This is a genomic window from Halorubrum distributum JCM 13561, assembly GCF_000337395.1.
Lineage (GTDB): Archaea > Halobacteriota > Halobacteria > Halobacteriales > Haloferacaceae > Halorubrum > Halorubrum distributum.
Map to the genome: position 1 here is coordinate 1 of NZ_AOJF01000049.1, position 54945 is coordinate 54945.

The 54945-nt window shown below is 69.0% G+C and carries 58 protein-coding genes and 2 tRNA genes (1 of these 60 only partly in view); 31 read left to right on the top strand and 29 right to left on the bottom strand.

The features are described from left to right. Window positions 1–55: 55 nt before the first annotated feature. Together C470_RS11450 and C470_RS11455 are read right to left on the bottom strand one after the other, a co-directional pair. A complete protein-coding gene (locus C470_RS11450; RefSeq protein WP_008367379.1) occupies window positions 56–484 on the bottom strand; it encodes a desampylase in 429 nt (142 codons plus the stop codon). A gap of 124 nt (window positions 485–608) precedes the next feature. Beyond that, a complete protein-coding gene (locus C470_RS11455) occupies window positions 609–839 on the bottom strand; it encodes a hypothetical protein (RefSeq protein ID WP_008367381.1) in 231 nt (76 codons plus the stop codon). Between the two features lie 92 nt (window positions 840–931). Here C470_RS11455 and C470_RS11460 point away from each other — a divergent pair, with 92 nt between their 5' ends. Beyond that, entirely contained in the window at window positions 932–2836 is a 1905-nt protein-coding gene (locus C470_RS11460; RefSeq protein ID WP_007345293.1) for a helicase C-terminal domain-containing protein, read from the top strand. A 277-nt stretch (window positions 2837–3113) separates the two neighbouring features. Continuing rightward, the gene (locus C470_RS11465; protein ID WP_004597081.1) at window positions 3114–3305 is read left to right on the top strand and encodes a UPF0175 family protein; all 192 of its coding nucleotides are present in this window, start codon (window positions 3114–3116) and stop codon (window positions 3303–3305) included. A 101-nt stretch (window positions 3306–3406) separates the two neighbouring features. Here C470_RS11465 and C470_RS11470 read toward each other — a convergent pair whose 3' ends face one another. Beyond that, window positions 3407–4552, bottom strand: a complete 1146-nt coding sequence (locus C470_RS11470) for a 60S ribosomal export protein NMD3 (protein ID WP_004597080.1) — start codon at window positions 4550–4552, stop codon at window positions 3407–3409. Window positions 4553–4693: 141 nt separating this feature from the next. Between C470_RS11470 and C470_RS11475 the strand changes: the two genes are divergently transcribed. The 5 genes from C470_RS11475 to C470_RS11495 all read left to right on the top strand — a co-directional run bounded on the left by C470_RS11475 (window position 4694) and on the right by C470_RS11495 (window position 8840). After that, complete coding sequence (locus C470_RS11475; RefSeq protein WP_007345291.1) at window positions 4694–5047, top strand: DNA-binding protein; 354 nt, start codon at window positions 4694–4696, stop codon at window positions 5045–5047. Further along, the gene (locus C470_RS11480) at window positions 5048–5641 is read left to right on the top strand and encodes a DUF7411 family protein (RefSeq protein ID WP_004597078.1); all 594 of its coding nucleotides are present in this window, start codon (window positions 5048–5050) and stop codon (window positions 5639–5641) included. A 127-nt stretch (window positions 5642–5768) separates the two neighbouring features. Continuing rightward, complete coding sequence (locus C470_RS11485) at window positions 5769–6224, top strand: DUF892 family protein (RefSeq protein WP_004597077.1); 456 nt, start codon at window positions 5769–5771, stop codon at window positions 6222–6224. A 113-nt stretch (window positions 6225–6337) separates the two neighbouring features. Continuing rightward, a complete protein-coding gene (gene hisS / locus C470_RS11490; protein WP_007345290.1) occupies window positions 6338–7660 on the top strand; it encodes a histidine--tRNA ligase in 1323 nt (440 codons plus the stop codon). Between the two features lie 103 nt (window positions 7661–7763). Continuing rightward, the gene (locus C470_RS11495; RefSeq protein WP_008367385.1) at window positions 7764–8840 is read left to right on the top strand and encodes a CNNM domain-containing protein; all 1077 of its coding nucleotides are present in this window, start codon (window positions 7764–7766) and stop codon (window positions 8838–8840) included. 85 nt (window positions 8841–8925) lie between these two features. On the opposite strand, the gene C470_RS11500 is transcribed toward C470_RS11495, so the two are convergent. The 6 genes from C470_RS11500 to C470_RS11525 form a co-directional block, all read right to left on the bottom strand. Continuing rightward, window positions 8926–9669 (bottom strand): ABC transporter ATP-binding protein, encoded by a 744-nt coding sequence (locus C470_RS11500; RefSeq protein WP_008367386.1) that lies wholly within the window; start codon window positions 9667–9669, stop codon window positions 8926–8928. After that, on the bottom strand, window positions 9666–10664 hold the full coding sequence (locus C470_RS11505; protein ID WP_008367388.1) for an ABC transporter ATP-binding protein: 999 nt from the start codon (window positions 10662–10664) through the stop codon (window positions 9666–9668). The genes C470_RS11500 and C470_RS11505 overlap by 4 nt, the downstream gene beginning before the upstream one ends. Then, the gene (locus C470_RS11510) at window positions 10657–12006 is read right to left on the bottom strand and encodes a branched-chain amino acid ABC transporter permease (RefSeq protein ID WP_008367392.1); all 1350 of its coding nucleotides are present in this window, start codon (window positions 12004–12006) and stop codon (window positions 10657–10659) included. The genes C470_RS11505 and C470_RS11510 overlap by 8 nt, the downstream gene beginning before the upstream one ends. After that, entirely contained in the window at window positions 12003–13124 is a 1122-nt protein-coding gene (locus C470_RS11515; RefSeq protein WP_008367394.1) for a branched-chain amino acid ABC transporter permease, read from the bottom strand. Before C470_RS11515 ends, C470_RS11510 begins: the two co-directional genes overlap by 4 nt. A gap of 144 nt (window positions 13125–13268) precedes the next feature. Continuing rightward, the gene (gene lipA, locus C470_RS11520; RefSeq protein ID WP_008367396.1) at window positions 13269–14207 is read right to left on the bottom strand and encodes a lipoyl synthase; all 939 of its coding nucleotides are present in this window, start codon (window positions 14205–14207) and stop codon (window positions 13269–13271) included. 79 nt (window positions 14208–14286) lie between these two features. Continuing rightward, window positions 14287–15291 (bottom strand): hypothetical protein, encoded by a 1005-nt coding sequence (locus tag C470_RS11525; RefSeq protein WP_007345286.1) that lies wholly within the window; start codon window positions 15289–15291, stop codon window positions 14287–14289. 120 nt (window positions 15292–15411) lie between these two features. Here C470_RS11525 and C470_RS11530 point away from each other — a divergent pair, with 120 nt between their 5' ends. Next, window positions 15412–15636, top strand: a complete 225-nt coding sequence (locus C470_RS11530; RefSeq protein WP_007345285.1) for a UPF0175 family protein — start codon at window positions 15412–15414, stop codon at window positions 15634–15636. Window positions 15637–16047: 411 nt separating this feature from the next. Here C470_RS11530 and C470_RS15765 read toward each other — a convergent pair whose 3' ends face one another. The 5 genes from C470_RS15765 to C470_RS11550 form a co-directional block, all read right to left on the bottom strand. After that, window positions 16048–17079 (bottom strand): hypothetical protein, encoded by a 1032-nt coding sequence (locus C470_RS15765; RefSeq protein WP_152418669.1) that lies wholly within the window; start codon window positions 17077–17079, stop codon window positions 16048–16050. 117 nt (window positions 17080–17196) lie between these two features. After that, on the bottom strand, window positions 17197–17478 hold the full coding sequence (locus C470_RS11535) for a ribbon-helix-helix domain-containing protein (RefSeq protein WP_008367399.1): 282 nt from the start codon (window positions 17476–17478) through the stop codon (window positions 17197–17199). 275 nt (window positions 17479–17753) lie between these two features. Then, on the bottom strand, window positions 17754–18971 hold the full coding sequence (locus tag C470_RS11540; RefSeq protein WP_049908710.1) for an RNA-guided endonuclease InsQ/TnpB family protein: 1218 nt from the start codon (window positions 18969–18971) through the stop codon (window positions 17754–17756). A gap of 134 nt (window positions 18972–19105) precedes the next feature. After that, a tRNA-Thr gene (locus tag C470_RS11545) sits at window positions 19106–19177 on the bottom strand. 98 nt (window positions 19178–19275) lie between these two features. Next, window positions 19276–19941, bottom strand: a complete 666-nt coding sequence (locus C470_RS11550; protein ID WP_004597062.1) for a DUF7114 family protein — start codon at window positions 19939–19941, stop codon at window positions 19276–19278. A gap of 59 nt (window positions 19942–20000) precedes the next feature. On the opposite strand from C470_RS11550, the gene C470_RS11555 reads away from it, so the two are divergent. The 3 genes from C470_RS11555 to C470_RS11565 all read left to right on the top strand — a co-directional run bounded on the left by C470_RS11555 (window position 20001) and on the right by C470_RS11565 (window position 22715). After that, window positions 20001–20747: an enoyl-CoA hydratase/isomerase family protein gene (locus C470_RS11555; protein ID WP_008367403.1), complete on the top strand. Its 747-nt coding sequence runs from the start codon at window positions 20001–20003 to the stop codon at window positions 20745–20747. 91 nt (window positions 20748–20838) lie between these two features. Beyond that, window positions 20839–20909 (top strand) — tRNA-Gly (locus C470_RS11560). A 627-nt stretch (window positions 20910–21536) separates the two neighbouring features. After that, window positions 21537–22715 (top strand): inorganic phosphate transporter, encoded by a 1179-nt coding sequence (locus C470_RS11565; protein WP_008367404.1) that lies wholly within the window; start codon window positions 21537–21539, stop codon window positions 22713–22715. A gap of 30 nt (window positions 22716–22745) precedes the next feature. On the opposite strand, the gene C470_RS11570 is transcribed toward C470_RS11565, so the two are convergent. After that, a complete protein-coding gene (locus C470_RS11570; RefSeq protein ID WP_004597059.1) occupies window positions 22746–23390 on the bottom strand; it encodes an undecaprenyl diphosphate synthase family protein in 645 nt (214 codons plus the stop codon). A gap of 79 nt (window positions 23391–23469) precedes the next feature. On the opposite strand from C470_RS11570, the gene C470_RS11575 reads away from it, so the two are divergent. From C470_RS11575 to C470_RS11600, 6 genes are all read left to right on the top strand, one after another. Continuing rightward, window positions 23470–24009 carry a hypothetical protein gene (locus tag C470_RS11575; protein WP_008367407.1) on the top strand — a complete coding sequence of 180 codons (540 nt, stop codon included), beginning with the start codon at window positions 23470–23472 and terminating at the stop codon, window positions 24007–24009. A gap of 61 nt (window positions 24010–24070) precedes the next feature. Beyond that, entirely contained in the window at window positions 24071–24541 is a 471-nt protein-coding gene (locus C470_RS11580) for a DUF5812 family protein (RefSeq protein WP_008367409.1), read from the top strand. 71 nt (window positions 24542–24612) lie between these two features. Further along, the gene (secF, locus tag C470_RS11585; RefSeq protein ID WP_008367412.1) at window positions 24613–25509 is read left to right on the top strand and encodes a protein translocase subunit SecF; all 897 of its coding nucleotides are present in this window, start codon (window positions 24613–24615) and stop codon (window positions 25507–25509) included. Beyond that, the gene (locus tag C470_RS11590; RefSeq protein ID WP_008367414.1) at window positions 25509–27113 is read left to right on the top strand and encodes a preprotein translocase subunit SecD; all 1605 of its coding nucleotides are present in this window, start codon (window positions 25509–25511) and stop codon (window positions 27111–27113) included. Before secF ends, C470_RS11590 begins: the two co-directional genes overlap by 1 nt. 177 nt (window positions 27114–27290) lie before the next feature. Next, window positions 27291–27995, top strand: a complete 705-nt coding sequence (locus tag C470_RS11595) for a metal-dependent transcriptional regulator (protein ID WP_007345278.1) — start codon at window positions 27291–27293, stop codon at window positions 27993–27995. After that, window positions 27992–28693 carry a TMEM165/GDT1 family protein gene (locus C470_RS11600; RefSeq protein ID WP_004597051.1) on the top strand — a complete coding sequence of 234 codons (702 nt, stop codon included), beginning with the start codon at window positions 27992–27994 and terminating at the stop codon, window positions 28691–28693. Before C470_RS11595 ends, C470_RS11600 begins: the two co-directional genes overlap by 4 nt. 31 nt (window positions 28694–28724) lie before the next feature. Here C470_RS11600 and rnhB read toward each other — a convergent pair whose 3' ends face one another. From rnhB to C470_RS11615, 3 genes are all read right to left on the bottom strand, one after another. Next, the gene (rnhB, locus tag C470_RS11605) at window positions 28725–29456 is read right to left on the bottom strand and encodes a ribonuclease HII (protein ID WP_008367417.1); all 732 of its coding nucleotides are present in this window, start codon (window positions 29454–29456) and stop codon (window positions 28725–28727) included. A gap of 48 nt (window positions 29457–29504) precedes the next feature. Beyond that, window positions 29505–29876: a 30S ribosomal protein S8e gene (locus tag C470_RS11610; protein ID WP_007345277.1), complete on the bottom strand. Its 372-nt coding sequence runs from the start codon at window positions 29874–29876 to the stop codon at window positions 29505–29507. Between the two features lie 125 nt (window positions 29877–30001). Beyond that, window positions 30002–31636, bottom strand: coding sequence for a potassium channel family protein (locus tag C470_RS11615; protein WP_007996502.1), 1635 nt, complete (start codon window positions 31634–31636; stop codon window positions 30002–30004). Window positions 31637–31801: 165 nt separating this feature from the next. On the opposite strand from C470_RS11615, the gene C470_RS11620 reads away from it, so the two are divergent. The 4 genes from C470_RS11620 to C470_RS11635 all read left to right on the top strand — a co-directional run bounded on the left by C470_RS11620 (window position 31802) and on the right by C470_RS11635 (window position 33857). Further along, entirely contained in the window at window positions 31802–32200 is a 399-nt protein-coding gene (locus C470_RS11620; RefSeq protein ID WP_008367420.1) for an ArsR/SmtB family transcription factor, read from the top strand. After that, on the top strand, window positions 32197–32475 hold the full coding sequence (locus tag C470_RS11625; protein ID WP_004597041.1) for a DUF7521 family protein: 279 nt from the start codon (window positions 32197–32199) through the stop codon (window positions 32473–32475). Before C470_RS11620 ends, C470_RS11625 begins: the two co-directional genes overlap by 4 nt. 65 nt (window positions 32476–32540) lie before the next feature. Next, window positions 32541–33242: a helix-turn-helix domain-containing protein gene (locus tag C470_RS11630; RefSeq protein ID WP_004597039.1), complete on the top strand. Its 702-nt coding sequence runs from the start codon at window positions 32541–32543 to the stop codon at window positions 33240–33242. A 69-nt stretch (window positions 33243–33311) separates the two neighbouring features. Continuing rightward, on the top strand, window positions 33312–33857 hold the full coding sequence (locus C470_RS11635) for a DUF1684 domain-containing protein (RefSeq protein ID WP_008367423.1): 546 nt from the start codon (window positions 33312–33314) through the stop codon (window positions 33855–33857). Between the two features lie 108 nt (window positions 33858–33965). Here C470_RS11635 and dpsA read toward each other — a convergent pair whose 3' ends face one another. Then, window positions 33966–34514 carry a DNA starvation/stationary phase protection protein DpsA gene (dpsA, locus tag C470_RS11640; RefSeq protein ID WP_004597035.1) on the bottom strand — a complete coding sequence of 183 codons (549 nt, stop codon included), beginning with the start codon at window positions 34512–34514 and terminating at the stop codon, window positions 33966–33968. 79 nt (window positions 34515–34593) lie between these two features. After that, window positions 34594–35403, bottom strand: coding sequence for a carbon-nitrogen hydrolase family protein (locus tag C470_RS11645; RefSeq protein ID WP_007345275.1), 810 nt, complete (start codon window positions 35401–35403; stop codon window positions 34594–34596). 87 nt (window positions 35404–35490) lie between these two features. On the opposite strand from C470_RS11645, the gene C470_RS11650 reads away from it, so the two are divergent. From C470_RS11650 to C470_RS11680, 6 genes are all read left to right on the top strand, one after another. Beyond that, window positions 35491–36162 carry a DUF7384 family protein gene (locus C470_RS11650; RefSeq protein WP_008367425.1) on the top strand — a complete coding sequence of 224 codons (672 nt, stop codon included), beginning with the start codon at window positions 35491–35493 and terminating at the stop codon, window positions 36160–36162. Window positions 36163–36187: 25 nt separating this feature from the next. Next, window positions 36188–37207 carry an A/G-specific adenine glycosylase gene (locus C470_RS11655; RefSeq protein ID WP_008367427.1) on the top strand — a complete coding sequence of 340 codons (1020 nt, stop codon included), beginning with the start codon at window positions 36188–36190 and terminating at the stop codon, window positions 37205–37207. 199 nt (window positions 37208–37406) lie between these two features. Beyond that, window positions 37407–38687, top strand: coding sequence for an RNA-guided endonuclease InsQ/TnpB family protein (locus C470_RS11660; RefSeq protein ID WP_008367429.1), 1281 nt, complete (start codon window positions 37407–37409; stop codon window positions 38685–38687). Window positions 38688–38852: 165 nt separating this feature from the next. Continuing rightward, a complete protein-coding gene (locus C470_RS11665) occupies window positions 38853–40319 on the top strand; it encodes an amidohydrolase family protein (protein WP_004597025.1) in 1467 nt (488 codons plus the stop codon). A gap of 578 nt (window positions 40320–40897) precedes the next feature. Then, window positions 40898–41296, top strand: a complete 399-nt coding sequence (locus tag C470_RS11675) for a DUF5778 family protein (RefSeq protein ID WP_008367434.1) — start codon at window positions 40898–40900, stop codon at window positions 41294–41296. A 51-nt stretch (window positions 41297–41347) separates the two neighbouring features. After that, window positions 41348–41992: an alpha/beta hydrolase gene (locus tag C470_RS11680; RefSeq protein ID WP_008367436.1), complete on the top strand. Its 645-nt coding sequence runs from the start codon at window positions 41348–41350 to the stop codon at window positions 41990–41992. Between the two features lie 46 nt (window positions 41993–42038). On the opposite strand, the gene C470_RS11685 is transcribed toward C470_RS11680, so the two are convergent. The 7 genes from C470_RS11685 to C470_RS11715 all read right to left on the bottom strand — a co-directional run bounded on the left by C470_RS11685 (window position 42039) and on the right by C470_RS11715 (window position 49545). Further along, complete coding sequence (locus C470_RS11685; RefSeq protein ID WP_004597017.1) at window positions 42039–43283, bottom strand: glycosyltransferase; 1245 nt, start codon at window positions 43281–43283, stop codon at window positions 42039–42041. Window positions 43284–43693: 410 nt separating this feature from the next. Beyond that, window positions 43694–44023 (bottom strand): transcription factor S, encoded by a 330-nt coding sequence (locus C470_RS11690; protein WP_004597015.1) that lies wholly within the window; start codon window positions 44021–44023, stop codon window positions 43694–43696. A 584-nt stretch (window positions 44024–44607) separates the two neighbouring features. Further along, window positions 44608–45699: a putative sulfate/molybdate transporter gene (locus C470_RS11695; RefSeq protein ID WP_008367438.1), complete on the bottom strand. Its 1092-nt coding sequence runs from the start codon at window positions 45697–45699 to the stop codon at window positions 44608–44610. Window positions 45700–45787: 88 nt separating this feature from the next. After that, window positions 45788–46480, bottom strand: coding sequence for a hypothetical protein (locus C470_RS11700; protein WP_008367440.1), 693 nt, complete (start codon window positions 46478–46480; stop codon window positions 45788–45790). Beyond that, the gene (locus C470_RS11705; RefSeq protein ID WP_008367441.1) at window positions 46477–47478 is read right to left on the bottom strand and encodes a hypothetical protein; all 1002 of its coding nucleotides are present in this window, start codon (window positions 47476–47478) and stop codon (window positions 46477–46479) included. Before C470_RS11705 ends, C470_RS11700 begins: the two co-directional genes overlap by 4 nt. A gap of 138 nt (window positions 47479–47616) precedes the next feature. Then, entirely contained in the window at window positions 47617–48453 is an 837-nt protein-coding gene (locus tag C470_RS11710; protein WP_004597007.1) for an RAD55 family ATPase, read from the bottom strand. Between the two features lie 3 nt (window positions 48454–48456). Then, a complete protein-coding gene (locus C470_RS11715) occupies window positions 48457–49545 on the bottom strand; it encodes a beta-ribofuranosylaminobenzene 5'-phosphate synthase family protein (RefSeq protein WP_008367444.1) in 1089 nt (362 codons plus the stop codon). 167 nt (window positions 49546–49712) lie between these two features. Here C470_RS11715 and hemC point away from each other — a divergent pair, with 167 nt between their 5' ends. The 4 genes from hemC (at window position 49713) to C470_RS11735 (ending at window position 53161) form a co-directional block, all read left to right on the top strand. Continuing rightward, on the top strand, window positions 49713–50897 hold the full coding sequence (gene hemC / locus C470_RS11720; protein WP_008367446.1) for a hydroxymethylbilane synthase: 1185 nt from the start codon (window positions 49713–49715) through the stop codon (window positions 50895–50897). After that, complete coding sequence (cobA, locus tag C470_RS11725; RefSeq protein ID WP_008367447.1) at window positions 50890–51786, top strand: uroporphyrinogen-III C-methyltransferase; 897 nt, start codon at window positions 50890–50892, stop codon at window positions 51784–51786. Before hemC ends, cobA begins: the two co-directional genes overlap by 8 nt. After that, window positions 51783–52544, top strand: a complete 762-nt coding sequence (locus C470_RS11730) for a uroporphyrinogen-III synthase (protein ID WP_008367449.1) — start codon at window positions 51783–51785, stop codon at window positions 52542–52544. Before cobA ends, C470_RS11730 begins: the two co-directional genes overlap by 4 nt. 215 nt (window positions 52545–52759) lie before the next feature. After that, a complete protein-coding gene (locus C470_RS11735) occupies window positions 52760–53161 on the top strand; it encodes a hypothetical protein (protein WP_004596997.1) in 402 nt (133 codons plus the stop codon). Here C470_RS11735 and C470_RS11740 read toward each other — a convergent pair whose 3' ends face one another. Both C470_RS11740 and C470_RS11745 read right to left on the bottom strand, forming a co-directional pair. After that, entirely contained in the window at window positions 53162–54319 is a 1158-nt protein-coding gene (locus C470_RS11740; protein WP_008367451.1) for a DUF4382 domain-containing protein, read from the bottom strand. Window positions 54320–54451: 132 nt separating this feature from the next. Then, window positions 54452–54945, bottom strand: the 3' portion of a protein-coding gene (locus C470_RS11745; protein ID WP_049908715.1) for a 5'-deoxyadenosine deaminase. It continues 832 nt past the right edge of the window; the window shows 494 of its 1326 coding nt (coding positions 833–1326); the start codon falls outside the window, past its right edge; it ends in the stop codon at window positions 54452–54454.

A 54945-nucleotide genomic window follows, 5' to 3' on the forward strand; every position in this document is an offset into this window, starting at 1 on the left:
AGATGTGTATAAGAGACAGGAGTAGGACGGGCCGGCGCGGCGTCGTTCGGAGGTCCTACCGCTCGCCGCTGACCGACACCGTCTCCCGTTCGAACCCCGCCTCGTCGCCGCGCCAGCGCCACGAGCCGACGAACGGGGAGCCGTCGAGCGCACAGATCACGTACGAGTAGCCGGGCCACGTCGCCCGCGAGGCGTCCGTCTCGCTCGGGCGCGCCGGTCCCGCCGGGTGCGAGTGGTAGAAGCCGACCACCTCGCGGCCGTCGGCCTCGATCGCCTCGAACAGTTCGAGCTGCTCCTCGGGGTCGATCCGGTACCGGACCGCGGGCGCGTCGGCGACGTTCTCCGCCTCGTGGGCGCGCGCGACGACGCTCGGCTCGTCGCCGTCGCCGCGCGTCCCGGCTAGCACGCCACAGACCTCCTCGGCGCCGCCCGCGTCGGCGTGCCGGACCACGTCGTCGTAGGCCTCCCGAGCGAACTCGATCATACGCGGACAACGGAGGGGCGCCGGATAAGTCCGTCTCGACCGGGGGTCGGCGCGCCGCCGAAGGTCGCGAGGCGGAGCGACGTTGAGTCGGAGCGGCGGCGAGGTGTCGATGCGGTGGCCGTCGTCACCCGTTCAACCGCCAGCGGATCGCCGCGGCGGCGACGAGGACCGTCCCGAACGTGACGGCGCCGGAGATCAGCGCGCCGCGGACGCTCGTCGCGCCGGTCGCGAACGCGCTCGCGGAGGCGGCGCCGCCGACCGCCGCCGCCCCGCCGGCCAGCCCGCCGAACCCGATACAGCAGAGGCTCAGCAGGCCCACGGCGGACAGCGACCCGAGGATGCCGTCGTCGCTCATCGTCGCTTCGCCCTTTCGCCCCGGACTACCAATAGGTGTCGCCCCCGCGGCCCAAGCGAGGGTTTAATTCGGCCAGCCCGCGAGGGCGTCGTGTGGACCCGAGCCGGATCCCCGCCGAGTTCCCCGCGCCGAGCTTCCGCGGGGCACAGGAGCAGGCCCTCGCCGACATCCGCGACGCCTTCGCGGCCGGCAACCGGGTCGTGCTGGTGCGCGCGCCGACGGGCAGCGGCAAGTCGCTGCTCGCCCGCGCGATCATGGGCGCGGCCGCGACCGCCGGCGAGGCGGCCCCCAGCGAGGCGACCGGGGCCTACTACACGACACCGCAGGTGTCGCAGATCGACGACGTCGAGGCCGACGACCTCCTCGACGACCTCGCGGTGATCCGCGGGAAGTCGAACTACGACTGCGTGCTCCCGGGCGAGCACGACACGCCCGTGAACCGCGCGCCCTGCGCGCGCCAGCAGGGGTTCGACTGCTCGATCCGGCACCGCTGCCCGTACTTCTCCGACCGCGCCATCGCGTCCGGCAACCGCTTCGCGGCCATGACGCTGGCGTACTTCATGCGAACCGCGGGCTCCGAGGTGTTCCGCAAGCGCGACGCCGTCGTGATCGACGAGGCGCACGGGCTCGCGGAGTGGGCCGAGATGTACGCCACCATCGAGATATCGCCCGATCGCGTCCCGGTGTGGGACGACGTCGGCGTCCCCGACGTCGCGGCCGACGCCGGCCCCGAGGAGGACGCCCTCGACCGGACCGCGCGGTTCGTCGAGGCGCTCCGCGACGTGGCGATCCGGGCGAAAGACGAGCTGGTCGGCCGCCCGGAGCTCGACCGCGAGGAGGTCGCCCGGCGCGACAGGCTTCAGGAGCTGATAAGCGAGCTCGGCTGGTTCCTCGAGGACTACCGCGAGCCGGAGTCCCCGACCACGTGGGTCGTCGACCAGTCGGGGGGCGAGGGGTCCCCCATCGACATCAAGCCGCTCGACCCCGCGCGCTACCTCAGACACACGGTGTGGGACCGCGGGAACCGGTTCGCGCTGCTGTCCGCGACCATCCTCTCGAAGGAGGCGTTCTGCCGCGGCGTCGGCCTCGACCCGGCCGACGTCGCCCTCGTCGACGTCGAGCACACGTTCCCGCTCGCGAACCGACCGCTGTACGACGTGACGCAGGGGTCGATGACGTACGAGCACCGCGACGAGACGGTGCCGAAGATCGCCCGCCTGATCGTCCGGCTGATGGCGGAACACCCCGACGAGAAGGGACTGATCCACGCGCACTCGTACGACATCGCGGAGCGGCTCACCGAACGCCTCGGCGAGTTCGGCGTCGCCGCGCGCGTCAGGCGGCACGACCGACAGAACCGCGACGCCGAGCTGGAGGCGTGGAAGGCGAGCGCCGACCCGGAGGTGTTCGTCTCCGTGAAGATGGAGGAGGCGCTTGACCTGAAGGGCGACCGCTGTCGCTGGCAGGTCGTGTGTAAGGCGCCGTACCGGAACACGAACGACTCGCGGGTCGCTCGCCGGCTGGAGGACGGCCAGTGGGCGTGGTACCACCGCACGGCGCTGCGTACCGTCATCCAGGCGTGCGGCCGGGTCGTCCGGGCGCCCGACGACCACGGCGCGACGTACCTCGCCGACGACTCACTGCTCGACCTCTTCGAGCGCGCCGAGGCCGACACGCCCGACTGGTTCCGCGATCAGGTCGACGCGATGACGACCCCGTCGCTGCCGGCGTTCGACCCGGAGGCGGCGCTGGCCGGCATCGACGCGTCGCCGTCCGGCGGTGCGGGGGCGGGACGGCGACGGGGTCGCCGCTCGGGCGGGTCGGAGAGCGGGAACGCGGGTCACTCGTCTCGCGGCGCGGGCGGCTCGAAAGCTGGCGACGGCGACGCGACCGGCGACAGCGGAACGACGGACGACGCGTCGGTCCGGACCCGCTCCGAGCGGGACGCGGAGCGCCGGCGGGACCACCCGCTGTCGGACGTGTGGGGCGACGGCTGACCGGAGTTACCGCGAGGCGGCCGTCACAGCAGCGAGACGCCGTACGCGACCATGGAGCTCACCATGAGAAACGCGAAGAACAGCGCCATGACCTGTTGTCTGTCCATGTCGCCGTGTCGACCGCAGAACCGTATAACTCCTGCGGGCGAGGGGTGGCGGCGCGCGAGTCATATTATCACTCCCGCGCCGATCATCCGTCAATATATATCGTATAAGGTGTATCAGGGCCCTCCATGAAGTAGTAACCTTCATAATCCCTCACGCGACTACTGGATGTATGGCCACGAACGGGCTGTCGAGTGCGCTGACGCTGTACGGTGCGCGAACCCTGACGCTGTCGCAGGCGGCCGCACAGGCAGGGCTCAGCGAGGCCGAATTCATCGAGCAGCTCGAACGCCGCGGCATCGAGGTAACCGAGTCCGAGCGGGCCGCAGCGCTCGGCCACGAACAGCCCGCCCGCGCCGACTGAGCGTCCCCCGTCCCCGCCGACCACGTCGACGCGTCGACCGGAACCTTCGGCTCACTCCCACGAACGATCAGTTCTTCTGCCGAAACGACCCGCGAGGAGCGTCAGTCTCGACTCGGAGCCGACTCCGCGGCCGGTTCGGTCCCCTCCTCCGGCACGAGGTGAACGTCGCCGCCGTGTTCGAACGCGAGGACCGCGTCGGCGTCGTCGTCGACGAACGCCGGGTTCGGCACGGTCTTCGCCTCGTAGGTGACGGGGTCGAGCACCTGGATCGCGTTCTCGTCCTCGACGGTCACGACCGTCGTCTCCGCCGCGTCGTCGCGGGTGCCGAGCCGGGTCGCCTCCGGGGCCTCCCCGTCCGCGAACGCGGAGGCGTACGCCGCGCCGCTCGCGAGGCGCACGCCCCGGAGGCGGTCGGAGACACCGGTGACGAGGACCGGGCCGTCGCCGTCCTCGGGGTCGACGATCTCGCCTTCCGCGTACTTCGGCAGCCGGACCGCGAAGGTGACGCGGTACACCTCGTTGCCGTCGCCGTCCTCGGTGACGAGCGTCGGGTACGACTCGAAGCTCCCGCCGAGGGACTCGGTGATCCGCGTCGCGACGTTCTGCGCGAGGCGGTTCGAGGAGAGCTTGATGTTCGGCCCGTCGTCGGTCTCTTTCACCTCCGTGATGAACGCCTCGCGGTCGCCGTCGGCCTCCTGGTCGGCGACGTACGTCTCGGCGATGTCGAGCGCTTCGGCACGCTCCGCGGGCGTGAGGTCGCGCTCGTCGGCGCGGACCTGGACGATCCCGGCGTAGTAGCCGCCGGCGATGCGCCCGCAGCGGTCGCAGGTCCCCCGCGAGATCTTGACCGGGACCGTCACCTCGGCGGACCGGAGGGTGCCGCGCACCACGCCCGAGAAGCGGCAGTGCATCCGCACGTTGTTCTCGTCGACCTGCTCTGGCTCGACGCCCCACTCGACGTCCGCGGCGTCGACGTGGACCCCGAGCGCCTCGGCGACCTCGTCGACGGCGACGTCGGTGTAGTCGCGCGCGCCCACGTCGCGCCACGACTCGCCGCGCCTGACGGCGCCGCAGCCGGAACAGACCAGCACCTCGATCCGGTCGGGCGCGTCGACGAGGTCGAAGTCCTCGAAGTAGCAGTCGTCGCAGAGCAGCGCGTCTCGCCCGCGCGGCTCGCCCGGAAGGGGGTCGCGCCGCTCGGGGACCGGGTCGCCGCAGCGCGGACAGAACTCCCGCGACTCGCTCATTGCCCGCGGCTACGCCGAGGATCCGTTTAAACCGCGCGGACCGCACCCGTCGGCGTCGACGGGCTCGCCCGCGGTTCCGGCCGGGCCCCGCGTGTCGCGACCTCCGAAATGGTTTTTCGCACGGACCGAGAACAGACGCCCATGAGCGGCAACCCCGACGACGAACGGCTCGAGGAACTGCGCGAACAGAAGATGGAGGAGCTCCGCGAGCGACAGGGAGGCGAGGGCGACGCCGCCGAGGCCCAGCAGGAGGCCCAGGAGCGCGCCGAGGCCCAGCAGGAGGCGGTGTTGAAACAGCACCTGACCGACGGTGCGCGCCAGCGGCTCAACGCGGTCGAGATGTCGAAGCCCCAGTTCGGCGAGAAGGTGAAAAAGCAGGTCGCCGCGCTGGCGCAGAGCGGGCGGATCCAGGGACAGATCGACGAGGACCAGATGCGAGACCTGCTCAAAGAGCTCCAGCCCGAACAGAAGAGCTTCGACATCCGACACCGGTAGATGGAGCTCGCGCTGCTGTACAGCGGGGGGAAAGACTCCTCGCTCGCCGCGCACCTGCTCGACCGGTTCTACGACGTCCGCTGCGTCACCGGGAGCTTCGGGCTCACCGACGACTGGGAGCACGCCGAGCGGGCGGCCGCCGAGCTCGGGTTTCCGTTCGAGCGCGTCGACCTCGACCGCGACGTGGCCGAGCGCGCCGCCGAGACGATGGTCGCGGACGGCTACCCCCGCAACGGGATCCAGCGCGTCCACGAGCACGCCTTGGAGACCATCGCCGCCCTCGACGTCGACGCCATCGCGGACGGCACCCGTCGCGACGACCGCGTCCCCACGGTGTCGCGGGCGCAGGCGCAGAGCCTCGAAGACCGCAACGGGATCGACTACATCTCCCCGCTCTCCGGGTTCGGCCGCCACGCCGTCGACCAGCTCGTCGACGCCACCTTCGACGTCCAGCAGGGCCCCAGCGAGGAGGTCCCGAAGGCGGACTACGAGGACGAGCTCCGGACGCTCATCGCCGACGAGTACGGCGAAGAGACCGTCGGCGACGTGTTCCCCGACCACGACCAGACGTACGTTCACGGCCGGAACGACTGATCGGCCGGAACGACAGATCGGCCGGAACGACAGCTCGACCGGTGCGTCGCTCCGTCTCCGGTCGGCGATCTCCCGTCGACCCGGAACCGCCGGAACTCCTTTCGACCCCGCGGGCGTAGCGTCGGGTATGTCATCCGAACGAGTCGTCGACCTGCTCCGGACGGCGTACGCCGACGAGATCGAGACCGTGATGAACTACCAGACGAACGCGATCGTCCTCGACGGCGTCCGTGCCGAGGAGATCAAAGAGAGCCTCAAACAGGACGTCCAAGAGGAGCTCGGCCACGCCGAACAGCTCGGACAGCGGCTCAAACAGCTCGACGCGCGCCCGCCCGGGTCCGCCGAGTTCACGGCCGGCCAGGAGTCGCTCCAGCCGCCAGAGGACTCGACGGACGTGTTGGCCGTCATCAACGGCGTGCTCGACGCCGAGGAGGACGCGATCGCGACGTATCGTGACCTGATCGACGCCGCCGAGGAAGCCGACGACCCGGTCACCGAGGACCTCGCCGTGACGCTCCTCTCGGACGAGGAGGCCCACCGGACCGAGTTCCGGGGGTTCCAGAAGGAGTACCAGCGCGAGTAGACCGGGCGCGGGGCCGCGCTCCCCGACCGCGAGTCGCGCGACCCACGCACCGACGCCGGCGAGCCCGCCCCCGAAAGGATGCTTTCAAGCGGGCGCTCGCCGAAGCGACGCCCATGTACGACGGCCTCAAGGGATTCCGAGATTTCTACCCCGGCGAGCAGTCCGCTCGCCGCGAGGTGACCGACGCGATCGAGGGCGCGGCGAGCCGGCACGGCTTCCGCGAGATCGCCACCCCCGCCCTGGAGCGGACGGAGATGTACGTCGACAAGTCCGGCGAGGAGATCGTCGAGGAGCTGTACGCCTTCGACGACAAGGGGGGCCGCGGGGTCTCGATGACGCCGGAGCTCACGCCCACCGTCGCCCGGATGGTCGTCGCGAAGGGCCAGGAGCTGTCGAAGCCGATCAAGTGGATGTCCACCCGGCCGTTCTGGCGCTACGAGCAGGTCCAGCAGGGCCGCTTCCGCGAGTTCTACCAGACGAACATCGACGTGTTCGGCTCCTCGGCGCCCGAGGCCGACGCCGAGGTGCTGGCGGTCGCCGCCGACGCCCTCACGGACCTCGGGCTCACCGGCGACGACTTCGAGTTCCGCGTCTCGCACCGCGACATCCTCGGGGGCCTCGTCCGGTCGCTCGCAGCCGATCCCGACGCGGTCGACACCGCGGCCGCCATCCGCGCGGTCGACAAGCGCGCGAAGGTCGACGACGCCGAGTACGTCGGCCTCCTCTCCGACGCCGGGCTCGCCCGCGACACCGCGCGCGACTTCGACGACCTCATCTCGGACGTCGAGACCGTCGCCGACCTCGACGCGGTCGCCGAGGCCGGCGACGAGTCGGTCGAGGCCGCCGTCGAGAACCTCCGGAACGTGCTCGCCGCCGCCGACGACTTCGGCGCGGGCGAGTTCTGCGAGGTGTCGCTGACCACCGCCCGCGGGCTCGACTACTACACGGGCGTCGTCTTCGAGTGCTTCGACTCCACCGGCGAGGTCTCCCGTTCCGTCTTCGGCGGCGGGCGCTACGACGACCTCATCGAGTCCTTCGGCGGCCAGCCCACCCCCGCGGTCGGGGTCGCGCCCGGCCACGCCACCCTCAAGCTCCTCTGTCAGCGCGCCGGCGTCTGGCCCGACGAGGAACTCTCGACCGACTACTACGTCCTCTCGGTGGGCGACACGCGGAGCGAGGCGGCCGCGCTCGCGAGCGACCTCCGCGCGCTCGGCGACGACGTGGTCGTCGAGCAGGACGTCTCCGGCCGCTCGTTCGGCGCGCAGCTCGGGTACGCCGACTCGATCAACGCCGAGACGGTCGTGGTCGTCGGCGAGCGCGACCTGGAGAACGGCGAGTACACGGTGAAGGACATGGAAAGCGGCGACGAGACGACCGTCCCGGTCGAGGAGTTCCCGCCCGAGGACGGGCTGCCGACGTACGAGGACTACGCGTAGGCTCGACGTACGAGGACTACGTGTAGGCTCCGAGTTCCCGTCCGCTCTCGCATCGTTTCCCGTTCTCGACCATTTTTAAGTTCGAACCGAGATCGGTGAGACGATGATCCCGCTCGCGACGACGATGCCCCCGACCGAGGTCGCCCTCCGCGTGGCCGCGGGCGTCCTCCTCATCCTGATCAACGCCTACTTCGTGGCCGTCGAGTTCGGCCTGACGCGCCTCCGGCAGTACCCCGAGTCGGAGATGGACACCCCCGGACTCCGGCGCGCCTGGGAGATGACCGACGACCTGGAGTTCTACCTCACCACCTGTCAGGTGTGGATCTCCGGCACGAGCATCGCGCTCGGCATCGTCGCTGAGCCGGGGCTCGCGGCGCTTTTCGCCCCGCTGTTCGAGAACACGACCCTCGCGTCGGCCGGCGCGGGCTCGCTCCTGGGATTCTTCCTCATCAACATGGTCCACCTGACGCACGGCGAGCAGACGCCGACGTACCTCGGCGTCGAGCGCTCGAAGCAGGTCGCCAACTACGGCGCCCGACCGCTGTACTGGTTCGCGTGGGCCATCTCCCCGCTGATCAAGTTCGGCGACTGGGTCGCGAAGGCGACGCTCCGCCTGTTCGGCGTCGAGATGACCGGGTCGTGGACCGAGGCCGAAGAGGAGGTGTTGGAGACGCGCGCGGAGCTCCGCAACCGCCTCGGCTCGATGATGGAGGAGGTCGAGCTTCCCGAGGAGCGCCGCGACGAGGTGCTCAGCGCGCTCGACGTAGACCGGATCACCGTCGGGGACGTGATGACCCCGCCCGACGAGATCGTCTCGCTGACGACGACCGTCTCCGTCGCGGAGAACCTCGACCGGATCCGCGACACCCCGCACAGCCGCTTCCCGCTCGTCGGCGACGACCTGACCGAGTTCGAGGGAATCGTGTACGCCCCCTCCATCGTGAGCCGCTTCGACGAGCTCCGGGACGGCGACCTGACGTTCGCTGACGTCGCGGCCCCGCCGATGACGGTGCCGGCGGACGCGAGCGTCAGCGACGCTTACGACCGGTATCAGGCGGAGTCGCAGGAGCTCGCCTTGGTGACCGAGGACGGCGAGGTCGTCGGGCTGCTCACCGCCACCGACGCGATGGAGGCGGTGATGGGACAGCTGGAGGACCCGCTGGACGCCGGCAATTTATAATAGAACGGCGCGGTGGCGCCGCCGGCGCGTCGCGCCGGCCGTAAGAGGCGTCGCGCCTCCCCGTCGCCGCCGGCGCTGCCGCCGCCTATCCGCCGAGGAAGTCGCGGCGCACGTCCTCGTCGGCGAGCAGCACGTCGCCGCGGTCGGTGTAGCGGTTCTCGCCGTTCACCAGCACGTAGCCGCGGTCGCATCGGCGGAGCGCCTCCTTCGCGTTCTGCTCGACCATCAGCACCGCCGTCCCCGAGTCGTTGATCCGGTCGATCCGGTCGAACATGTCGGAGACGAGGTCCGGGGCGAGCCCGGCCGAGGGCTCGTCGAGCAGCAGGAGGTCGGGGTCGAGCATGAGCGCCCGCCCCATCGCGACCATCTGCCGCTGGCCGCCCGAGAGCGTCCCGGCCTTCTGGTCGCTGCGCTCGCGGAGGATGGGGAACCGGTCGTAGATCGTCTCGATCTGGTCTTCCGGCACCTCGTCGAGGATGTACGCGCCCATTTCGAGGTTCTCGCGGACGCTGAGCCCGGGGAACACGTTGTCGTTCTGCGGGACGAACCCGACCCCCTCGCGGATGATCCGCTCGGGCGCGAGCCCCTGGATCGACTTCCCCTCGAACTCGACGGTGCCGCCCATGTGGGTCGTGAGCCCGAAGACGGTCTTCATCACCGTCGACTTGCCGGCACCGTTGGGACCGACGATGGTGACGTACTCCTCGTCGGCGACGTCCAGCACCACGTCGGAGAGGATCTGGAGGTCGCCGTAGCCGGCGTCGAGGTCCCGAATTCTGAGGATCGCATCGCCGTCGATCGCGTGTCCGGTGCCGGCGTCGGCGGTCATAGGTCCTCCCCCAGGTACGCCTCGATGACCCGCTCGTCGTTCCGTATCTCGTCGCCGGTCCCCTCGGCGAGCACGCTGCCCTGATGCATGACGATGACGCGTTCGCAGTTGTTCATGATGACGTCCATGTCGTGTTCGACGAGCAGGAAGGTGTAGCCGTCAGCGCGCAGGTCGTGGATCCGATCCAAGAGCTTCTCCTCGAGGGTCGGGTTGACCCCGGCGAGCGGCTCGTCGAGCAGCACCATCTCGGGGTCGGTCATCAGCGCGCGGGCCATCTCCAGCAGCTTCCGCTGGCCGCCGGAGAGGTTCCCCGCGTGCTCGTGCGCGAGGTGGTCGATCTCGAAGAACTCCAGCGTCTCCCACGCCCGCTCGCGGAGCGCGGTCTCCTCCTCGACCACCCCGCCGCGAAGCCCGGGCGTCACCGCGCGGATCGCGGACTCGCCGAGCTGGCCCTGCGGCGCGAGCATGAGGTTCTCCAGCACGGTCATCTCGGAGAGCTCCCGGGCGATCTGGAACGTTCGGACGAGCCCTTTCCGGGCGATCTGATACGGCTTGAGCCCGGTGATGTCCTCGCCCTCGAAGTACACCTTGCCGGCGGTCGGCTCGTGGACGCCGGTGATACAGTTGAACGTCGTCGACTTCCCGGCGCCGTTCGGCCCGATCAGGCCGGTCAGCGACCCGGACTCCACCTCGAAGGAGGCCCCGTCGACGGCGGTGACGCCGCCGAACCGCTTCACGAGCCCCTCGACGCGGAGCGGCGGTGTCCCCGAGGGGGGCCCCGACGGAATGTGCTTCGCCGCCTCTTCGACCGCGCTGTCGTTCGACTCCGGTTCGTCGCCGGGCCCGTCCGTCGCCGCGACGGTCTCGGCAGCGCCGAGCTCTCCCGGGCCGGCGGCGTCGTTCGCGTCGGCGACATCGACCGCCTCCGACGCGTCGTCTACGTCAGTGGCGTCGTTCGCGTCTCCGCTGTCGCTCCGGTCGGGCGCGTCACTCATCGGACTCACCTCCGGTCGGCCGCTCCGAGAGGTCGACGGCCGCGGCCGTCTCGATCCGGTCGCCGAGGATCCCCTCGGGCCGACGGTGGATGATGAACACCAAGACGAGGCCGAGGAAGACGAACTGGAGCGGCGCGATGTTGTCGGTCGCGTACGCGAGGAACGTCACCGGGTCGAGCGAGACGAGGGCGTCGCCGAACGACGGCGGCGTCTCCGCGCCGATGAGGCCCCGCACCGTCCCGCCGACGCGCCGCGGGCCCTCGAACAGGACCGCGGCGAAGACGATGCCGCCGAGGACGGAGCCGGTGTTCGACCCGGACCCGCCGATGATCACCGCGATGAACACGTAGAACGTCAACAGCGGCCGGAACTGCGGGGTCGGCGAGACGTTGCCCTGGCTGCCGAACCAGAGGATGCCGGCGAGTCCCATCAGCGCGCAGCCGATGACGAACACCTTGATCTTCACGAGGTTCACGTCCTTGCCGAGCGAGTTAGCGACGAGCTCGTCCTCGCGGATCGCCTTCATCGTTCGGCCGAACGGCGAGCGGCCGAGGCGTTCGAGTATGAGGTAGAACGCGACCAGGAACGCCGCGAGGACGGCGATGTACCCCCAGCCGATGAGGATCGGGTGCGAAATGCCGAGCCCGCCGTTCCCGAAGACGCCGAAGACGAGGTCGCCGAGCGCGGTCGGCGTCCCCGCCTGTCCGTCGACGAGGAACAGTTCGCGGACGGGGTTGTCCGGCATCCCCATCCCGCGGCCGCCGCCGGTGCCGGCGCCGATCGTGTCGCGGAGGAAGTTGTCGAAGGCGCTCGACTGGAGCGACAGGCGGACGATCTCGGAGAGCCCGAGCGTCACGATGGCGAGGTAGTCGGCCTTGAGCCGGAGCGCCGGAAGGGCGGCGACCGCGCCGAGCAGCGCCGCCATCCCCATGCCGGCGACGATCCCGACGGGGAGCGGCAGCCCGAGTCCGGGCGGGCCGAACGCGGGGTCGGGCGACCGGACGACCATCCCCATCGTGTACACGCCGACGGCCATGAAGCCGGCGACGCCGATGTTGAAGAGGCCGGTGTACCCCCACTGGAGGTTGAGGGCGAGCGCGGTGAGCGCGTAGACGAGCCCGAGGAACGTCAGCGTCTCCATGAGCCCGACGACGCTGTTGAGCCCGTCGGTGAACGTCAGCAGCGTCGCGGCCGCGTAGATGGCGAGCAGCGTCCCGACGACGAGGCCGAGGTCGCTCTCTCGGGCGGCCTCGACCACCGCCGCCGTCGCGCTCTCGGGCGGGTCGGACGTGCCGTCGGACGGTCCGGACGCGGAGCCGTCGGGGGCGTTCGCGTCGCTCATGTGGTCGTCACCCCGCCGAAGAGCCCCTCGGGGCGCAACAGCAGCATGAGGATCATCACGCCGAACGCCGCGGCCTGGTTGAAGTCGGACGGGATCCAGATCGTCGAGGTGGTGAACACGACGCCGATGACGAGGCCGCCGACGATCGCGCCGTAGACGGAGCCGATCCCGCCCAAGATCACGGCCGCGAAGATGAGCAGCAGGAGGAGCCACCCGAAGTCGAACTGTATCGTCCCGCGGAGCAGGACGTAGAGGTAGCCCGACGCGCCCGCGAGCCCGCCGCCGATGATCCACGTCGCGGTGACGACGCGCTCGGCCGGAATCCCCGTGATGAGCGCGAGGTCCTTGTTGTCGGCCATCGCCCGCATCGCGGTGCCGAGCTTCGTGTGCTGGAGCATCCCGTGCATCGCGAGCATCAGCCCGACCGCCGCCACGAGGATGGTGAGCTCGTGGGCGTTCACCGAGAGCCCGAGCGGGTCGAACGCGAGGTTCGACGCGTCGACGCTGGCGGTGATCCCACGGCGATCGGAGCCGTAAACGAACTGGAGCAGGTAGCGCACGATGAGCGCCGCGCCGATGGAGGCGATGAGCAGCGAGATCCCGTCACGGTCGCGCATCGGCTTGTAGAACGCGCGGTCGAGCGCCACCGCGAGCAGCGCGGTGACGACGAACGCCGCGAGCAGTCCGACGAGGATCGCGCCCGGCGTCGTGAGGATGTGCGCGCCGATGTCGCCCGGCGAGGCGTTGCCGGCGTCGCGGACGGTCAGGAGCGCCCGGACCGACACGTCGCCGAAGCCGGCGATCAGGAACGCCACGCCCCAGCCGGAGAACGCGCCGACGCTGACGAGGTCGCCGTGCGCGAAGTTCGCGAACGAGAGGATGCTGTACGTCATCGAGAGCCCGATGCCCGCGAGCCCGATCACGAGCCCGATCACGACGCCGTTCCAGAGGTTCGAGCCGAGCCGGTCGACCGAGATCGACCCGCCGATCGGGCCGAGGCCGACCCCCGCGAGCTTCGCCGCGAGGTCGACGAGAAGCAGGCCGCCGAGGAGGGCGACGAAGAGAAGCCCCGGCCGGGCCCGCGCCGAGTCGACGATCGACGAGTCAGTTGTTCCCATGTGTACGTCTCACTGACGCAGGGTGAGTCACCGAGAGGTAAATAACTCGCTGTTCGGACAAAAGTCGAGACCTCGAAACCCCCTGACAGCTGTGACGGTCCCGGCGGAGTCCGCGGTCGAACTCGGTGGGGTTTCTAATTCGCGTCAGTCCCCGCCCGCGGCCCGCGCGTGGCGCCGCGCGTCCTCGGGCGACCGGCCCTCGCGCACCAGCGCCTCGACGAACAGTTCTCCCGCTTTGTACGACGACCGGACCATGGCGCCCGACGCGCAGTAGAGGAAGTCGAACTCCTCCTCGGCGACTCGCCGCCACGTCTCGAAGACGTCCGGGTGGACGTACTCGAACACGTCGAGGTGCGACCGCGACGGCTGGAGGTACTGGCCGAATGTGACCACGTCGACGCCGACCTCGCGGAGGTCGCCGAGCGTCCGGTACACCTCGTGGTCGTACTCGCCCACGCCGAGCATGAGGCTCGTCTTGGTGTGGATGTCGGACTCGCGGTCGACCCGGTCGAGGACCGCGAGCGACTGCTCGTAGTTCGCGCGGCGGTCGCGGACCGGCCACTGGAGCCGCTCGACCGTCTCGACGTTGTGCGCGATCACGTCCGGCTCCGCGTCGACGATGCGGTCGATCGCCTCGGGGTCACCCTGGAAGTCGGGGATGAGCGTCTCGACGAGGATATCCGGGTCCCGACGCTTGATCGCACGGATCGTCTCCGCGAAGTGCGCCGACCCGCCGTCCGCGAGGTCGTCGCGGTCGACGGACGTGAGGACGACGTAGTCGAGTCCGATCTCCGCGACCGCGTCCGCGACGTTCGCCGGCTCCTCGGGGTCGAGCGCCTCCATCCCGCCCGTCTCGACGTCACAGAAGTTACAGCCGCGCGAGCAGCGGTCGCCCATCAGCATGAACGTCGCCGTGCCGGGGCCGTCCTCTCCCGACCAACACTCGCCCATGTTCGGGCAGTTCGCCTCCTCGCAGACCGTGTGGAGGTCGCGGTCGCGGAGGGTGGACTTGATCTCGGTGAACCGACTCCCGGACGGCGGGCGCGACTTCAGCCAGTCCGGCTTTCGGCGGCCGCGTTGCATGATCGATCCTTGGCGCCCGAGCGCAAAAGCGTGCGGGTCGGGTGGACGGACGCCGCGGGGTCGACCCGTCCCGACGATCCTACGCCTCCGGGACGAACACGTTCATCGACGGCGTCTGGATCCCCTGGAACTTGTTCTTCCAGTTGTACGCGATGTTCAACACGCGGCGCCGGTTCCCGGGCGGCCCCGTCACCACGCTCACGGAGGTGCCGTCCTCCGGGATCTCGACGCGCGTGTCCGCCCACTCGAAGCCCGCGAGCAGCTCCGAGGGGTTCTCGACCGACACCGTCCCGCTGTTCTTGTCCACCTCGTACAGCCGGTAAGAGTCGTTTTCGAGCAGCCGCTTGATCTCGTCGAGGTCCGTATCGAAGTGCTCCCGCAGCGCGTCGGCGGTGTGGTAGCCGCAGACGATCAGGTGCGCGAACGTCTCGACGTTGCGCGGGTTCTGCTCGGCCTCGCGCAGGTGGTCGAAGTACGCCAGCTTCTCCTCGCGGTCGAGTTCGAGGATCGCGTTCACGATCCGCGCCGCCTCCCGCTCCGTCTCCGTCGCGTCCGGGTCGGCGAGGACCTCGTCCGCCCGGGAGCCGGTGTTCTGGCCCCGCGACACGTCGAGGACGTTCTTGAGGTGTTTCGCGCGGTCGTACACCGCCGACTTGTACGACCAGTCGCGGACGTCATCGGGGTAGTCGTCGAACTGGCGGAGCAGTGCCTCCCGGTCCTCCGGAAAGCCGATCTCCTCGCGGAAGTCGCTCCACGCGGTGGCGTCCTCGAAGAGCTCGAACTGCGTCAGGGTGTCCTGTCCGAGGTTCGCCCGCGTCCCGCCGCTGGCGACGAACTTCGCTTCGAGGAACGTCTCGCTCCCGTCGGCGGCCTCGACGATGAGGTCGCCGAGCGAGTCGTAGGAGTTGCCGGCGTGACGCACACCCGTCCGGTCCGGGAAGTCGGCCCGGATCCGGTCGGCGAGGGCCTCGGCGAGATCGGGTCGGCCCTGTTCTTCGAGGTCGGGGTCCGGCTCCGCTCCGTTCGCGAGCCGCGCCGTCAGCTTCTCCGTGGCCTCGACCCAGCCGCGCTCGTGTTTACCCATGTGTCGTGTGGGTCGAGAGGTGATGATAAAAGAAACGTGTACCCGCGGCGGGTTCGAAAGCGAGCCGGGAGTGATGTCGAGCATACATTCTTAGGCGTACGGGCTCGATGTCCAGGTACGATGGCGTCGTCCACCAGCCCCGAAGGGAACGACGAGTTAGCGACCGCCGTCGGTCAGTACGTCCTCGGCGAGCGGTCGCTCGCGAAGGCGGCCGAATCGGTCGGGCTGTCTCGATGGGTGTTCGAAGAACTCCTCGAAGAGACGGGATTCACCGCGTTCTACGGCCCTCGAACGGACGACGATCTGCGGTCGGAAATCGAGGTTGCGCGCGACCTCGACGAGTAAATGTCGGCCGGGTATCCGCGGCCGGTCGTTCTCGACACCACCGTCGTGAGTACCTTCGCAAGTACGGATAGCGTCTCGGTGTTGACGGCCGTTTTATCGTCGCCGCTCGTGGTTCCTACCGTTCGGGATGAACCGGAACGCGGACTGGAGTAGGGCCACGAGTACCTCGATACCGCGGTCGACGCTCTCGGGGACAATCTGTCCGTTCGATCTCCCTCGTCCGACACAGATACCGCCGAGGTTCGGGATCGATTGGATCCGGGCGAAGCGGAATCGCTGCTCGCCACGATCGGAGCCAGCGGGACCCTCGCGACCGACGACCTCGCTGCGCGTGAGTTGGCTAAACAATGAACCGCCCCAGTCACAGTCGTGTGTCCGTAACGGGGGGAGAAAACTCCGTGAGTCACAAGGTTAGCGGTTAGTAGGCGGATACTTTGGATATTCAGATATTTGCTCAATTACCTCCTGACGACTTCCAGAGGTCGGCCCGGACATATCCAAGAACTCGCTTAGTGAATCATACTCCACTAAGTCAAAAGCACGTCCCGTAATTTGCTTCACACGGATATCTTCAGTTGTTGGATCAGTCTTTTCATTACAATAAATCAGGTCAAAGGTGATGTGAACTGATTCAATTCCTACCTCTCGCAAATCAGCCATTAGTTGGTTGATTCGGATTCCCGTTGCACCCATTCCCGGAGGATATCGGTACACCTTGGGCGTCCCGATGAAGGCCTGTACCTCTTCTGAACCTATTGAACCACCTGCAACTCGGTTTGTAAGAGTATCAATCGAGTTCTGGCGTTGAAGTGACCCAATCCCGTTTACGTATTCTGTACCGTCATCATCTCTGTAAAAGAGAGCATCTTCTGAATGATGCCACGCATTCTCAGGAATTGTTGATGGGTCGTGTCCCCGATTTTCGGGCGCAAGCGAGCCAATATGAACATCCGTGTGAACATAGAGGTGTTTAGCAATACCTCGACCAATATTCGAAATATCAACACGTATCTGTGAGTTCGTAAACGAGCAATCCTCTATTACAATCTCCGGCTCGTATTCAAGTTCCATTAGTGCCGTTTGATTATCCAATATCTCGGTCTGGCGCTCTTGGATACCCTCCTGTGAAGACATAATCTCCGTTTGAGAATCCTGTGTCTTCTTCTGCCCTACCAAAACCTCTGCCTGCTTATTTTGAACTTGATGTTGTTCCTGCATGATTTCCGTCTGGTCTTCCACCAGTTCAGACTGGTCAGATTGTAGGTTCGTCTGAATAGAGTAGATTACAATCAGCGCCGCAGTCAGCGCAGTACTTACGATGATATCTATGAGTGAGACTGAAATTCTCCCCAAATAGAGGAGGGTAGAAAGCCCAGCAACGATTAACAAAAAGACGCTGCCGAGAAGAAGATTTCTTAGGTCAAATTCGTCCGGACGAATCATAGAGAGCTTTTCTCCTACGCCCCTGTAAACGTTCCATCAATCGATGTTTCTGTGTTTGAGCGTTACCAGTCGAGGTCGTCCTCGGCGGTCGAGGAGAGTTCCCACGTCCACTCGTCGTCACTCATCGCTCGTGCCGAACCGCTCGCGGGCTTCCTCGGCACTCGTCGTTCGGCCTTCACGGATGTCCTCCTCGGCTTCGAGCAGGGCGACGAGTTCGTCGCGGTCGAACGTCGGGAACTCGACGGCGTCCCGAAGCGTGTACCGAATGAACTCGCTCCGACTGTTGAACCCGCGTCCCTGCCACGTATCGTCTATCTGTTCGAGGAACGACTCGGTGAGTTTGAAGTTCACCGTGGCGATGTCGTCGCCGCCGTCTTCGTTCGTAGTCGCTTCAGACATATAGACGTAATACGCTGGTCTTACCGATAGTCGTTTCGGCGGGACCACATTCACCACCTAACCGCCTTGGAGAGTCACGTCGCGCTGTGTGTCACGAGAGACTGTATCTCGGTACGAGCTACGCTGCGTAGCGAGAGGGCCGACTCGAAGACAGATCTTGTCGAGACAGGTAGACGCGGACAGAAAGCAAACGCAGAGAAAGCCTAGGCCGAGATGTCAACCGTCCCGCGAATGATGACGCGAAACTTGTCAGTGAACTCTGCCTCCATCGACGGTCAGTCGCTCGGGACGAATCCCCGATTCGGCGTCACGGTTCCTGACTTCAGGGCGAGTTGACTGTCGCCCGTCCGCCGAGACGACTGTAGGCCCCGACGGACGTACCTCCATCCGACGTTCTTCGCGCCGACGTAGTCCGCGTTCCCCGTCTCACCACACGATTGGCACTCGAACTCCGAGCGCACGATTCGGTTCCCTTCACTCGTGTGACCGCATTCCGGGCACCGCCGACTCGTGTTCTCCGGTGACACGTACACGACACGGAGCCCCTCCGCGTCCGCTTTGGACTCTACCATGTCCACGAGCTGTCGATGCGCCCACTGGTGGAACTCCTTCACCCGAGGCGCACAGTCTCGGATGTGCCGGAGGTTCTCGAAGGCGATGTACTCGCAGTCGTGTTCAAGGGCCTCGTCGATGATGTCGTTGGCGACCTCGTGAAGCGTGTTCCGGACGTGTCGCGATTCCCGCCCACTCATCTGTTGAATCGTTCGGTGCGCGGACTGTGTACCCGTCCGTTGGAGCCGACCGCGGATTCGCTCAAACTCTCGGTGTCGGTGCCGGAGTTCGTCACCGGATGCGAAGTACGCTGTCGAGGTGGTCGCGATGTTTGCGATACCGAGATCGACGCCGAGAACTGTCCTGTCCTCGGTGTCATCCCGTATCTCGGCTCGTTTCTTGGGCTTGGGTTTCCGGAACCCCAAGTGAATGTAGTACCCACCATCGCGCCGTGAGAGTGTGGATTCAGTGATCTCCCACGCCTCGCTGTCGAGGTACTGGTATTGGTATCCGTTCTCGTCGTCCGGCAGCACGAGTTCACATCGGATACGGTCTCCGACTGTAGAAAGAGAGACGGTTCCGTCGTCGAACAACGTCATCGTGCGCGTGTCGTACTTCACCGTGTCTGCCGTGAACTCCGGCCGAGAGGTGGCGTAATCCTCTTCAAGAGCTTCGATATCATCGATGCCGCTGAGTGCCGCTGCGGCTTGATGAGTGGCGAGTATCGTGTGTTGGCTCCCGAGACGTGTCTCTTCTCGCACCTCGTCGTAGGCGAGCTTTTGAAGACGTGTTTTCCGCGCTTCATTTGCTCTCCATCCGATACGACTGCTGATGTTACAGGCGCGTTTCCACTCAGAGATGGTGGTGTCGAGCAGCGTTCTCTGCTCGCTGGTGAGAGTTAGGCGAGTAATTGCGGTACGTCTCAGGTACTCGTCCGCCACGTCTCTCGATACCGCAGTATGGTACTTAGTGATTATCTCGTGTCACAGGAACTTCACTGCCCTCACCGAGTTCGCTGATCAGAACTCTTCGCGAAACGTACTCTCGAGGACGTGAAAGTGCGGAGAATAAGAAAAGCCTGAGGGGGGATTTGAACCCCCGGTCTCGTCCTTACCAAGGACGCGCTTTACCGCTAAGCTACCCAGGCACGCAAACTGTCGTTGACCGGATTCGACTTTATGGGTTTCGATTCCCCGGCGCGGCGTCGGGGAATCCGAGGGGTGTCGTCCGTCGTCACCGCACCGGTCACCGATCGGTCGCGCTGACGGCCCGCTCGGAGATGTCGGCGATGCGGTCGGCGGTCGCGTCCGGCAGCGCCCGACCCGCGGGCGGGAACTCCCCGTCGCAGTCGGCCGCGAGGTCGCGGGCGTATTCGAGCAGCTCCTCGGGCGGGTCGCCGCCGACCGCGGTGGTGCCGGCGACGACCGCGAGTTCGAGGGCGTCCACCTCCAGGTTGCGGTCGAGTCCCGCTGCCGTTTCGGCGTCCGTCCCCTCGCGGTCGCGGAGCGTCTGGTCGCGGCCGAACGCGCGCACCACGTCGACCGCGGGCCGGGCGGCGTCGGTACAGGCCAGAAGCGAGAAGCCGCGCGAGACGAGCACGTCGGCGGCGAGGATCTCCATGTCGGCGTCGATGTCGGCCGCGGCGGTCGGCGCGGTCACCCACGGCTCCTCGCGGGCCACCGTGCGGGTGAGCCGCAGGCCCTCGTAGATGAGCTGCACGCCCGCGGCGCGGTCGGCCACGTCCGCGAGGTCGACCTCCGGCTCCAGCGCGCGAGCCGTGACCAACGCCAGCACCCCGGGGGTGACCGCGGCGTCGACGAGTCGGGCGTCGAGGGCCTCGCGGAGCTGTTCGGGTTCCACGTCCGCGAGCGCCTCGCGCGCGGCGTCACGCGCTCGCGCGGCATCGTCCATTGCTGTTCGATAGACGAGCGAAGGGCAAAGACCTTTGGAAACGAACGGAATCCCGTACCGTGATCCGGACCCGAACCGACGGCGACGTGCGCGTCGTCACGCTCGACCGCCCCGAGGCCCGCAACGCGCTCCGCCCCGCGGACCTGACCGCCCTGCGCGAGGCCCTCGCGGAGACCGAAGGCGGGGGCGACGCGGGCGACCGCGACGCGGGTGACCGCGACGCCGCGCACCCGCCGGTGACGCTCCTCCGCGGCGCGGGCGACGCCTTCTGCGCCGGCGCCGACCTCGACGCGGTCGCCGGGCTCGACGACCCGCAGGCGTTCGCGCGGCGGGGCCAGCGCGTCGCGGCCGCCATCGAGGAGTCGCCGTCGGTCGTCGTCTGCGGGATCGACGGCCCGGCCCGCGGGGGCGGCGTCGAACTGGCGCTGGCGGCGGACGTCCGGGTCGCGACCCCGCGGGCGACGCTGGCCGAGCCCGGCGTCTCCTTGGGATTGTTCGGCGCCTGGGGCGGGACCGTCAGGCTCCCTCGCGTCATGGGCGAGGGCGACGCGCTCGACTTCGCGCTCTCGGGGCGGGTCCTCGACGCGGACGCCGCGCTGCGGACCGGGCTCGTCTCGCGCGTCGTCGACGATCCGCGCTCGGTGGCCGACGAGATCGCTGCCGGCGAGGCCGACGCGCTCGCGGCGATCAAGCGGCGGATCCGTGACCGGCGTGAGAGCGGGACGCAGGAAGATGCGGAGGCCGCCGCGTTCGCCGATCTTCACGACGCGCACGCGGACGAGATCGCGCGACTGCGGGGAGAGTGAGCGACGAAGCGGCGACGAGGGCAACGACGCACCGCAGTCCCGATGTGACAGGTTTAAGTGAGTCTCCGACCAACTGCGAGATGCGAAGCACGCACCGGTAGTGTAGTGGTATCACGCAACCTTGCCATGGTTGCAACCCGAGTTCAAATCTCGGCCGGTGCACTCCTTTCAGTCGTGCCCCGGCCTGACTCCCGTTCGCTCCTCTCGCGGGAGTCTCGGCCGGTGCATTTTCCGAGCGAAGCGAGGAAAATCGCCGAGAGAGATTTGAACGCTATCAGTTATTTATAAATCGGCGGCAGATCGGCGGAGCACACCTCCAAAGCCCCAGCCGCGAGGCGGACGCACACTCGCTGCGCTCCTCACTCGGTCGCTACCGCTCCCTCGTTGCGGTGCTTGCGTCGTCTGCGCCCGCCTTGCGGCAGCGTGGCGCTACGCGCCACGGGCAGCCGGCGGCGAAGCCGCCGGCGACTGCCCCTTTGAGTCCCGCCCCGTACCGCTCCGCACAGCGCCTCACGCCTCCCCAGCCTCGTCGCTGGCGGCCTTCGCTGCGCTCCGGCCGCCAGCAACTCCCTCGCGCGTGCTCCTCGCGGCCGCCGGGGGCGGCCGCTCGTCGGCACGCGCCACCGCCTCGTTCATTTATAAGTAAGTCGCACCGGATCGCACCGTCATTTAAATACCGTCCGCGTTCGCGCCCGTCTCGCTCGTGACCACCCGCGGGCGCAATGCGTGCGCGGCCGACGGAGACAGACCCCGTCCGTTTAACAGCGCGTGTGTCCTCTGTTCGCGTATATGATTGAGCTTCTTCTTCTCGTCGGCGTCGCGGTGGCGGCGTTCGTCGGATACAACATCGGCGGGGCGACGACGGGACCGGCGTTCGGGCCGGCGGTCGGCGCGGACGTGATATCGAAAGCGGGCGCGGCGGCGCTGATGTCGGTGTTCTTCTTCATCGGCGCGGGGACGCTGGGCCAGCGCGTGGTGACGACGCTGGGCGAGGACCTCGTCACCGGCGCGAACGTGTTCACGCTGGAGACGAGCATCATCGTGCTCTTCTTCATCGGCGGCGCGCTGTTCGTCGGCAACTTCGCCGGCGTGCCGGCGTCGACGTCGATGACGGCGGTCGGCTCCATCGCCGGGCTGGGGATCGCGACGAACACCCTCGACTGGGCGGTGATGGGCGAGATCGCGATCTGGTGGCTCGTCGCGCCGATCATCGGGTTCTGGGTGTCGGGCGTCGTCGGGCGCTACTTCTACTCCGCGATCGACCGCTGGGTGGCGATAGAGAGCACCGAGGGCGCGCTGTTCGAGTTCGACCGCTCGGGGCTGATCCCGCGGCCGGTCCTCGGTCCGAACACGACGCGGCGCGAGCTGACGGGCGGGATCGTCGTCATCTCCATCGGCTGTCTGATGGCGTTCTCCTCGGGCACCTCGAACATCGCGAACGCCATCGCGCCGCTCGTCGCGCTCGACGGCGTGGAGATGACGCCGATGATCCTCCTCGGGAGCGCCGCGGTCGCGGTCGGCGCGTTCACCATCGCCCGACGGACGCTCGACACGCTCGGCAACGACATCACCGACCTCCCGCTGACGGCCGCCATCGTCGTCGCCGTCGTCTCCTCCGGGATCGTCATCAGCCTCTCTGCGGTCGGCATCCCCGCCTCGTTCGTGATCATCGCGACGATGTCGATCGTCGGACTGGGCTGGGGGCGCGCGACGCGCACGGTGACGGTGCGACAGGGGATCAAAGGCGAGAAGGAGCCGAAGGTCTCCGTCGGCGCGCTGACGGCCGACGAGATGCCGGAGATCGGCGAGGGGGACGCGAGCGACATCCCCTCGGCCTCGGACCTGTTCAACCCGGGCACGAGCGCGCGCGTCGTGTTGATGCAGAACATCGTGCCGATCCTCTCGACGGTGGGCGCGCTGGTGACGTTCACCCTGCTTTTCACCTTCGTCTGGCAGGGTCAGTTCTGAGAGGGCAGTCACCGACCGAACCGACGCAACCTACCGGCCGAACCGGCGCTGCCGGTTCTGGTAGTCCAACACCGCCCGGAGGTACTCGCGCCTGCGGAAGTCCCGCCAGTTCACGTCGGTGAAGTACAGCTCCGCGTACACCGACTGCCAGATGGCGAAGTCGGAGAGCCGCTCGGCGCCGGTCTTGATGACCAGGTCGGGCTCCTCTGGGAACAGCAGCCGCTCCGCGACGTCGGTCTCGTCGATGGCCTCGGGTGTTATCTCGCCGGCCGCGACGTCGCTCGCGAGTTCGCGGACCGCGCCGGCGAACTCCGCTTTGCCGCCGAGCCCGACCAGGATTCGGACCGGGGCGTCGTCGGACTCCGTCGCCGCGTCCGGGCCCCCCTGCTCCGGCGACCCGTCGACTTCCGGACCGCGGACCACGGTCTCTGCCGGTATGTCGAGCCGCCGTAACTCACGGACGAGCGTCGGGGCGACCGCGCGGTCGAGGACGGAGACGGAGACGGTGACGCGCTCCGCGCCGTACTCGAACGCCCAGCCGATCGCCGACGAGAGCGTGTCGAACGCGCCGTCGGCGAGGAGGTCGCGCTCGGTGAGCACCAAGGCGACGTGTGCCGGGGGCTCGGCGTCGTGGAGGCGGTGGCGCGTCGCGAGGTAGGCGTCGTAGAGACCCACGTGGGGAGGATCCGGTCGCGCCTATAAATGGCTTCCCGCCGACGAGGGGTTTAATTCGCCGACGCGCCTACCGCGTGTGATGGCAGAGAGCTACCGCGGGGTGTTCGGCGCGATCCCCTACGCGTTCCGCGCGACCGAGTCGTGGACCATGCGCGCGTACGCCGCGCTCGGCGCGCTGGCGGCCGCGTTCGCGGCGCTGTTGTTCACCTCCGCCTTGGTCGTCTGGATGGCCGAAACGGTCTCGGCGCAGGGTGGGACCTTTCTCTTCTCTCGATCGCTGTTCGTAGTTGCCGGGCTGGCCACCGTCGGCCCGCTGCTCGCGCCGATCCTGTTCGTCGCTCGTCGCCACCGCCGCGGCGACCGCGTCGCGCCGACGTACGACCGGTGGATGGGGATCGCCGGCTTCCTGTTCCTCGTCTCGCTGTTCGTCGCACTAGTTATCTCTACGCCGCAAGACCTCCAGCAGACCGATTCCGCCGTTGTCGGCGCGCTGTACGCGCTCCCGCAGTTAGCCGGGTTCGTCCCGCCCGTGGCGGCGGCGCTCGCGATCTTCGCAACCCATTTCAGACTTCGGGGCGGGTCGGACGCCGACGCGGCGGTCGACGAGGCGTCCGCGTGAGCGACGAGTCGCCGGCCGCGGCTCGAAAGCCGGAAGTCGTCGGGGCGACTACCGCGGCGCAATGACCGACGAGAAGGAGAGCACGTTCCTCGTCACGCACGTCGAGAGCGACTCGGCCGTGCTGAAGGACGTCCACGACGGACAGGTACACACGCTGAGCTCGAACCCCGGCCTCGACGTCGACGACGCCGTGGAGGCGACCGTCGCCCCCGACCCCCCGATGGAGGTCACCTACCAGGTGATCGAGGTCGCGGAGCGCCGGCCGCTGTCGATCGAGGAGAGCCCGGAGCCGCCGACCGTCCACGAGCGCGAGCTCGCCGCGGAGACCGAGACCGGGGAACTCGCCCGGGAGGAGCGCGCGGGCGTCGGCCAGGTGCACGTGCTGACGCCGCCGGAGTCGGAGACGGAGGCGGCGGTCGCCGACGTGATAGACGACCGCGAGGGGACGCTCTCGCGCGCGGCTCGGCTCGGCGTGAACCGCGTCGAGATACGCGCGGAGCCGGGCGTCGTGGCGGTCCGATACCTCCCGTAGCGAGGGCGACCGAGCCGCCGCGGCCTCGCAGATAAGAAGGCTTATTCGCGCCCGCGGAGGAAGCGGTGGTTATGGTAGCGATCGAGGTGCCGGAGGTCAACTACACCGACTACTCGAACCGGCAGCTCGCGGCGGTGCCGCTCGCGTTTCTGGTCCTCGCGCTGGCGATCATCGGCGGCTGGGTCGTCGCCACCGGTGCGCCGGCGAACATGGGGCTGGAGTTCACCGGCGGCGTCGAACTGCGAGTCGCAGCCGACGGAGGCGATGTCGAACAGCAGGTTCAGACGGCGTTTGACCGCGAGCCCGACTCGGTCCGGACGATTCTGAGCGACGACGTCGACGAGGGGAGGGTCGTCGTCGTTACGTTCCAGGCGACGGAAAACGATCCGGAGGGGTTCGCGAGTAACCTCCAAGACCAAGCCGACGCGGCCGGGTTTACCACGTTAGCGGTCGATCAGGTGTCGGCGAGCTTCGCGAGCGACACCGCGCGGACTGCGCTCTTCGGCGTGGCGCTCGCGTTCCTCGGGATGAGCGTGCTCGTGTTCGCGCTGTTCCGGACGTTCGTCCCCTCGCTCGCGGTCGTCGCGTCCGCGTTCTCCGACCTCGTCATCCCGATCGCGGCGATGAACCTCCTCGGCATCGAGATGACGCTCGGGACGATCGCGGCGCTTTTGATGATCATCGGGTACAGCGTCGACTCGGACATCCTGTTGAACGACTCCGTGCTGCGGCGGACCGGCGAGTTCTACGAGTCGGTCAGCCGCGCGATGCGGACGGGGGTGACGATGACGCTCACCTCCATCGCCGCGATGGTCGTGATGGCTATCGTCGCCTCGGTGTTCGGCGTCGGACTCCTCCGTGACATCGGGATCATCCTCTCGATCGGGCTCTGCGCCGACCTGATGAACACGTACCTGCTCAACGTCTCGCTGCTTCGCTGGTACAAGTTCGAGGGGGTGGCCCGGTAATGCTCGAACCGATCAAGGAGAACTGGCGGATCCTGCTGCTGGTCGTCGTCGTGCTCGGGTCGACGGTGGCGCTGTTCGGCCCCGGGTTCGGTCCGGAGCCGGCGCCCGGCGAGAACGCGAGCGAGGCCCGACAGGGGATCACGAACCTCCAGTACGGCCTCGACTTGGCGGGCGGGACCCGCGTCCGCGCGCCGCTCTCGGGGTACACCGCCACCGACGTGGCGCTCGGGGGAGAGAGTCCCGAGGCGGTCGCGGATGCGGTCGCGGCCGAGTTGGACAACGCCTCGACCCGGAACGTCGGCGTCGTCCCCGACGAGAGCGCGGTGGAGGTCACGGATCCCACCGTGACCGAGTCCCAGTTCCGGGCCGCGATGGACGCCGCCGGCTACGAGTACGGCGGGATCCGCTCGGGCGTCACGCAGGAGACGCGCGACGAGACGATGAACGTCATCCAGGGGAAGATCAACGAGGCGGGGCTCTCCGGCGGGAGCGTCCAGCAGGTCCAGTCGATCACCGGCGAGCACTTCATCCTCGTCGAGGTTCCGGGGCAGGGTCGGCAGGAAGTGATCGACCTCCTCGAAGAGCGCGGGACCGTCCGGATCGACATCGCGTACACCGACGGGAACGGGACAGCCGTTCAGGAGGGTGCGCTGATCCAGGGCGACTTCGACGAGATCGGGACCGCGACGCAAAGCGACCGCGGCCCGGGGGCGTACGTGCCCGTCACCGTCCGCAACAGCGACGACGACGGCCAGTCGCCGGCGCACGCCTTCCAAGACGCGGTCGCGCAGCGCGGCTTCCCGGACGCGTACGAGACGCAGGCGGACCAGTGCGGGTACAACTCCGAGACCGGCGAGATAGAAGAGGTGAACGGGGATCGGAACCCGTGTCTCCTGCTCGTCGTCGACGGCGAGGTCATCAACTCCTTCGGGATGGACTCCGGCCTCGCGGACGACATGGGCACCGGCTCGTGGGCGGAGACCGGGCGGTTCCGGCTCACGACCGGGGAGTTCGCAGAGGCCCAGCAGATCTCGCTGAACCTCCGCGCCGGCGCGCTCCCGGCCGACCTCGACATCAGCGGCGAGGGCACCTCCTCGTCCATCTCGGCCTCGCAGGGGGAGAACTTCCGGACGTACTCGCTCATCATCGGGGTGCTCTCGGTGTTCGCGGTCGCCGGGATGGTGTTCCTCCGCTACCGCGAACCGCGGGTCGCCCTGCCGATGATCGTCACGGCGCTGGCCGAGGTGTACACGCTGCTCGGCTTCGCGGCGCTGCTCGGCTACCCGCTCGAACTCGCGGTGATCGCGGGCTTCATCGCCGTGGTCGGGACCGGGGTCGACGACCTCGTCATCATCGCCGACCAGGTGATGAGCGAGGGCGACGTGAGCTCCCGGACGGTGTTCGACTCGCGGTTCCGACAGGCGTTCTGGGTCATCGGCGCGGCCGCGGCGACGACGATCATCGCGATGTCGCCGCTGATGGTGCTGTCGCTCGGGGACCTCTCCGGGTTCGCCATCTTCACCGTCCTCGGCGTGCTGATAGGCGTGCTGATCACCCGCCCCGCGTACGGCGACATCCTGCGCCGCCTGCTGACGGTCAGGTAACCCGGCTCGGGCTCCGCGGTCACCCGTTTTCCGGTCAAATGCGACGTTCGATCAGTTGTCACGCCTCCGGAGCGCTATTTTTCTCGTTCGTGATCCCGAAGGGGCCGCCGCCGGAGCTCCGTCAGAGACTGAACGACGACCCGACAAACTATTAATTTAGATCCGTCAAAAGCAGGTATGCCGACCGACGCCGTCGAGGACTACCTCAAGGCGATCTACCGGATCGAGTCGCGGGCGGGGCCGCCCGTCTCCACCTCGCAGATCGCGGGGGCGCTCGACAAGACCCCCGCGACCGTGACGAGCATGGTGGAGACGCTCTCCGAGCGGGGCCTGCTCTCCCGCGAGAAGTACACGGGCGTCGAGCTGACGCCCGCCGGCGAGGTCGCCGCGCTGGAGGTCGTGCGCCGGCACCGGCTCATCGAGGCGTTCCTCGCCGAACAGCTGGACTACGAGCCGACCGAGGTGCACGACGAGGCCGACGCGCTCGAACACCACGTCAGCGAGGAGTTCACTCGGCGCGTCGAGCGCCTCCTCGACTACCCCGCCGCCGACCCGCACGGGGACCCGATCCCGCCGGCGGACCTGTCGACGCCGGAGGACGCCGGCACCGCGCTCGTCGCGGCCTTAGCGCCCGGCGAACGGGGCACGGTCGCCCGCATCAGCGACCGCGACCCCGACGTGTTGGAGTTCCTCGTCGACGCGGGGATCACCCCGGGCACGACCGTCGAGGTCGTCGACGTGACCTCCTTCGGGCTGGTCACCGTGCGGACGAGCGACGGCGACGAACACGGACTACCGGAGGCGGTCGCGGACCGCGTGTACGTCCGCCGCGCCGCGGAGTCGAGCGCCGCCGGCGACGGCCAGGAGGCGAGCGACGCATGACCGGCTACGTCGAGATCCTCGTCGTCGCGTTCGCCGCCCAGCTGGCGGTGCTCCCGGGCGAGAAGGTCCAGCTGATGATCGCCGGGCTCGCGACGAAGTACGACCCGAAGATCGTCGTCGCCGCCGCGGGGTCCGCGTTCGCCGGGTGGACCGCCGTCGAGATCGCGTTCGGGCAGGCGCTCCAGTCGGCGCTGCCGCCGCTCGTGCTCAACGCCGTGACGGCGGTCCTGTTCTTCGTCTTCGCGGTCCTCCTGTACCGCTCCGCACCGCCCCGCGGAACGAGCCCCGAGGCGGAGCGCACGGACGGCGGGATGGCCGCGTTCGACGACCTCTCGCTGCCGGGGCGGCTCGACCGGTACTCGGGGTCGCTCGGCGGCTTCCTGCCCATCTTCGCGCTCACCGCGACCGGCGAGTTCGGCGACAAGACCCAGCTCGTCACGATCGGCTTAGCGGTCCAGTACGGGGCGACATCCGCCATCTGGTTCGGCGAGATGTTCGCGATTATTCCGGTGAGCCTCGCGAACGCCTACTTCTTCCACAAGTTCGCCGGGCGGGTCGACATGCGGCTCGCGCACCTGGGCTCCGCGCTGCTGTTCGCCTTCTTCGGCGCGGACACCGTGCTGGCGATCGCGACCGGCTTCTCGGTGTGGGAGGCGTTCGTCGGGGCGGTCGGCGGCCTCGTCGGCGGGCTGATCTGAGAACACCGCGGCGCCGGCCCCTCGAACCGGCTCAGAACTCGTCGAGCGCCGACTGCTCGGCGGCCGCCAGCGCGTCCTCGCAGGTGCTCCACGACGCGCGCGCGCAGTCGGGCAGCGTCCCGTGGTCGCCGACGTACGCGGCGAGGAACGACCGCGTCGCCGGGTCGCTCGGGTAGCCGCTCCCGAGGTCGTCGTATCCCGGATACGCGGCGTCGATCTCAGCCATCGCGGCGTCGCGGACCGTCTTGGCGACGACGCTCGCCGCGCCCACGACGGGGTCGTCCTCGTCGGCGCCGTGGGCGGCCGTCACGTCGACGGTGGGGAGGTGATCGCCCTCCTCGGAGGCTCCGTTTTCATCGTCCCCCGCGGCCGCTTCTCCCCCCTCCGCGACGAACCGCGCGAGCCGCTCCGCGAACCGCTCCTCGCTCGTGTCGCCCGCGTCGGCGACGACGCGGACCGGTTCGTCGACGCCGGCGGGGAGGGCCGCGAGCGCGTCGACGACCGCCCGCGCCTGCCCGCGGACGGTGAGCGTGTTCATGTCGGTGTCCGGACGGTCGATCTCGGCGGGCTCGACGCGGGCGACGCCGACCGCGACGTCGGGGTCGCCCCTGAGAGCCGCGGCCATCTCCTCGCGCCGCGCCGGCGCGATCCGCTTCGAGTCGTCCACGTCGGCCGGGAGGCTCGCGGGGGCGGCGATCACCGCCGCCGCGACCATCGGTCCGAGCGCGGGCCCCTTGCCGGCCTCGTCGACGCCGAGGTACACGCGTCGCTGGTCGGCGTGCGTGCGGAAATAGCTTCAGAAAGGACGCGCTCAGTCGAGCAGGACCGCGTTGACCTGGCCGGTCTGGCCGGGGCGGGAGGTGACGCGCGCGCGGCCGGCGGACGTCTCGATAATGGCGCCCTTCGTGACGATGTTCCGGCGGGCGTAGTTGACGTTCGCGGGGTTGTCGGCGACGTTCTCGATCTCGGCCTCGCTGACCTCGCCGTCGTCGGCGACCTGCGCGACGTTCGTCGAGAGCGCGCGGACCTTCTTGTCCGTGCCGCGGGCGTCGATGTACTGGAGGCGCGTCTCGCCCACCGTGGTCTCGGCGGGCTCGCGGCCGAGCTGGTGGCGTTTCTTGTTCGAGGCGTGCTTGAGTCGGCCGCCGGTCCGCTTGCGCGCGGAGCGTCCCTGGTCTTTCATACGGGTACGAACAGCCAGCGAATACTTGAACCGTTCGACTCGTCCCGGCGGGATCGGCGGCGCGAGCGGGGGCAGCGCCGCGACCCCGACGGGTGGCCTGGGCCGAATTCGCGAGGGGACCCGGCTCAGGCGAACGCGCGCTCGAACGCCCGGACCCCCTCGTCCGTGCCGGCGACGACGAGCTCGTCGCCCCGCTCGATCCGCGTCTCCGGGCCCACGTCGGTGACGAGGCCGTCGCCGCGCTCGACGGCGATGACGGTACAGCCGGTGGTCTCGCGGACGGCCGCCTGCCCGATCGTCCGGCCGTTCAGGGCGGGCGCCTCGCTCTTGACGACCTCGACGTGGGTGTCCAGCGAGAGCACGTCGCGGTCCGTGAGGACGGCCGACGCCGACATCCGCCCGGTCACCGTCGAGAGGGAGAGGACGTAGTCGGCGCCGGCCCGGTGCATCTTCGGCACGCTCTCGGGGTCCTCGACCCGCGCGAGCAGCTCCACGTTCGGCGCCAGATCGCGGACCACGAGCGTCGAGAACTCGGCCGTCGTGTCGTCGGGAAGGGCGAGGACGACGGTGCGCGCGTCGGCGACGCCGGCCTCCCGCAGCGTCTCCGGGTCGGTCGCGTCGCCGACCACGTCGATCGCCTCGCCGCCGTCGCGGTCGACGACGGTCACCGGGAGGTCGGCCGCTTCGAGGGCGTTCACGACGGTCTTCCCGACTTGGCCGTACCCGACGACGAGGGTTTCTCCCGCGCCGAACCGGCGGGCCGCCGAGTTGGTCAGGTCGACGAGCCGCTCCACCTGCCCCTCGGTCCCCGAGACGAGCAGAACTGTCCCCGCGGACAGCGTCGCGTCCGGCGGCGGGGCCGCCTCGAACGCCCCGTTGAACCACGCGCCGATCACGTCGACGCCGGTGCGCTCGCCGATCCGGCTCCCCGCGAGCGTCGACCCTGCGAGGCCGCTCCCGTGGTGGATCGACACCTCGGCGATCCGCAGGTCGCCGACCGCCACCGCCTCGTCGAGGTCGGTCCGCACCGCCGTCGTCACCTTCGAGGCGAGGCTCTCGCCGAGCAGCGACCGCGGGGAGAGCACCTCGTCCGCGCCGGCGAGCCGGTGGTACCGCTCGCGGCTCGGGTCCTCGACGACGCTTATCGCGCGGACGTCCGTCGACAGCTCCTTCGCGGCGAGGACGATGCTCGCGTCCACCCGGTCGGAGACGTCGGTGACGAGGGCGCGCGCGTCCGTCAGCCGCGCGCTCGAGAGCCCGTCGGTCGTCTCGGGGTCGGCCCGGATGACCGTGTGGCCCGCCTCGTACAGCGCCAGCGCCCGCTCGGGATCGGGCTCGACGACCACGTACGGGACCGCTTCCGACTCGAACTCGTCCAAGAGCGCGTCGGAGCGCGTGGTGTCGGAACAGACCACGACGTGCCCCTCGGCGTCGCCCTCCAGCGACCGGGGAACGCTCGTCGCGAACGCGGACTCGAGGAGCGGGGTCGCGACGACCGGGAGCGCGCCGATGAGCAGCATCATCCCGACGAGGTCCATCACGGCGACGAACGCGTGCATCTGCTGGCTCTGCCACGACGACGAGTCGCCGCCGAACCCGGTCGTCGTGAACATCTCGATCGCGAACTGGAACGACTCGATCAGGGTCCGGGGGTCGTCCTCGAAGGCGCTCATCCCCCACTGGTAGGCGACGGCGGTGAACGTGAGCATGACGCCGAGAAAGACCGCGTACAACACGACCCGCCGCTTCCACGTGTCCATCGAGCCGCGATACGTCGCGGCCGTACAAAAACGGGGGGACTCGTCCGGCTCGGCCGTCGCGGACCGGTCGGCCGGGTACTCGACCGTCGGCGGTCGGCCGATCGGACCGCCCTGGCGTCGGACAGAAGTTCGATGGTTTAAGTTCCGGGGGCCGAACCGTCACCCATGGTGCGGGACCCGTCGCGAGACCCGGAGCCGCCGTCGGTCGACGAGGTGCTCGACGCGCTGGCCGACGACGCGGCCCGTCGGATCGTCGCGGCGCTCGCCGAGCCGAAGACCGCGAGCGAGCTCTCCGAGGAGTGCGACATCCCCCTGTCGACGACCTACCGGAAGCTGGAGAAGCTCACCGATGCCTCCCTGCTCTCTGAGTCGACCGACATCCGCCGGGACGGGCAGCACACGACGCGGTACTCGGTATCGTTCGACGCCGTCACCGTCTCGGTGGACGACGGCGGCGAGGACGGCGCGGACCGCCGCGAGTTCGACGTGGAGTTCTCTCGGCCGGACCAGACCCGAGACGAGCGACTTGCCGACCTGTGGTCGGAGCTACGAGAGGAAACATGAGCCCGTACATCGACCTGACTATCATCGTCGCAAAGACCGCCATCCTGCTACTCGGTGGCAGCATCACCTACTACGCGCTCCGCGCGTACGACCGGACCGGCGACCGCTCGCTACGGGAGCTCGGCGTCGGCTTCGGGATCGTCACCGTCGGCGCGCTGCTGGGCGGCGTCTCCCACCAGATCATCGGCGCCGACCTCGCGGTCGGTATCGCCATCGACGGCCTCCTCACGGCGGTCGGGTTCGCGGTCATCGTCTACTCGCTGTACCTGGAGTAGGCTGAGCGGCTTTCGACGCGCGACGAACGGTACCCTTTTGCGGCGCTCGGCCGTCCGTTCACGGCATGAGCGACGCACGCGAGGAGCTCTCCCGCCGGATCGCCGGCGAGATAACGCTGAGCGACGACCCGGGCGCGACGCTCCGGAAGTGGCGGACGGACTTCGACGTCTCGCAGACCGAGCTCGCCGACCAGCTCGGCGTCTCCTCGTCGGTCGTCTCGGACTACGAGAGCGGTCGCCGGGAGAGCCCGGGTATCGGCGTCGTCCGCCGCACCGTCGAAGGACTCCTCGACATCGACGAGCGCCGCGGCGGCGGCCGACTCCGCCAGCACGCCCGGGTGCTCTCGGCCGGGTTCGAGAGCGACATCGTCCACGACCTCCGCGAGTACTCGACGGCGGTCCCCCTCGAAGAGTTCTACGAGGCGATGGGCGCGACGGAGATCGTCCGCGGCGACCACGACCACGTGAACGGCCACACGGTTATCGACTCGATACAGGCGATCACGCGCCTCTCCAGCGAGGAGTTCTACCGGCTGTACGGCCAGTCGACGAACCGCGCGCTCGTGTTCACGCGGGTGACGCGCGGCGAGTCGCCGCTCGTGGCGCTCCGGGTCGTGAGCCCGACGCCGAACGCGGTCGTGCTCCACGGGATCGAGGACGGCGACCTGTGGGACCACGCCGCCGACCTCGCCCGCGTCGACGGCGTCTCGCTGGCGACGTCGAACCGCGACCTCGACGACTGCCTCGCGGACCTCCAGGCCCTGTGAGCTGACGCCCGGGACGGGGAGGGCGGCCGAACCGCGGGCCTGAAACCGCCGGCGCCCGTCGGTCCGGCCATGACCGAGGATTACGCCGAGCGGCTCCGCGCGAACCGCCGGGAGAAGGACGAGTTCTTCGACGACCACCCGCAGTCGCCGATCCCGCCGGAACACCGGGACGAGTTCGACGGGCTCGACTACTTCCCGCCGGATCCGGAGTACCGCGTCGAGGCGACCGTCACGGTCCACGACGATCCCGAGCCGGTCGAGATGGAGACGACCGCGAGCAACCCGGTCCGGTACCTCCGGGTCGTCACGTTCGCGTTCGAGGTCGACGGGGAGGAACACACCTTGGCGGGCTACCGACAGGAGGGCGACGACGGCGCGATCTTCGTCCCCTTCCGCGACAAGACGACCGGCCAGCAGACGTACCATCAGGGACGCTACATGGAGCTGGAGCCCGAGGGCGACCTCGACGACGGCGACGGCGTCACGATCGACTTCAACCTCGCGTACAGCCCCTTCTGCGCGTACAGCGAGACGTTCTCCTGTCCGCTCCCGCCCGAGGAGAACTGGCTGGAGATCGTGATTCCGGCCGGCGAGCGGGCGCCGGACCTCGACTGAGCGATCCGGCGGTCACCGACGGCATCGGCGCTGCTCGGGGGTGTCGAAAAATCAGAAATCGGAGAATCGGACGCCGGAACGGCCCGAAAGCAGTCGGCCGCGGTCGGCTTACTCGAGCGTCTCGCTCGTGACGAGCGTGTCGTCCTCGAGGTAGTGCTCGATGTGGTGGCCGTGTTCCTCGACGTCTTCGAGGATCTCGCGGAGCTGCTCTTCGGTGTTGTAGTCGCCGAGGTTGTTGGCGAGCTGGATGTGCTCGCGGAGCTGCTCGGTGATGTCGCCGAAGATCTCGAGGTCGTGCTCCAGCGACGTCCGGATGTCGTAGGCGTCGGCGTCCTCGGGGGTCACCGGCGCGTGCTCCTCGTAGTTCGCGCCCCCGGAGAGGGGCACGCCGCCGAGCGCCTGCGCGCGTTCGGCGAGCACGTCGGCGCCCTCTTCGAGGTCGGCCGCGACCTCGCCGAGGTACTCGTGGATGTCGAGGAACTCGGCGCCCTCGACGAGCCAGTGGTGCTTCTTGATCTGATGGTAGAGGACGTACGTCGCCGCGAGGTCGCTGTTGAGCGCGTCGACGAGCTGTTCGGCCTTCTCCTCTGGGACGCGGAGCGCTTCGCTCTCGTGAACGTCGCCGTATCGCTGACGGGCCTGCTTCTGGGTGCTCATCTCAACTATACATACGCGCGCGACCTACTTAATAGTTCCTACTGAGAAAACTACTTTTTCGAAAATAGAAAGAATAGTTTCAGATGTCGTCGACAGCCCCCACCAGATCGCGCTGCGCGGAGAGCGTGTCTCGGTCGAGGGTCGCGGTCAGCGTCGCCGGTTCCCGGCCGAGCTCGGCGGCGACCGCGCCGTCGGGGCGGACGACGAGGGAGTTGCCCGCGTAGGTCGCCGCCTCCGCCGGGCGCGCGCCCCCCGCGGTTCCCGTGCGCCCCGCGCCGACGGTCCACCTGACCCCGTCGAGCGCGCGCGCTCGGACGAGGAGCCGCCAGTTCGCGACGTGGTCGGCGGGCCACGCGCCGACGACGACGAGGGCGTCGACCGCGCGCTCAGCGAACCACGCGCTCTCCGCGACGAAGTTGAGGTCGTAGCAGGTCAGCAGTCCGGTCGACCCGGCGGGCGTCTCGACGATCACGCGGTCGCCGCCGGGCTCGACCCACTCCGCCTCGTCGTCCCACAGGTGTCGCTTGCGGTAGGCGGAGAACGCTCCGCCGCCGTCCTCGGAGGACCCTCCCGGCGGGACGTACGCGGTCGCGTTGTATACGGCGTCGCCGTCCCGTTCGGCGTACCCCGCGACCACGGCCGAGCCGGCGGTCTCGGCGACGGATTCGAGCCGTGCGCGCGCCACGTCCCGGGACAGCGCGGCCTCCCGGAGCCGTTCGTCGGCCACGAACCCCGTGAGCGCGTACTCGGGGAACACGGCGAGGTCGACGCCGCTCGGCAGGTCGGCGGCCCGATCTCGAAGTCGGTCCGCGTTCGCGTCGACAGCGAGGTCCTCGACCGGGACCTGCGGGACGGCGACGGTCGGATCGTCGGAGGAGCGATCGGTCACGCGGCGGGCTTCGACGCGGCGGCCAATAACGTTCGGCCTCTCCGTCCGGCCGCAAGGACGATACGCCCGCGGCGACGACCGGCGGGCATGACCTTCGGCGACCTGTTCGAGCGCGCGGCCGCGCTCGGCGGCGACCTTGACGAGGCGGACGTGCGACGAGCGCTCGACGACGTGCGCTCGACGGCGGACGGGAACGGTGGCGATTCCGGGAGCGACGGCGACTCCGGCGGTGAGGGGAACGGAGTGACCGACCCCCTCGACCCCAGCCCGGCCCGCGTCGTCGCCGACGCGGACGCGCTCGCCGCGGACCTACTCGTCGGCGGCGACGCCCGCGAGGCGCTCGACGCGCTGCGGTCGCACGCGTGGACGACGCTGGTCGCCAGCGACCCGCTCCTCGACGACGCCGAGGCCGTGATCGCGTCGCTCTCGGACGCCGACCTCGCGGCCGACTGGCGGGCCGCGGTGGAGGCGTGGCGCGAGCCGGTCGCGCAGCCGCCGGGCGATCACCCCGCGCTGGCCTCCGCCTACCGCGGCGGCGCGATGCAGGTCGTGAGCCTCGACCCCTCGCTGACCGGGCCGCGGGCCGCCGCCGGGCTGCGCGACCGTATGCCCGTGAGCGTCCGGGAACCGCGCGCGTTCGCGGCGGTGTTCGACCCCGCGAAGCTGTACCCCGACGCGGTCGGCGGGGAATACCCCGGTCCCGACCGCGACCCGCGGACGATGGACCCCGTCCGCGCCGACGGGGACCAGCACCGATAAACCGCCGCCGGCCGGAGCGATCCGCATGACCGACGCGGAGGGTGCGCCCGAGCTCCCGGCCGACATCGACGCGGTCCGCGACGCGCTCGTCGACTGGTACGAGGCGGACCACCGGGACTTCCCGTGGCGCCGCACGGAGGACCCCTACGAGATCCTCGTCAGCGAGGTGATGAGCCAGCAGACCCAGCTCGACCGCGTCGTGCCCGCCTGGGAGGACTTCCTCGACGAGTGGCCGACGACCGCAGCCCTCGCCGCGGCCGACCGCGCCGACGTGGTCGCCTTCTGGTCGGACCACTCGCTCGGATACAACAACCGGGCGAAGTACCTCCACGAGGCGGCCGGACAGGTCGAGGACGACCACGACGGAGCGTTTCCGGAGGACCCCGACGGCCTGAGCGAACTGATGGGCGTCGGCCCGTACACCGCCAACGCGGTGGCGTCGTTCGCGTTCAACAACGGCGACGCCGTCGTCGACACCAACGTGAAGCGGGTCCTGTACCGCGCGTTCGACGTCCCGGACGACGACGACGCGTTCGAGCGTGTCGCCTCCCGGCTCATGCCGGCGGGCGAGTCCCGGGTGTGGAACAACGCGATCATGGAGCTCGGCGGCGTCGCCTGCGGGAAGAGCCCCAGCTGCGACGAGGCGGGGTGCCCGTGGCGCGAGTGGTGTCACGCCTACCAGACCGGCGATTTCACNCTCGGCGGCGTCGCCTGCGGGAAGAGCCCCAGCTGCGACGAGGCGGGGTGCCCGTGGCGCGAGTGGTGTCACGCCTACCAGACCGGGGATTTCACCGCGCCCGACGTGCCCGAGCAGCCGAGCTTCGAGGGGAGCCGCCGGCAGTTCCGCGGGCGGATCGTCCGGCTCCTCGGCGAGCGCGACGTCATAGGCCTCGATACCCTCGGACACCGTATTCGCGTCGATTACTCGCCAGGTGGCGAACATGGACGCGAGTGGCTTCGAGGGCTCCTTTCGGATTTGGCAGATGATGGATTAGTCGAGGTCGAAGACTCCGGAGATGAGACGACCGTCCGGCTCCGAGGGTAACACCCGTTCGTACTCTACTCACAGATCTACCCGGCAGTGATAGTGCTCTTGATACGGAGAATCGAGGAGAAAGCCTCGCGCTTTAGTGCGGGGATGAATCCGACACTACCCGTCACAGTTCACCGGTCGATGGCACGGCTGGATATTCCACGCTACTCCAATCTACACCTTCAAGTAATTTTATCGACATAGGTTACGTATGGCAAAACAGGTCGTTACCCGTACCTATACTGCTTCCATACGGAACCAGTCGCGGGTACGAGACGACCTTGATTCGCTCGGGTTCGCAGCCAGTAAGCTCTGGAACGTCGGACGGTGGACGTGTAACCGGATTTGGGACGAAATCGGTCACATCCCGAACCACACCGAACTCACCGCGTACCTCAAAACCCACGAATGCTATGATGACCTTCATTCTCAGTCAAGTCAGCGAGTCCTTCAACAACTCGCTGAAGCGTTCAACGGTTGGTACGGTAAACGACAGAACGGAGATACACGAGCGAACCCGCCCGGCTACCGCAAACACGGCGACGAACACCCCCGGTCCACGGTCACATTCAAGCAGAAAGGCTTCAAACTCGACACTCAGTACGACCGTGTTCGACTCTCAAAAGGATCGAACCTGAAGGAGTACTGGTCGGACTTCGTCCTGTGTACGTACCAGACTCGCCCCGATATTGACCTCTCCGCCGTGGAGAACGTCCAACAAGTCAAGATTGTGTGGACCGGCGACGAGTGGGAACTACACTTCGTTTGTAAGGTCGAGATCGACGTGAATGAAGCCCCCGGTGAGAAGACGGTCGGTGTTGACCTCGGTATCAACAACTTCGCTGCGCTCGCGTATGAAGACGGTCACAGCGAGTTGTACCCGCTGAACTGCTTGAAACAGGACGACTACTACCTCAGCAAGCGAATCGCCCGGTGTGACGATTCGCATTCTGCGCAAGCCACGCGGCTGAACCAGAAGAAGTCGGCCCGTCGCACCCACTACTTCCACACCCTCTCGAAGCATATCGTCCAGCGGTGTGTTGACGAGGAAATTGGAACAATCGTGGTGGGCGATCTCTCCGGTGTCCGTGAGGATGAGGAGAACGGCGAGTCAAAGGAGTGGGGGAAACACGGCAATCTTGACCGACACTCATGGGCGTTCGACCGGTTCACCGATCTCCTCGAATACAAAGCCGAGATGGAAGGCATCACGGTTGAGCAAGTGTCTGAGCGGGATACCTCGAAGTCGTGCTCGTGCTGTGGCCGGAAGTGTGACGCGAACCGTGTTGAACGCGGACTGTACGTCTGCGATGAGTGCGGTACAGTGGCCAATGCGGATGTGAACGGTGCTGAGAACATTCGGCAGAAAGTATCTCCGAGTTCACCGAATCTCTCGGTGGATAGGAGTAACGGCTGGTTGGCACAGCCATCGACGTTCTTGTTTGACAAGGAAACTGGCGCGTTCGCGCCTCAAGAACAGGTAACGTCGTAAACCACAATATCCCAACCCAGCGGTGCGATACCGTGGGAATCCTCGCGCTTCAGCGCGGGGAGGATGTCAAGAAGGGAGAACCCGCGGAGCGTACCCGCGCTCTCAATTGAGGGAAAATAGGTACTAATAATTACAGCTACGCACGACGCTGACGGGTGGGAGGAAATGACGGCTGACTGTGTGATTCACGATGCGTTCGTTCTCACGGTGGACGAGCGAAATCGACTCTACGAGCGAGGAACGGTGCTCATCGAGGATGGCCGGATCACCGACGTGCGGTCCTCTCGGGACGATGACGCGGAGTTAGCGGCCGACTTGGTCATCGACGGCGAAGGCAAACTCGTGATGCCAGGTCTCGTCAACGCGCACACCCATCTCGAACTGACGCCGCTGCTTGGCGCGTTCAGCGACCTCGACCTCATGGAAATGATGAGTGGGATGACCGCCATATTCGGCCACATCGCCGAGGGCGAGTACGACTACTTCGCCCGGGCGGGGTACGAACTCGCCGCACTGAACTTCCTCACCGGTGGGGTCACGACCGTCAACTCGATGGACGTCCGGCCCAGCGGGGGCGCAGAAACGTTCGGCGAAGCGGGCCTCCGCGGATTCTTCGGGATGGCGCTCTCAGACCTCTTCTGGGACGTTTCCGTCGAAGAGCAGTTCGACCGCGCCCGCGAGTTCATCGATGAGTACCACGGCGCGTACGACGGCCGCATCCGGGCGACGATCGACCCCCACGACGACTGGTCATGTACCCGCGAACTGTGGGAACACACCGCCGAACTCGCTGACGAGTATCCCGACCTGCTCGTCCACACGCACCTGCTCGAACTGGAGGCGAGCAACACGATGGCGCGGTCGAATGGCGCTGAGGATTCGCTCGCCCTTCTCGATGACGTTGGCCTCTTGGACGACCGACTTGTAGCCGCGCACTTCCGGCTCGCCGACGACGAAGACATCCAACGGACTGCCGAAGCAGACGCGTCGGTCGCACACTGCCCGTCGATTTTCTGTTACTGGAACACGGGCGGCGACGTACAGTGGACGCCGGTGCCGGAACTCCGCGCCGCGGGCGTCGATGTCGGCCTGGGTATCGACGACCATTACTGGCACGACTCCTACAGTCTGTTCGGCGAGGCGAGGCAAGCCCGGCTCGCAGCGAACCTCAAGCGCTCGACCGGCCAGTACGACTCGATGGAGCTCGTACGAATGCTCACCATCGAAGGGGCAGAGGCACTCGGGATCGGCGACGAGATCGGGAGCCTCGAACCCGGCAAGCGCGCCGACGTCATTCTGCTGGACGTCGAGAAGCCGAAATTCACCCCGCTGACCAACATCCCGGCGCAGGTGGCTAACAACGCAGCGCCGGCTGATGTGGAGACGGTAATCGTGGACGGCGACGTACTAATGAAAGCCGGTGACGTGAAGACCATGGAAACGGATGCGGTGCGCGACCGCGTCGAGGCCGCGGTGGACCGTTTCGAGTCGGAGACGGACTGGGAGCTCGGCATCGGTGAGAGTGAGCCACCGAGTACGATGAACGTCGCCCGCGACCTGCCAAAGCGCGGCCCCAGTCAGTTGCTCGGACGACTCGCGTTCCAGTCGCTCAGAGATAGGTTGCCACTCTGATACGGATATACGGGGATCGTTCGGCAACAGCCTCCCCCAGTTGCTGCCGATATTTGAGACATTTATCATGTGTAATAAATATCCACAATCACCGCGCGTTCGACGTCTCGGACGACGACGACGACGCGTTCGAGCGGGTCGCGTCCAGGCTCATGCCCGCGGTCGAGTCCCGGGTGTGGAACAACGCGGTCATGGAACTGGGTGGCGTCGCCTGCGGGAAGAGCCCCAGCTGCGACGAGGCGGGGTGCCCGTGGCGCGAGTGGTGTCACGCCTACCAGACCGGCGATTTCACCGCGCCNGGCGTCGCCTGCGGGAAGAGCCCCAGCTGCGACGAGGCGGGGTGCCCGTGGCGCGAGTGGTGTCACGCCTACCAGACCGGCGATTTCACCGCGCCCGACGTGCCCGAGCAGCCCGGCTTGGAGGGGAGCGGCCGGCAGTTCCGCAGGCGGATCGTCCGGCTCCTCGGCGAGCGGGGACGAGGTCGTCGTGTCGCTCCGTCGCTGAGGCGAGTCGTCGACGGGGGGCCGTCCGCCCGGTGAACCGTCACCCGTTTATTACGGGAGCCGGAAGGGAGACGCATGAGCGAGACCGTCGACTCGGACCTGTACACCCGTACGAAGGCCTTACTGGAGCCGGGCGACATCGAGCTGCTCGGCTGTATCGTCCACACGAACCTCGACGGGCAGCAGGACCTGGAGATGCACGAGCTGACGGTCGCCGCCAACGAGGCCATCGCCGATCACGCGGGGAAAGGCGAGACGTACATCGAAGCGGGCAACGACGACACGGACTTCTCGTCGAACCAGTTCCAGGGACTGACGCTCGACGGCGAGGCGTTCGTCTGGGAGTGCCAGCAGCTCCTCCGCGACGGCAGCTTCGACATCGTGTTCTACTACGAGGCCAACGTCGACCAGGAGGCGCTCGCGGCCGACCTCGCCGACCTCGACGGCGTCGACCGCGTGACGCAGGTGCCCTGAGCCGGAGCGACGGCGAGGACCGAGTTCGAATCCGGACTGACTCCGAATTCCGTGAGCGACACCATTCTGATCCCCGGCGGCCGCGACGTGCGCGCCACCCTCGACACCGCCGCGAGCGACGGCGGTGGCGACGCCACCGGGAACGGCGGCCGGGCCGACGCGGTGGTCGTCGCCTGTCCGCCGCACCCGCAACAGCGCGGCCACCGCGGCGACGAGCGCCTGACGGCCGCCAGCGACGCTCTGACCGACCGCGGGATCGACTGCCTCCGGTTCGACTACGGCGACTGGGACGAGGGGTACGGCGAGACCACCGACGCGGACGAGGCGGTCGGCTGGGCGGCCGAGCGCTACGAGCGCGTCGGGCTGTTCGGCTTCTCGTTCGGCGGCACGGTCGCGCTCGTCGCGGCCGCGTCCCGGCCCGAGCTGGCGGGCGTCTGCGCGCTCGCGCCGACCGCGCGGCTGAACCCCGACGTCGACGCGGTCGCCGCGCTCGGCGAGGTCGTCGACCGCGGCGTGCCGGTCCGAGTGGTGTACGCGACCCGGGACTCGACCGCCGACTGGGAGCCCGTGATCGAGCGGGCGGAGGCGTTGGGCGTCGAGACGGTCGCGTTCGAGTCGGACCACTTCTTCGTCGGCCGGGCGGCGCGCGTCGGAGAGGCGGTCGCCGAGTTCCTCGCGCCGCGGCTGCGCGAGTGAGCACGGGTCGAGTCCGAAAAGGAGACCGAGCGGCCTCGCGGCGGGATCAGTCGCTGCCGACCTTCGTCGTCACGCGGAACGTCTCCGGCGGGTTGAGGATCCCCGCGACGGTCCCCATCGAGTGAACGACGGTGATAAGCGGCGCGAGCGGGACAGCGAGCGCCCAGTGGTGGTGGTCGTCCCCGTAGTAGGCGACGCCGAGGAGGAACCAGCCGAGCGTACACAGCGCCAGGCCCATCGACGCCGCGAAGAACAGCCCGCTGTAGGCGATGGTGACGCTGAGCAGCGACAGCGGGACGACGAGCAGAGTGACGATCGGCGAGAGCGCCCACGCGTAGTTACGGACCCGCGTCAACAGCTCGTACCGCAGCGGCAGCATCGCCGACGCCTGAACGTTCCCCGCCGCCCAGCGACGGCGCTGCTGGAGGATCTCGTACAGCGACGGCGGCGCCTCGTTGCGACAGACCGCGTCCGACAGCGCGAACGTCACGTCGAGCTCGCGGAAGGCCGCCCAGACGAAGGCGGTGTCCTCGACCAGCGTCTCGCGGTCCCACGTCGTCCGCTCCTCGACCTCGGTGCGGACGGCGATGCCGCCGCCCCAGGCGAAAAGCGGGATCGAGAGCCGCGCGAACGCGCGCTGTTCGAGCTGGACGCCCATCCGGTAGACGTCGGCCAGGTAGCTGAGGCTCGAGTCCGTGCGACGCGGCTTCTCGCGGAGCTGGACGATGTCCGCGTCCGGGAGCCCGTCGAACGACTCGACGACGCTGTCCTCGTCCAAGTAGAGCACGAACTCCGTCTGACAGTCGAGCGTCCGCCGAGCCCACTCCTGCGCGCGGCCCTTCCGGACAGCGCGACACGAGAACTCGTCCGGGACCGCGTGGACGGTCGCCCCGCGCACGTCGATGGGCGACTCCGCGATCACGTGGACGTCGTCGAGCCCGTCCGGGAGCGAGTCGACCGTCTGCTGAACGACCTCGGCGGCGTCGACGGTCATGATGCGAACCTGTACCTCGTCGGGCCCGTACTCGTTCGGGGGCGTCTCGTGGCCGGCGCCCACGACCCCGGTGAGCGCGAACCAGACGACCGCGGTCGCGCCGAAGAGGAGCGTCACGCCCCAGAGCGCGACCCCGAACAGCGACCCGAGCCCGCCGTCGCCGACGGCGGTGGTGGCCGCCGCCTGCGCGGGAGCGGTGCCCGGGCCGGAGACGACCGCCGGTGCGAGAAGCGTCGCGAGGCCGCCGACGACCAAGGCCAGCGTCACCCCGATCAGTGCGAGACGTTCGGTGTTCATCGTGTCTCCCCCTCCCGCGCCGAACCCTATGAACCGTCCAAACGCTACAGGGGGATTCAGCCGTATTTCGACCGGATTTACGCGCTTAATCCGATCTGATCCGAAACAATCGACTGACTGCGGCGCTGTGGTGCGTGTTACCGTGTTTCATGATGCCGAATCTGTACTTCGCGGACGAAGCCGTCGATCGGCCCGGGTGCTCGCGGCGCGCGCGCCAGCGGTCGTCGATCGACTCCGCCGCCGGCCGCTCGCCGCGGGCCGGTCTCCGCCGGGGTCATCGGGAGTGGCTCGGGAGGGGACCGGCCGACGAACGCGTCGACCGCGCATTGGCCGGGAATTGACCGCACATTGGCCGCGCATTGACCGCGCGTCGACCGTGCGCCGCCGTGGAGCCTTCCGCGCTCTCGCGGTCAGTTGTACCCGCGCCAGCGGTGGCCGCACTCCTTACATTTAAAAAAGCGGGTCGGCGGCTCGTCCGCGGCGCCGGTCTGTTTGATCGTGTACCACGCCTCGCCGTGGTCGCACTCGTCGCAGACGACGTCGGTCGCGGTCGGCTTCCCCTCGAAGTTCGCGCCCTCCTCGGTCTCGATCACCTCCTCGCCGGTCTGCTCGGTCGTCGACTCGAACTCGGCGGCGAGCCCCTCGTCGCGTTCGGCGGTGCCGCCGCAGTCGTCGTTCTGACACACCATCTCCCCGTCGCGAGAGACCATCATCGAGCCGCAGTCGTCACAGAACTGCATATACTCGTTCAGTACGTGATTGAGCGGTTTAGGTTCGGCGGGTACGGTCGAATACGCGGTGTACGGTGTCGGATATTTATAAATAGACGATGCCGTTGGGGGAGGTGACGGTGTCTCGTGACCCGTCGCCGCGATGACGTATTTCGAAGCTTCAGCCGCTTGCTTATAAATGAGTGTCAGTAGATCGGCGGTGAACACCTCCAAAGCCCCAGCTGCTCGGTTATAAACCGTTGCTCGCAGATCGGCGGGAACCGCCTCCAAAGCCCCAGCCGCTCGCATATAAACAATCGACTGTGGATCGACGCGAAACGCCTCCAAAGCCCCAGCCGCGAGGCCGCCGTAGGCTCGTTGCGCTCCTCGCTCGCGTTGCTCGCTGCGGTGCTAACGTCGCCTACGGCGGCCTCGCGGCTGCCCCTTTGAGTCCCACCCGACCGCGACCGCACCGCAGCCTCACACCTCCCCAGCCTCGTCGCTGGCGCCGGCGGCGCCAGCGACTCCCTCGCGCGTGTTCCTCGCGCCCTCCGGGCGCTCGGAGGCACGCGCCACCGTACCTTATTTATAAATGGCCACCTCTCAGTTCCCCGTTATCCGCGGATCTGCTCCCACGCGAGGTGGACCGCGATCCCGGCGAGGAACGCGACGCCGAGGTTGGTGGCGAGCGCGAGGAGGCCGATCCCGACCGACAGCGCGCGGTTCCCCGAGTCGGTGACGTTGCGCGCGAGCGAGACGGCGACGATGGCGAGCAGCGCGCCGAGCATCGCCAGCGGGAACGCCGCGATCAGCGCGGGCGTGGCGAAGAGCGCGGCGACGAGGTAGCCGGCGCCGAGGACGACGTTCGCGCCGCCGGTGCGCGCGCCGAACGCGTACTTGCCGGCCACGCCGTCGCAGCCGTGACACATCGGGATCCCGCCGAGTGGGACCGCAATCAGGTTGGTGACGCCCATGCTCGTCGACAGCTCGTCGGGGGTGACGTCGGCGTCGAGCAGGTCCGAGAAGAGGAGCGAGGTCGCCAGCGCGGCGTTGCCGATGGTCATGGCCAACTGCGCGGCCACGCCGTCGAAGGTGGCCCGCGTGAGCGCCGCGCCGAACGCCGGCGTCGGCGGTGCGCCGGGCAGTCGAGGGGTCGGCACGCCGGCGACGACGAGCGCGGTCGCGACGCCGAGGAGCGCGACGGCCAGCGCGCTCGCCTTCCCGTGGCCCGCGAGCGCGAACGCGGCGGCGACCGCGACCCCGACGAGCGCGACGAGCGGGTCGCCGACCGCGAGCTCGATCCCCGTTTCGAGGAGGACGAGCCCGACCGCGAACTGGACCCCGCGGATCACCGGCTCGCCGATCCAGCGTTCGACGTACGCGAGCGTCCCGGAGAGTCCGATCGCGAGGAGGAGAACGCCGAGGACGAGGCCCGCGAGCGCGAGCTCGGCGTAGGTGAGCGCGCCCGCGATCGCGAGCGCGGCCAGCGCCTTCATCGGCTCGACGGACACCGGGAGGCCGTACCGGACCCCCCAGACGACCTGGAACGCGCCGAACGCGACGAGGGCGTGCGGCAGCGAGACGTCCGTCAGCAGCGCCAGCGCGACCACGAGCGGGATGACCGTAATCGAATCCCCTATCGCGCCGGTGACCGCCCCCGACCCGAACTCGACGGACCGCCGCCCTTCAGATTCGGACGTTATCACGCGATGCGCGCAGTATCGGCCGGTCGGGCTTGAACGTGTTCAGAAATCGCTGGCGGATACTCGACCGACAGAACGAAACTCCGTGCGGTTACTCGCCGTCGAAGGCGGGGTCCTCCGCGTCCACCATCGGGCAGTTCCGGACTCGGAACCGCGAGAAGTCGACCGACTCGACGATCTCGGTCCCCTCGTGGGTACAGGCCGTCTCCGGCGGTGCCGTGAAGTGCGGACAGCGCTGGCAGTAGCTCCGCTTGTCGACCACCCGCTCGTCGCCGGTCGTCCCCGGCCCCGGCGTCTGCCCCAGATCGCCGACCGCACCGCCCTCGGCGGCGTCGTCGAACTCGGTCGCGTCGGCGCCGACCGAGGTCCCCTCGTCGAGCGCCTCCCACACGTCCTCCTCGCCGACGTCGCCGCTCCCCATCGACTCGAAGGGGTCCTCGTCTGTCGGCGAGCCGGCGGCGTCGGCGTCCAGTTCGGCGAACGGATCGTCCGCCGGGGCGCCCGGTTCCGGATCCTCGGACGCGCCCGTCTCGGGCCCTACGGACGCGCCCGGCTCCGGGTCCGAGCGGGGCGACGCCTCGCCGCCGTCGTCGATCCCGTCGCCGAGCGCCGCGAACGGGTCGTCGACCTCGTGGGCGTCGGGGTCGTCGAGGCCGTCGTCGGCCCCGTCGCTCGCTCCGTCACCGCTCGGTTCGTCGTCAAACTGCTCCTCACCGAACGGCTCGTCGTCGAAGGGGTCCGCTTCCGGTGCGTCGTCGCCGTCAGACCGGTCGCCGTCGCTCATCGGCGGTCCCTGTCCGGCCCGCCGTCGCTCGCGGCGGTGCTCGTCCGGTCCGTCGTCCGGCTCATCTCGTCGCGGTCGTCGTCCGCGACGTCGCCGTCGATGGCGGGCCGGTCCCCGACGAGGAGTTTCGACGTGCCGAGGAAGCCGGTGTTCGGCTCCAGGTCCTCGAACCGGCGCCCGCAGTGGGGACACTCAGGCGCCGACAGCAGTCCCAGCTCGACGCCGCCGCCGCAGTGGTTGCAGTCGGCGGACCGCACGCCGTGCCGGTTCGCCGTCCGCGTCAGCGCGTCGACGCGCTCGCGGTCCGCGCGGTCGCGCTCGGCCGCGTCGAGCCGGCGCTTGACCTTGACGACCGCGTTCGCGACCCGCGAGAGCTTGTCGTCGATCTCGGTCAGGTCGTCCGCGGAGATCCCGGCGAGGTCCGACTCCACGTCGTCGAGGCGGTCGTCCACGGCGTCGACGCGTTCGTCGACCTCCTCCACGCGTTCGTCGACCCCATCGAGGCGGTCGCCGAACGCGTCCAGTCGGTCGCGAACCGCGTCCAGGTCGTCGAGGCGGGCGTCGAGCGCATCCAGCCGCTCGCGGAGGTCGTCGACTCGGTCCGAGGAGGGCGCGTCGGCGACGGCCGCGTCGAGCCGGTCCAGCCGGGCGGCGATCTCCTCCAGTTCGTCCGCAAGGTCGTCGACCCGCGCCGCCGGGCCATCCGCGTCGCCAGCCTCTCCGTCGTCCTCCGCGCCCCCCTCGGCGGCGTCGAGCGACTCCACCTCGCGGTAGAGGTCGACGAACCGATCGCGGAGGTCGGCCACCTTCTCGTCCAACTCCGCGTCGAGGTCGTCGAGGCGGGCCTCGATCGCCGCCACCTCCTCGGAATCGGGGACGTCGATCCCCTCGGACTCCGCGAGCGCGACGAGCGCACGCTTGAGGAGCTCCTCGCGGCTCACGCCGGCGTCCTCGGCCGCGGCGTCGAGGGCGGCCGCCGCCGGGTCGAGGTCACTCATCGCGGATCCTCCGTCATCTACCTGTCGTTGAGCGGCGAGGCTTAAGTAACCTGTCGCGCCGTTCTCCGGATCGATACTCGGCGACCGCCCGGTCCCGAGCCGGGGCGTCGGCTACCGGATTCGGCGTCGGAGGACCGGCTACCGAATCTTGCGCACGTCGCTGATGTCGAAGCCTCCCTCGTGGATCTCGGTCTCGAAGCGGACGATGTTCTCTGCCTCCAGCCGCGAGAGCACGCCGCGGAACTCGCGGACGAACATCGTTCGGGCGCGCTGCGAGCCGCCGCTCTCCCAGGAGAACTGGAGCGTCCCGCCCGCGGCGTCCATCAGGGTGCCGAACTCGCGGTCGCGGAGCGCGTCGGTGTTCACCAGCACGAGGACCAGGGCGTCCCACTCGTATGCCGCCTTCTTCAGTCCCTTCATCACCATGGCGACGTCGCTCCAGTCGGTGTCGTCGGAGACCATCGAGACGAGGTCTGTGACGGAGTCGATACAGACGAGGCTCCGCTCGCCGTGTTCCGAGAGGTAGTCGCCGAACGCGGTGAGCACGTCCTCGTACTCGCCGCGGTCGCCGAGCTCGGTGATCGAGGCGGTCGCCGTCTCGTACCAGTCGCGCGGCACGGGCGACAGCTGGAAGTACTCCGGCGAGAGGTCCCGGAAGGAGATTTGATCGACCGCCGCGTCGACGATCTCCGAATCCATCGTGTACCCCATCTCGCGGGTGATCGCCTCGGTGTCGGCGGTGAAAGAGATGTAATGAACCGACTCGGGCAGCGTCGCGTCGGCGTCGACGTCGCCGTAGTAGAGGTCGAACAGCTCCTCGTCGGCGCCCGCCAGCGCGTTCATCGCCGCGCTGGTGTACGCGAACTCCCGAGCGCCCGCGCCCGCCTCGCCCGCGAGCAACACGACGCTTCCCGGCGGCGCGCCGCCCCCGAGGATCGAGTCGAGGCGCGCGACCCCGAACGGAACACTGGACATGGCTTACGCCCCGTCGCCGCGGGATTTAGTGTTACCCCTCTCCGGGTCGGCCGAGGGCGGTTCCGCCCCGCGCTCCGCGTCGATCCGCGCGCCCTCGTTCGAAGCGCGGACGACCGACACCTCGCCGCCGACGCCGGCGGCGTCGAGCGCGCGCTCGCCCGCGTCGCGCGCCGCCGCGGCGCGCTCCGCGTCGGTGACGCCGTAGACGGTCGGCCCCCACGAGGACTGCCCGGCGCCGAACACCGACGCGGCGCCCGACAGCGAGTCGACGACTTCGCCGACCGGCGGCCGGTACACGCCGCCCTGCTCGTCGGTGTACCACGCGCCGTTGAGGCGACCGATCTCGCCGACTGCCGCCCCGAACGCCTCCGCGTCCTCCGTCGCGACCGCGGGGAGGACGCGCCGGGTGACGATCCCGCCGATCCGGTCGGCGAGGCTCGGGTCCGCGCGCTCGACCGCGGTCCGCATCGCGTCGTCCTCGGCCGCGCCGCTCCGCCCGGCGTCCGCGTCGGGCTCGACCAGCAGGAACCGCCAGTCGTCGGGAACGGCGTGGCGCGCGGCCACCGGCGGGACGGTCCACTCGCCGTCCGCGGGCCGGTCGGTGGTGAAGCGCGCGGTCGGGTGGCCGGCGTCGAGGACGAACCCGCCCCCTTCGAACGTCGCGACCCCGACGCCGGAGCGCCCGCCGCGGCCGAGCGCCGGAGCGCGCTCTCGAACACGCGCCGGCTCGCCGTGGGCGGCCGCGACCGCCGCGAGCGTCGCCGCCGCCAGTTGCGTCCCGCTGCCGAGCCCGGCGTGTCTGGGAAGCGACTCGCGGACCGCGACCCGGGCGCCGTCGACGCCGAGCAGGTCGACGGCCGCGGTCGCGTACCCGCGGGCGTCGCCGCGCACGCCCGGGACGGAGTCGGCGGACTTCGCGGGGACCGCTTCGGCCCCGTCGACCGTCACGCTCACCGCCGAGGCCGGCTCCGCGTCGACGACGACGCGGGGTGCGGCGAGCCCCACGCCGAGCGCGCCGTACAGCCGCTCGTGCGAGAGGCTGAGGTTACAGAAGCCGAAGTGGAGCCGGGCCCCGGCGCTCGCGCGTGCCATCTCGTTATCGCTTCGGGGCGGACTGATAAAGGGGCCGTGACCGTGGCGGGAGTTGCCTCGGACCCGGCGAGCGGACGCGCGACCCCCGCGAGCGCGGCGTCCGACCTCGCGGTCGCGGAGGCGGCCGAACTGGTGCGCTTTTGAACGCGGGGGACCTCGGTCCGGGTATGACCGAAACGCTCAGGCTCGCGACCCGCGGGTCGGACCTGGCCCTCCGACAGGCCGAGACCGTCCGCGAGGCGCTGTCGAGCCGGCGCCGCGACGTCGAACTCCGGCAGGTGGAGACGCGCGGCGACCAGATCCCCGACGAACTGATCCACCGCCTCGGGAAGACGGGCGCGTTCGTGCGCGCCCTCGACGAGGAGGTGCTCGCCGGCGACGCCGACCTCGCGGTCCACTCGCTGAAGGACCTCCCGACCGAGGAGATGGACGACCTCGTCGTCGCGGGCGCCCCCGAGCGCGCACCCTCCGGCGACGTGGTCGTCCAGCCGGACGGGCTCGGCATCGAGGAGCTCCCGTCGGGCGCCGTCGTCGGGACGGGGTCGCTCCGCCGGGGCGCACAGATCCGGGCTGCGCGGCCCGACCTCACCGTCGAGCCGATCCGCGGCAACGTCGACACGCGGCTGGAGAAGCTGCTCGCGCCCGGCCTCCAGGCGGAACACGAGCGGCGCCTGATCGCCTCCGGAGAGGAAAGCGCGCTGACCGCCGAGGAGGGCGGCGACGCGGACGGCGCGGAGGGAGAGGAGAGCGACGGCGACGCGAGCGACGAGGTCGACGAGGAGTTCGACCGCACCGTCGAGGAGTGGTTCGACTCGCTGTCGGACCTCGAACGCGCGGCGATGGAACGGAAGGTCGAGACCGAGTACGACGCGGTTGTCCTCGCCGAGGCGGGCCTGCGCCGCTCGAACCTCTTCCACGAGGTGGAGACGACGCGGCTCCCGCGCGAGGAGTTCGTCCCCGCGGCCGGACAGGGCGCCATCGCGGTCACCGCGAGCGACCCCGACGTGATCGAGGCGGTCCGCGACGCGGTCGACCACCCGCGGACCCGCGTGGCGGTCACCGTCGAGCGGACGGTCCTCGGCGAGCTCAACGGGGGCTGCGTGGCGCCGATCGGCGTCTCCGCGATGGTTCAAGGCGAGCACGTCCACGTCCGGGCGCGGGTGCTCTCGACGGACGGCACCGAGGAGGTGGCCGACACCCGCGACCTGCCGATCCGGTCGCACGCGACGGCCGCCGCGGAGTTCGCCGCGGACCTCGCGGACCGCGGCGCCGACGACCTGATCGCCGAGGCGCGCGAGGCGGCGGAGACCGGGGAGAGCAGTGAAGCGGAGGCCGGGGAGGACGATGAGTGAGGACGCGCCCGGTACCGGCGGGGGTCCCGGATCGAACGCGGACGAGCCGCCGACCCGCGGCCGCGACGACCGAGTCGGAACCGTGTTCCTCGTCGGCTCCGGGCCGGGCGACCCGGACCTGCTCACGGTGAAGGCGAAGCGGCTGATCGAGTCGGCCGACGTGGTCCTCCACGACAAGCTCCCGGGCCCGGAGATCCTCGGCGAGATCCCGGAACCGAAACGGGAGGACGTTGGGAAACGCGCCGGCGGCGAGTGGACCCCGCAGGAGTACACCAACCGGCGCATGGTCGAACTGGCCCGCGAGGGGAACCGCGTCGTCCGGCTGAAGGGCGGCGACCCGTTCGTCTTCGGCCGCGGCGGCGAGGAGGCGGAACACCTCGCCGACGAGGGGATTCCCTTCGAGGTCGTCCCCGGGGTCACCTCGGCCATCGCCGGCCCCGCGGTCGCCGGCATCCCGGTGACCCACCGCGACCACGCCTCCTCCGTCTCGTTCGTCACGGGCCACGAGGACCCGACGAAAGAGGAGTCCGCGGTCGACTGGGACGCGCTCGCGGCGACCGGCGGGACCATCGTCGTGCTGATGGGGGTCGGGAAGCTGCCGGCGTACACCGCCGCGCTCCGCGACGCCGGCCTCGACGGGGACACGCCCGTCGCGCTCGTCGAGCGCGCCACCTGGCCCGACACCAGCGTCGCGACCGGCACCCTCGACACCATCGTCGACGCCCGCGACGAGGCGGGGATCGAGCCGCCCGCGGTGACGGTGATCGGCGACGTGGCCGCGACCCGCGACCGCGTCGTGACCTTCCTCGAAAACGCCGGTTCGGCCCCGGTACAGTCGGCGAGCGAGGAGCAGGAAGAAGACGAGTCGGCCGGGGGTGACGGGGCGTGAGCGGCGACGGGGGCCGCGGGCCGCGCGTGGCCGTCTTCCGCCCCGACGACGAGCGGATCGAGTCGGCCGTCGAACTGCTCCGATCGCTCGGCGCGGAGCCGGTCGCCGACCCGATGCTCGAAGTCGAGCCGACGGGCGCGGTTCCGGCCGACGCGCCCCTCGTCGTCCTCACGAGCAAGACCGGCGTCGAACTGGCCGCCGAGGCGGGCTGGGATCCGGGCGACGCCGACGTGGCCGCCATCGGTCCCGCCACCGCCGCGGCCGCCCGCGAGGCCGGCTGGACGGTCGACGCCGTCCCCGAGGAGTACACCTCCGCCGGCCTCGTCGCCGCGCTCGGACCTCGCGTCGCGGGCGAGCGCGTCGTCGTCGCGCGCTCGGACCACGGCAGCGACGTCCTCCTCGACGGCCTGCGCGAGGCCGGCGCCGACGTGACCGAGACCGTGCTCTACCGGCTCACGCGGCCGGCCGGCGCGGGCGACTCAGCGGAGCTGGTCGCCGCCGGCGACCTCGACGCGGTCGCGTTCACCTCCTCGCTGACCGTCGACAACTTCCTCGCGGCGGCCGCGGACCGCGGCGTCGACGATGCGGCCCGCGCCGGACTCGCGGACGCGGTGGTCGGCGTCATCGGCCCGCCGACCGCGGAGACGGCCGCGGAGCGCGGCGTCGACGTCGACGTCGTCCCCGACGAGGCGTCGTTCGACGCGCTCGCGACAGCGGTCGTCGACGCGCTCGACGAGACTGCGGCTCGGCACGACTGACGCGCCGAGTCCGGCGACGACTGCGACACGATCCGTCGCGTGCCAGCAAAATCTCCGTTGCTGATAATCGACGGCGACCGACCCGTCGACGTCCGACCGCACTTACCGGCGCGGATCGCGCGTCAACCGAATCGCGCCGGCGACCGGAGCAGTCGAATATCAGATGAGATATTTGGGGGGTGTAATTTATACCCCAGTACGTGATACCTGATGCCATGGAACCGACCGAGCGCTGGCTGCTGCGGGTCGAGGACGACGTCCTCGTCGTCGAGTTCCCACACGGGACTGGACTGAGCCCCGCGGACGGCGAGTCGCTGCTCGATCGGTGGCGGGTCGCGACGGACCCCAACGCCGTCAACGCCGTCGTGATCGTCGTGCGGACGAGCCGTCCGTGTTCGGACGCCGGTCGCCGGGCGCTCCGCGAGTCGGCGCAGATCGCGGTCGCCCGCGGCGTCGACCGCTTCGCCGTCGTCGGCGAGCGCTCGAAGCGGCGGTTCCTCAAGCGGACCATCGACGTCGAGGGAGTCGACACCGAGGCGTTCAACGACGATGACGCCGCGCTGCGGTGGGCGAAGTGCCCGTCCGCGGCCCCCTCGTCGGTCGAGACCTCCTCGTAGTTAGCTCCCGCTCGCGGTCTCGTTCTCCGCGTCGTCCGTCTCGTTGCCGCCGGTAGCGTCGCTCTCCTCGTCCGTTTCCGAGTCGCCGTCTTCGGGCTCCGCCTCTTCGTCGTCTTCGTCGTCCTCGCTATCCTCGTCGTCGTCATCGTCGTCGTCCTCGCTATCCTCGTCGTCGTCATCGTCGTCGTCCTCGCTACCTTCGTCGTCGTCATCGTCGTCGATCTCGTTGACGTCGACGTCGCGGCCCGCGACCCCGCTGCCCGAGATCACGGGTTTGAGGATGTAGCCGTTGTTCTTCCCGCGCTTGACGACGTTGATGTCGAAGACGAAGCTCACCTCCTCGTCGGGCGTGACCTCGAACCCGTTCGTGATCTGGAGCTTCTCGCTCGGGAGCTTCACGTCGACCTCGCTGCCGTCGACGATCCCCTCGACGGCCGAAACCTCGAGTTCGATCTTCTCGTAGCTCCCCGCCGGAATCTCGCCGTCGAAGACCGCGATGGCGTCGTCCTCGACCACTTGCGTGAGATCGACCGTCGCGCCGTCGAGTTCGACGACGGTGAAGCCGCGGTCCTCCTCGTCGTCATCCTCGTCGTCCTCATCCTCGCCGTCCTCGTCCTCACCTTCCGCTTCGACGTCTTCCTCGTCGTCCCCGCCGTCATCGACGTCCGTCTCGTTCGCGTCGTCGTCCTCGTCCGCCGTCTCGTTCGCGTCGTCGTCATCGGTTTCCGTGGCGTTCTGCTCGGTGTCGTCGTCCGATCCGTCGTCCTCGTCGGCGTTTTCGTCGTCTTCCTCATCCTCCGCGTCTTCGTCGTCCTCGTCGTCGCCGTCTCCGGCCTCGAAGATCCGAGCCCGGTCGAGGGTGACGTCCAGCCGGTCGAAGTCGTCGATGTCGGCCGGGGCGTCGCTGATGAGGAGCCGGAAGTTGCCGGTGAGCGTCTGGGAGCCGTCCGAGCCGTCCGAATCGCCGGAGCTGTCCGAGCCGCCCGAGGTCGGAAGAGACCCGTCGCCGGCGCAGCCGGCGAGCAGCGTCGCGCTCGCGCCGGCGCCGAGGGCCACGAACTTCCGTCGGCCGAGGCCGTCGGTCGACGCGCCCGTCGAGCGGTCGTCGCCCGTCGTTCGCGATCCGTCGTCGCCTGTCGTCTGCGATCGGTCAGTCATCGTGAGCGAACGAACGGGCCGCGGACGGGTATAAACGGGCGATACTCCGTCCGAATTTGTGCGGATAAAGCCGGCTTTAGCGGCGCGCGCGGTGGTTCGAGACGATCGGGGGGCGATACGGACGGTAGCGGGCTACGGTTCGGCCGTCTCGATGCCGGCCGCCTCGACCACGCGCTCGGCGTGCCGCGTCGCGCGCTCGCGGACCGCCGCCGCGTCGATCCCGACGTGCTCGCCGTCCGCGTAGCGGACGTCGCCGTCGACCATCGTGAAGGTCACGTCGTCGCCGTGGGCGGCGTACACCAGATGGGAGAGCGGGTCGTGGATCGGGGTCGCCCGGGTGATGTCGGTCGTGAGTCCGATCACGTCGGCGCGGTGGCCCTCGCGGAGCGCGCCGAGGCGGTCGAAGCCGGCCGCGCGGGCGCCGCCCTCGGTCGCCATCTCCAGCACGGTCGCGGCCGGGAGGCGGGTCGGGTCCCGGGCGTCGACCTTGCCGAGGAGGCTCGCCTGTCGCATCTCCGTGAAGGGGTCGAGCGTGTTGTTGCACGGCGGGCCGTCGTTGCCGAGCGCGACCGTGACCCCGCGGTCGAGGTAGTCCTGGACCGGGGCGATCCCCGAGGCGAGCTTCA

Excerpts from the sequence above, each read along its gene's own strand:
- C470_RS11550 (WP_004597062.1), bottom strand. The coding sequence starts at position 19,941 with ATGGACGATGCCGCGCGAGCGCGTGACGCCGCGCGCGAGGCGCTCGCG.
- cobA (WP_008367447.1), top strand. The coding sequence starts at position 50,890 with ATGAGTGAGGACGCGCCCGGTACCGGCGGGGGTCCCGGATCGAACGCG.
- C470_RS11485 (WP_004597077.1), top strand. The coding sequence starts at position 5,769 with ATGTCATCCGAACGAGTCGTCGACCTGCTCCGGACGGCGTACGCCGAC.
- C470_RS11715 (WP_008367444.1), bottom strand. The coding sequence starts at position 49,545 with ATGGCACGCGCGAGCGCCGGGGCCCGGCTCCACTTCGGCTTCTGTAAC.
- C470_RS11615 (WP_007996502.1), bottom strand. The coding sequence starts at position 31,636 with ATGGACACGTGGAAGCGGCGGGTCGTGTTGTACGCGGTCTTTCTCGGC.
- hemC (WP_008367446.1), top strand. The coding sequence starts at position 49,713 with ATGACCGAAACGCTCAGGCTCGCGACCCGCGGGTCGGACCTGGCCCTC.
- C470_RS11500 (WP_008367386.1), bottom strand. The coding sequence starts at position 9,669 with ATGACCGCCGACGCCGGCACCGGACACGCGATCGACGGCGATGCGATC.
- C470_RS11665 (WP_004597025.1), top strand. The coding sequence starts at position 38,853 with ATGACGGCTGACTGTGTGATTCACGATGCGTTCGTTCTCACGGTGGAC.
- C470_RS11525 (WP_007345286.1), bottom strand. The coding sequence starts at position 15,291 with ATGGGTAAACACGAGCGCGGCTGGGTCGAGGCCACGGAGAAGCTGACG.
- C470_RS11705 (WP_008367441.1), bottom strand. The coding sequence starts at position 47,478 with ATGAGTGACCTCGACCCGGCGGCGGCCGCCCTCGACGCCGCGGCCGAG.
- C470_RS11710 (WP_004597007.1), bottom strand. The coding sequence starts at position 48,453 with ATGTCCAGTGTTCCGTTCGGGGTCGCGCGCCTCGACTCGATCCTCGGG.
- C470_RS11735 (WP_004596997.1), top strand. The coding sequence starts at position 52,760 with ATGGAACCGACCGAGCGCTGGCTGCTGCGGGTCGAGGACGACGTCCTC.
- C470_RS11515 (WP_008367394.1), bottom strand. The coding sequence starts at position 13,124 with ATGGGAACAACTGACTCGTCGATCGTCGACTCGGCGCGGGCCCGGCCG.
- secF (WP_008367412.1), top strand. The coding sequence starts at position 24,613 with ATGGTAGCGATCGAGGTGCCGGAGGTCAACTACACCGACTACTCGAAC.
- C470_RS11575 (WP_008367407.1), top strand. The coding sequence starts at position 23,470 with ATGGCAGAGAGCTACCGCGGGGTGTTCGGCGCGATCCCCTACGCGTTC.
- C470_RS11635 (WP_008367423.1), top strand. The coding sequence starts at position 33,312 with ATGACCGAGGATTACGCCGAGCGGCTCCGCGCGAACCGCCGGGAGAAG.
- C470_RS11465 (WP_004597081.1), top strand. The coding sequence starts at position 3,114 with ATGGCCACGAACGGGCTGTCGAGTGCGCTGACGCTGTACGGTGCGCGA.
- C470_RS11620 (WP_008367420.1), top strand. The coding sequence starts at position 31,802 with ATGGTGCGGGACCCGTCGCGAGACCCGGAGCCGCCGTCGGTCGACGAG.
- C470_RS11450 (WP_008367379.1), bottom strand. The coding sequence starts at position 484 with ATGATCGAGTTCGCTCGGGAGGCCTACGACGACGTGGTCCGGCACGCC.
- C470_RS11685 (WP_004597017.1), bottom strand. The coding sequence starts at position 43,283 with ATGAACACCGAACGTCTCGCACTGATCGGGGTGACGCTGGCCTTGGTC.
- C470_RS11580 (WP_008367409.1), top strand. The coding sequence starts at position 24,071 with ATGACCGACGAGAAGGAGAGCACGTTCCTCGTCACGCACGTCGAGAGC.
- C470_RS11455 (WP_008367381.1), bottom strand. The coding sequence starts at position 839 with ATGAGCGACGACGGCATCCTCGGGTCGCTGTCCGCCGTGGGCCTGCTG.
- C470_RS11690 (WP_004597015.1), bottom strand. The coding sequence starts at position 44,023 with ATGCAGTTCTGTGACGACTGCGGCTCGATGATGGTCTCTCGCGACGGG.
- C470_RS11510 (WP_008367392.1), bottom strand. The coding sequence starts at position 12,006 with ATGAGCGACGCGAACGCCCCCGACGGCTCCGCGTCCGGACCGTCCGAC.
- C470_RS15765 (WP_152418669.1), bottom strand. The coding sequence starts at position 17,079 with ATGATTCGTCCGGACGAATTTGACCTAAGAAATCTTCTTCTCGGCAGC.
- C470_RS11565 (WP_008367404.1), top strand. The coding sequence starts at position 21,537 with ATGATTGAGCTTCTTCTTCTCGTCGGCGTCGCGGTGGCGGCGTTCGTC.
- C470_RS11480 (WP_004597078.1), top strand. The coding sequence starts at position 5,048 with ATGGAGCTCGCGCTGCTGTACAGCGGGGGGAAAGACTCCTCGCTCGCC.
- C470_RS11600 (WP_004597051.1), top strand. The coding sequence starts at position 27,992 with ATGACCGGCTACGTCGAGATCCTCGTCGTCGCGTTCGCCGCCCAGCTG.
- C470_RS11590 (WP_008367414.1), top strand. The coding sequence starts at position 25,509 with ATGCTCGAACCGATCAAGGAGAACTGGCGGATCCTGCTGCTGGTCGTC.
- C470_RS11625 (WP_004597041.1), top strand. The coding sequence starts at position 32,197 with ATGAGCCCGTACATCGACCTGACTATCATCGTCGCAAAGACCGCCATC.
- C470_RS11740 (WP_008367451.1), bottom strand. The coding sequence starts at position 54,319 with ATGACTGACCGATCGCAGACGACAGGCGACGACGGATCGCGAACGACG.
- C470_RS11470 (WP_004597080.1), bottom strand. The coding sequence starts at position 4,552 with ATGAGCGAGTCGCGGGAGTTCTGTCCGCGCTGCGGCGACCCGGTCCCC.
- C470_RS11610 (WP_007345277.1), bottom strand. The coding sequence starts at position 29,876 with ATGAAAGACCAGGGACGCTCCGCGCGCAAGCGGACCGGCGGCCGACTC.
- C470_RS11700 (WP_008367440.1), bottom strand. The coding sequence starts at position 46,480 with ATGAGCGACGGCGACCGGTCTGACGGCGACGACGCACCGGAAGCGGAC.
- C470_RS11505 (WP_008367388.1), bottom strand. The coding sequence starts at position 10,664 with ATGAGTGACGCGCCCGACCGGAGCGACAGCGGAGACGCGAACGACGCC.
- C470_RS11495 (WP_008367385.1), top strand. The coding sequence starts at position 7,764 with ATGATCCCGCTCGCGACGACGATGCCCCCGACCGAGGTCGCCCTCCGC.
- C470_RS11535 (WP_008367399.1), bottom strand. The coding sequence starts at position 17,478 with ATGTCTGAAGCGACTACGAACGAAGACGGCGGCGACGACATCGCCACG.
- C470_RS11630 (WP_004597039.1), top strand. The coding sequence starts at position 32,541 with ATGAGCGACGCACGCGAGGAGCTCTCCCGCCGGATCGCCGGCGAGATA.
- C470_RS11475 (WP_007345291.1), top strand. The coding sequence starts at position 4,694 with ATGAGCGGCAACCCCGACGACGAACGGCTCGAGGAACTGCGCGAACAG.
- hisS (WP_007345290.1), top strand. The coding sequence starts at position 6,338 with ATGTACGACGGCCTCAAGGGATTCCGAGATTTCTACCCCGGCGAGCAG.
- C470_RS11675 (WP_008367434.1), top strand. The coding sequence starts at position 40,898 with ATGAGCGAGACCGTCGACTCGGACCTGTACACCCGTACGAAGGCCTTA.
- C470_RS11660 (WP_008367429.1), top strand. The coding sequence starts at position 37,407 with ATGGCAAAACAGGTCGTTACCCGTACCTATACTGCTTCCATACGGAAC.
- C470_RS11595 (WP_007345278.1), top strand. The coding sequence starts at position 27,291 with ATGCCGACCGACGCCGTCGAGGACTACCTCAAGGCGATCTACCGGATC.
- dpsA (WP_004597035.1), bottom strand. The coding sequence starts at position 34,514 with ATGAGCACCCAGAAGCAGGCCCGTCAGCGATACGGCGACGTTCACGAG.
- C470_RS11530 (WP_007345285.1), top strand. The coding sequence starts at position 15,412 with ATGGCGTCGTCCACCAGCCCCGAAGGGAACGACGAGTTAGCGACCGCC.
- C470_RS11650 (WP_008367425.1), top strand. The coding sequence starts at position 35,491 with ATGACCTTCGGCGACCTGTTCGAGCGCGCGGCCGCGCTCGGCGGCGAC.
- lipA (WP_008367396.1), bottom strand. The coding sequence starts at position 14,207 with ATGCAACGCGGCCGCCGAAAGCCGGACTGGCTGAAGTCGCGCCCGCCG.